Annotated in this window: 53 protein-coding genes and 3 pseudogenes (1 of these 56 running past the window's edge); 22 read left to right on the top strand and 34 right to left on the bottom strand. The window is 61.5% G+C overall.

Features of this window, described 5'->3' with window-relative positions; translation table 11 throughout:
* Positions 1-596, top strand: the 3' portion of a protein-coding gene (locus NKH17_RS26490; protein WP_352808160.1) for an aspartate aminotransferase family protein. Its footprint begins 781 nt before the window's first position; the window shows 596 of its 1,377 coding nt (coding positions 782-1,377); the start codon falls outside the window, past its left edge; the stop codon is at positions 594-596.
* Between the two features lie 272 nt (positions 597-868).
* On the opposite strand, the gene NKH17_RS26485 is transcribed toward NKH17_RS26490, so the two are convergent.
* From NKH17_RS26485 to NKH17_RS26460, 6 genes are all read right to left on the bottom strand, one after another.
* Positions 869-1,105 carry an HVO_A0114 family putative DNA-binding protein gene (locus tag NKH17_RS26485; protein WP_352972668.1) on the bottom strand — a complete coding sequence of 79 codons (237 nt, stop codon included), beginning with the start codon at positions 1,103-1,105 and terminating at the stop codon, positions 869-871.
* 50 nt (positions 1,106-1,155) lie between these two features.
* Entirely contained in the window at positions 1,156-1,524 is a 369-nt protein-coding gene (locus tag NKH17_RS26480) for a ribonuclease toxin HepT-like protein (RefSeq protein WP_352808162.1), read from the bottom strand.
* 104 nt (positions 1,525-1,628) lie between these two features.
* Entirely contained in the window at positions 1,629-1,949 is a 321-nt protein-coding gene (locus tag NKH17_RS26475; RefSeq protein ID WP_352507720.1) for a nucleotidyltransferase domain-containing protein, read from the bottom strand.
* Between the two features lie 236 nt (positions 1,950-2,185).
* Positions 2,186-2,662 carry an Lrp/AsnC family transcriptional regulator gene (locus NKH17_RS26470; RefSeq protein WP_023718597.1) on the bottom strand — a complete coding sequence of 159 codons (477 nt, stop codon included), beginning with the start codon at positions 2,660-2,662 and terminating at the stop codon, positions 2,186-2,188.
* A gap of 10 nt (positions 2,663-2,672) precedes the next feature.
* Positions 2,673-3,746 carry a tartrate dehydrogenase gene (locus tag NKH17_RS26465; RefSeq protein WP_352808163.1) on the bottom strand — a complete coding sequence of 358 codons (1,074 nt, stop codon included), beginning with the start codon at positions 3,744-3,746 and terminating at the stop codon, positions 2,673-2,675.
* Between the two features lie 82 nt (positions 3,747-3,828).
* Positions 3,829-5,154, bottom strand: a complete 1,326-nt coding sequence (locus tag NKH17_RS26460; RefSeq protein WP_352808164.1) for an NAD(P)/FAD-dependent oxidoreductase — start codon at positions 5,152-5,154, stop codon at positions 3,829-3,831.
* Between the two features lie 157 nt (positions 5,155-5,311).
* Between NKH17_RS26460 and NKH17_RS26455 the strand changes: the two genes are divergently transcribed.
* The 6 genes and pseudogenes from NKH17_RS26455 to NKH17_RS26430 all read left to right on the top strand — a co-directional run bounded on the left by NKH17_RS26455 (position 5,312) and on the right by NKH17_RS26430 (position 12,579).
* A complete protein-coding gene (locus NKH17_RS26455; RefSeq protein WP_352507723.1) occupies positions 5,312-5,500 on the top strand; it encodes a hypothetical protein in 189 nt (62 codons plus the stop codon).
* Positions 5,501-5,932: 432 nt separating this feature from the next.
* Positions 5,933-7,597, top strand: a complete 1,665-nt coding sequence (locus tag NKH17_RS26450) for an ABC transporter ATP-binding protein (protein ID WP_352899900.1) — start codon at positions 5,933-5,935, stop codon at positions 7,595-7,597.
* A gap of 23 nt (positions 7,598-7,620) precedes the next feature.
* A pseudogene (locus NKH17_RS26445) lies at positions 7,621-9,290 on the top strand (peptide ABC transporter substrate-binding protein).
* 86 nt (positions 9,291-9,376) lie between these two features.
* The gene (locus NKH17_RS26440; RefSeq protein WP_352507726.1) at positions 9,377-10,327 is read left to right on the top strand and encodes an ABC transporter permease; all 951 of its coding nucleotides are present in this window, start codon (positions 9,377-9,379) and stop codon (positions 10,325-10,327) included.
* A 32-nt stretch (positions 10,328-10,359) separates the two neighbouring features.
* Entirely contained in the window at positions 10,360-11,238 is an 879-nt protein-coding gene (locus tag NKH17_RS26435) for an ABC transporter permease (protein ID WP_352808167.1), read from the top strand.
* A gap of 90 nt (positions 11,239-11,328) precedes the next feature.
* Complete coding sequence (locus NKH17_RS26430; RefSeq protein WP_502895630.1) at positions 11,329-12,579, top strand: NAD(P)/FAD-dependent oxidoreductase; 1,251 nt, start codon at positions 11,329-11,331, stop codon at positions 12,577-12,579.
* Between the two features lie 130 nt (positions 12,580-12,709).
* On the opposite strand, the pseudogene NKH17_RS26425 reads toward NKH17_RS26430, so the two are convergent.
* Positions 12,710-13,647: pseudogene (locus NKH17_RS26425) on the bottom strand (ornithine cyclodeaminase family protein).
* Between the two features lie 129 nt (positions 13,648-13,776).
* Between NKH17_RS26425 and NKH17_RS26420 the strand changes: the two are divergent.
* The 6 genes from NKH17_RS26420 (at position 13,777) to fghA (ending at position 20,437) form a co-directional block, all read left to right on the top strand.
* A complete protein-coding gene (locus NKH17_RS26420; RefSeq protein WP_352808170.1) occupies positions 13,777-14,739 on the top strand; it encodes a GNAT family N-acetyltransferase in 963 nt (320 codons plus the stop codon).
* A gap of 11 nt (positions 14,740-14,750) precedes the next feature.
* Positions 14,751-15,929, top strand: a complete 1,179-nt coding sequence (locus tag NKH17_RS26415; protein WP_352808171.1) for an alanine racemase — start codon at positions 14,751-14,753, stop codon at positions 15,927-15,929.
* 56 nt (positions 15,930-15,985) lie between these two features.
* Complete coding sequence (locus NKH17_RS26410; protein WP_352808172.1) at positions 15,986-17,260, top strand: NAD(P)/FAD-dependent oxidoreductase; 1,275 nt, start codon at positions 15,986-15,988, stop codon at positions 17,258-17,260.
* The gene (locus tag NKH17_RS26405; RefSeq protein ID WP_352899903.1) at positions 17,257-18,711 is read left to right on the top strand and encodes an aldehyde dehydrogenase family protein; all 1,455 of its coding nucleotides are present in this window, start codon (positions 17,257-17,259) and stop codon (positions 18,709-18,711) included. Before NKH17_RS26410 ends, NKH17_RS26405 begins: the two co-directional genes overlap by 4 nt.
* 285 nt (positions 18,712-18,996) lie before the next feature.
* The gene (locus NKH17_RS26400) at positions 18,997-19,215 is read left to right on the top strand and encodes a hypothetical protein (RefSeq protein WP_352478687.1); all 219 of its coding nucleotides are present in this window, start codon (positions 18,997-18,999) and stop codon (positions 19,213-19,215) included.
* 370 nt (positions 19,216-19,585) lie between these two features.
* Positions 19,586-20,437 carry an S-formylglutathione hydrolase gene (gene fghA, locus NKH17_RS26395; protein WP_352808200.1) on the top strand — a complete coding sequence of 284 codons (852 nt, stop codon included), beginning with the start codon at positions 19,586-19,588 and terminating at the stop codon, positions 20,435-20,437.
* A 22-nt stretch (positions 20,438-20,459) separates the two neighbouring features.
* Here fghA and pqqE read toward each other — a convergent pair whose 3' ends face one another.
* From pqqE to NKH17_RS26360, 7 genes are all read right to left on the bottom strand, one after another.
* On the bottom strand, positions 20,460-21,581 hold the full coding sequence (gene pqqE / locus NKH17_RS26390) for a pyrroloquinoline quinone biosynthesis protein PqqE (protein ID WP_352478690.1): 1,122 nt from the start codon (positions 21,579-21,581) through the stop codon (positions 20,460-20,462).
* Positions 21,578-21,874, bottom strand: coding sequence for a pyrroloquinoline quinone biosynthesis peptide chaperone PqqD (pqqD, locus tag NKH17_RS26385; protein WP_352646240.1), 297 nt, complete (start codon positions 21,872-21,874; stop codon positions 21,578-21,580). Before pqqD ends, pqqE begins: the two co-directional genes overlap by 4 nt.
* Positions 21,871-22,626, bottom strand: coding sequence for a pyrroloquinoline-quinone synthase PqqC (gene pqqC / locus NKH17_RS26380; protein WP_352808174.1), 756 nt, complete (start codon positions 22,624-22,626; stop codon positions 21,871-21,873). The genes pqqD and pqqC overlap by 4 nt, the downstream gene beginning before the upstream one ends.
* Positions 22,623-23,561 carry a pyrroloquinoline quinone biosynthesis protein PqqB gene (gene pqqB / locus NKH17_RS26375; RefSeq protein WP_352808175.1) on the bottom strand — a complete coding sequence of 313 codons (939 nt, stop codon included), beginning with the start codon at positions 23,559-23,561 and terminating at the stop codon, positions 22,623-22,625. The genes pqqC and pqqB overlap by 4 nt, the downstream gene beginning before the upstream one ends.
* A gap of 463 nt (positions 23,562-24,024) precedes the next feature.
* The gene (locus NKH17_RS26370) at positions 24,025-24,888 is read right to left on the bottom strand and encodes a substrate-binding domain-containing protein (RefSeq protein WP_352808176.1); all 864 of its coding nucleotides are present in this window, start codon (positions 24,886-24,888) and stop codon (positions 24,025-24,027) included.
* 1 nt (position 24,889) lies between these two features.
* A complete protein-coding gene (locus tag NKH17_RS26365; protein ID WP_352507740.1) occupies positions 24,890-25,414 on the bottom strand; it encodes a c-type cytochrome, methanol metabolism-related in 525 nt (174 codons plus the stop codon).
* Positions 25,415-25,568: 154 nt separating this feature from the next.
* Positions 25,569-27,470 carry a methanol/ethanol family PQQ-dependent dehydrogenase gene (locus NKH17_RS26360; protein WP_352808177.1) on the bottom strand — a complete coding sequence of 634 codons (1,902 nt, stop codon included), beginning with the start codon at positions 27,468-27,470 and terminating at the stop codon, positions 25,569-25,571.
* A gap of 671 nt (positions 27,471-28,141) precedes the next feature.
* Between NKH17_RS26360 and NKH17_RS26355 the strand changes: the two genes are divergently transcribed.
* Together NKH17_RS26355 and NKH17_RS26350 are read left to right on the top strand one after the other, a co-directional pair.
* The gene (locus tag NKH17_RS26355) at positions 28,142-28,495 is read left to right on the top strand and encodes a hypothetical protein (RefSeq protein ID WP_352808178.1); all 354 of its coding nucleotides are present in this window, start codon (positions 28,142-28,144) and stop codon (positions 28,493-28,495) included.
* Positions 28,496-28,884: 389 nt separating this feature from the next.
* The gene (locus tag NKH17_RS26350) at positions 28,885-29,265 is read left to right on the top strand and encodes a c-type cytochrome (protein ID WP_352808179.1); all 381 of its coding nucleotides are present in this window, start codon (positions 28,885-28,887) and stop codon (positions 29,263-29,265) included.
* Between the two features lie 63 nt (positions 29,266-29,328).
* Here the strand turns inward: NKH17_RS26350 and gph are convergent, their stop codons facing one another.
* The 10 genes from gph to NKH17_RS26300 form a co-directional block, all read right to left on the bottom strand.
* The gene (gph, locus tag NKH17_RS26345; RefSeq protein ID WP_352808180.1) at positions 29,329-30,030 is read right to left on the bottom strand and encodes a phosphoglycolate phosphatase; all 702 of its coding nucleotides are present in this window, start codon (positions 30,028-30,030) and stop codon (positions 29,329-29,331) included.
* Positions 30,027-30,584: a thioredoxin family protein gene (locus NKH17_RS26340; protein ID WP_352899910.1), complete on the bottom strand. Its 558-nt coding sequence runs from the start codon at positions 30,582-30,584 to the stop codon at positions 30,027-30,029. Before NKH17_RS26340 ends, gph begins: the two co-directional genes overlap by 4 nt.
* A gap of 22 nt (positions 30,585-30,606) precedes the next feature.
* Entirely contained in the window at positions 30,607-31,293 is a 687-nt protein-coding gene (gene rpe, locus NKH17_RS26335; RefSeq protein ID WP_352808182.1) for a ribulose-phosphate 3-epimerase, read from the bottom strand.
* A 62-nt stretch (positions 31,294-31,355) separates the two neighbouring features.
* Positions 31,356-32,294, bottom strand: a complete 939-nt coding sequence (gene cbbX, locus NKH17_RS26330; RefSeq protein WP_352808183.1) for a CbbX protein — start codon at positions 32,292-32,294, stop codon at positions 31,356-31,358.
* Positions 32,295-32,302: 8 nt separating this feature from the next.
* On the bottom strand, positions 32,303-32,737 hold the full coding sequence (locus tag NKH17_RS26325; protein ID WP_254819809.1) for a ribulose bisphosphate carboxylase small subunit: 435 nt from the start codon (positions 32,735-32,737) through the stop codon (positions 32,303-32,305).
* 18 nt (positions 32,738-32,755) lie between these two features.
* Positions 32,756-34,249 carry a ribulose-bisphosphate carboxylase large subunit gene (locus NKH17_RS26320; RefSeq protein WP_502895629.1) on the bottom strand — a complete coding sequence of 498 codons (1,494 nt, stop codon included), beginning with the start codon at positions 34,247-34,249 and terminating at the stop codon, positions 32,756-32,758.
* Between the two features lie 20 nt (positions 34,250-34,269).
* A complete protein-coding gene (gene fba / locus NKH17_RS26315; RefSeq protein WP_352808184.1) occupies positions 34,270-35,349 on the bottom strand; it encodes a class II fructose-bisphosphate aldolase in 1,080 nt (359 codons plus the stop codon).
* Between the two features lie 11 nt (positions 35,350-35,360).
* Entirely contained in the window at positions 35,361-37,367 is a 2,007-nt protein-coding gene (gene tkt / locus NKH17_RS26310; RefSeq protein ID WP_352808185.1) for a transketolase, read from the bottom strand.
* 10 nt (positions 37,368-37,377) lie between these two features.
* On the bottom strand, positions 37,378-38,250 hold the full coding sequence (locus NKH17_RS26305) for a phosphoribulokinase (RefSeq protein ID WP_254819812.1): 873 nt from the start codon (positions 38,248-38,250) through the stop codon (positions 37,378-37,380).
* 5 nt (positions 38,251-38,255) lie between these two features.
* Positions 38,256-39,302 (bottom strand): class 1 fructose-bisphosphatase, encoded by a 1,047-nt coding sequence (locus NKH17_RS26300; protein ID WP_352701440.1) that lies wholly within the window; start codon positions 39,300-39,302, stop codon positions 38,256-38,258.
* Positions 39,303-39,425: 123 nt separating this feature from the next.
* Here NKH17_RS26300 and NKH17_RS26295 point away from each other — a divergent pair, with 123 nt between their 5' ends.
* The gene (locus NKH17_RS26295; RefSeq protein ID WP_352899914.1) at positions 39,426-40,385 is read left to right on the top strand and encodes a LysR family transcriptional regulator; all 960 of its coding nucleotides are present in this window, start codon (positions 39,426-39,428) and stop codon (positions 40,383-40,385) included.
* Between the two features lie 438 nt (positions 40,386-40,823).
* Here the strand turns inward: NKH17_RS26295 and NKH17_RS26290 are convergent, their stop codons facing one another.
* From NKH17_RS26290 to NKH17_RS26275, 4 genes are all read right to left on the bottom strand, one after another.
* On the bottom strand, positions 40,824-41,438 hold the full coding sequence (locus tag NKH17_RS26290; RefSeq protein WP_352795824.1) for a TetR/AcrR family transcriptional regulator: 615 nt from the start codon (positions 41,436-41,438) through the stop codon (positions 40,824-40,826).
* A gap of 144 nt (positions 41,439-41,582) precedes the next feature.
* On the bottom strand, positions 41,583-44,693 hold the full coding sequence (locus NKH17_RS26285; RefSeq protein ID WP_352899916.1) for an efflux RND transporter permease subunit: 3,111 nt from the start codon (positions 44,691-44,693) through the stop codon (positions 41,583-41,585).
* Positions 44,694-44,695: 2 nt separating this feature from the next.
* Positions 44,696-45,802, bottom strand: coding sequence for an efflux RND transporter periplasmic adaptor subunit (locus tag NKH17_RS26280; RefSeq protein WP_352808189.1), 1,107 nt, complete (start codon positions 45,800-45,802; stop codon positions 44,696-44,698).
* Between the two features lie 91 nt (positions 45,803-45,893).
* Complete coding sequence (locus NKH17_RS26275; protein ID WP_352808190.1) at positions 45,894-46,256, bottom strand: hypothetical protein; 363 nt, start codon at positions 46,254-46,256, stop codon at positions 45,894-45,896.
* A gap of 81 nt (positions 46,257-46,337) precedes the next feature.
* Between NKH17_RS26275 and NKH17_RS26270 the strand changes: the two are divergent.
* A pseudogene (locus NKH17_RS26270) lies at positions 46,338-46,634 on the top strand (TetR/AcrR family transcriptional regulator); the annotation flags it as partial.
* A gap of 112 nt (positions 46,635-46,746) precedes the next feature.
* Here the strand turns inward: NKH17_RS26270 and NKH17_RS26265 are convergent.
* Positions 46,747-47,097, bottom strand: coding sequence for a nuclear transport factor 2 family protein (locus NKH17_RS26265; protein ID WP_352808191.1), 351 nt, complete (start codon positions 47,095-47,097; stop codon positions 46,747-46,749).
* Positions 47,098-47,425: 328 nt separating this feature from the next.
* On the opposite strand from NKH17_RS26265, the gene NKH17_RS26260 reads away from it, so the two are divergent.
* The 4 genes from NKH17_RS26260 (at position 47,426) to NKH17_RS26245 (ending at position 50,698) form a co-directional block, all read left to right on the top strand.
* On the top strand, positions 47,426-48,004 hold the full coding sequence (locus tag NKH17_RS26260; protein ID WP_352808192.1) for a TetR/AcrR family transcriptional regulator: 579 nt from the start codon (positions 47,426-47,428) through the stop codon (positions 48,002-48,004).
* Positions 48,005-48,051: 47 nt separating this feature from the next.
* Positions 48,052-49,356 carry a beta-ketoacyl-ACP synthase II gene (gene fabF / locus NKH17_RS26255; protein ID WP_352808193.1) on the top strand — a complete coding sequence of 435 codons (1,305 nt, stop codon included), beginning with the start codon at positions 48,052-48,054 and terminating at the stop codon, positions 49,354-49,356.
* A gap of 66 nt (positions 49,357-49,422) precedes the next feature.
* Complete coding sequence (locus tag NKH17_RS26250; protein WP_352507758.1) at positions 49,423-50,238, top strand: oxidoreductase; 816 nt, start codon at positions 49,423-49,425, stop codon at positions 50,236-50,238.
* Between the two features lie 259 nt (positions 50,239-50,497).
* Positions 50,498-50,698, top strand: coding sequence for a hypothetical protein (locus tag NKH17_RS26245; protein ID WP_352507759.1), 201 nt, complete (start codon positions 50,498-50,500; stop codon positions 50,696-50,698).
* 27 nt (positions 50,699-50,725) lie between these two features.
* On the opposite strand, the gene NKH17_RS26240 is transcribed toward NKH17_RS26245, so the two are convergent.
* The 5 genes from NKH17_RS26240 to NKH17_RS26220 form a co-directional block, all read right to left on the bottom strand.
* On the bottom strand, positions 50,726-51,355 hold the full coding sequence (locus NKH17_RS26240; protein WP_352808194.1) for a hypothetical protein: 630 nt from the start codon (positions 51,353-51,355) through the stop codon (positions 50,726-50,728).
* Positions 51,355-52,215: a lanthanide ABC transporter permease protein PedC gene (locus NKH17_RS26235; protein WP_352808202.1), complete on the bottom strand. Its 861-nt coding sequence runs from the start codon at positions 52,213-52,215 to the stop codon at positions 51,355-51,357. The genes NKH17_RS26240 and NKH17_RS26235 overlap by 1 nt, the downstream gene beginning before the upstream one ends.
* An 11-nt stretch (positions 52,216-52,226) precedes the next feature.
* Positions 52,227-53,015 carry a lanthanide ABC transporter ATP-binding protein PedB/LutE gene (locus NKH17_RS26230; protein ID WP_352808195.1) on the bottom strand — a complete coding sequence of 263 codons (789 nt, stop codon included), beginning with the start codon at positions 53,013-53,015 and terminating at the stop codon, positions 52,227-52,229.
* 98 nt (positions 53,016-53,113) lie between these two features.
* Positions 53,114-54,079 carry a YVTN family beta-propeller repeat protein gene (locus NKH17_RS26225; protein WP_352700410.1) on the bottom strand — a complete coding sequence of 322 codons (966 nt, stop codon included), beginning with the start codon at positions 54,077-54,079 and terminating at the stop codon, positions 53,114-53,116.
* Between the two features lie 21 nt (positions 54,080-54,100).
* On the bottom strand, positions 54,101-55,276 hold the full coding sequence (locus tag NKH17_RS26220) for an ABC transporter substrate-binding protein (RefSeq protein ID WP_502895631.1): 1,176 nt from the start codon (positions 55,274-55,276) through the stop codon (positions 54,101-54,103).
* 330 nt (positions 55,277-55,606) lie between these two features.
* On the opposite strand from NKH17_RS26220, the gene NKH17_RS26215 reads away from it, so the two are divergent.
* Positions 55,607-56,456 (top strand): alcohol dehydrogenase catalytic domain-containing protein (locus tag NKH17_RS26215; protein ID WP_352972651.1); only part of this gene is annotated, 850 nt, incomplete at its 3' end.

The following is a 56,456-nucleotide window of genomic DNA, read 5'->3' as shown; positions in this document are numbered from 1 at the left end:
TTGGCCGCACAGGCCCTCTCTTCGCCTGTGAGGAAGACGAGGTCGTGCCGGATTTCATGACCACGGCGAAGGGACTGACCTCGGGCTACGTGCCGATGGGCGCCGTCTTCATGTCGGACCATGTGTACAATACGATCGCGGACGGAGCCGGCAAGGCGGCTGTCGGCCATGGCTATACTTATTCGGCCCATCCCGTGAGCGCGGCCGTCGGGCTCGAATGCCTGCGTCTCTATGAAGATGGCCTGCTCGAGAATGGGCGGAAGGTGGGGAAGCGGTTGATGGAAGGCCTTCGCTCGCTCGCCGACCACCCGCTGGTTGGCGACATTCGCGGTCGCGGCATGCTGGCAGCAATCGAGTTGGTCACCGACAAGGCACGCAAGACACCGCTGCCGGCGGCGGCCGATCCGGGGCGCCGCATCTTCGAGCGCGCGTGGGCAAACGGCCTTGTCGTCCGTGCCTTCAACAGCGGCATCCTCGGCTTTGCGCCGCCGCTCTGCTGCACCGAGGACGATATTGATCGAATCGTCGAACGCACGCGGATGACGCTGGACCAAACCCTCGAAGATAAGGATGTGCGGGCAGCGATGAAGCCATGATCAGCGGGCGCATTGCATTGACCAGGGCTAAACTCATGCCGCCCGGGTCTCTCGCATGTGTCCCGGCCTAAGTATCAGCCCAGACGCTTCTTTCTCCGTTGTACGAACGCTTGGCTCGCCGTCACCGAGGCTTCACGTCCGCCACTTGCCAAACCTGGTCAGCGGCGCACCCACTGATCGACTTTTGCCCCTGTCACCCATCGCGCAGCAAAGATGATGGTCGGGCGATTTGTCTCCACGAATCGTCGACCTCGCATCGGCCACGCTGAAGCTCAGCGAGGTCGGTCGTGACTCGTTGCACGGCTCTTCGGCCTGGAGCCCGCCATTGAGACAATTCCCGCCCGCTCAAGGGCCGCCAAGGAGCGGGATACGTTCGGCTGCGGACGCGCCGCCAACCTGCACAGCTCCGTGATGCTTTGCGGTCGATACCGATGGATCAGCGCCACCAGCCGACAATTCTCAGGGGTCAACGCCCGCAGAATCTCTTCCGGCGCACACGACTGAGCCATTGGTTCAGGGACCACCAGATGCCCGGCCTCCTGAACCGTCGCCGCCGCCATCACTGTCGTGCGTGTTTTCCTAAGTAAGAGGTTTCCAAGTAAACAATGGCCTCGAGGAAAGACGGAAATGCCTCTTTTACCCTGTCGAGGCTTTCCTGGACCTTGTCGGTTTTCAGGTCAAAACCGTACCGATGCCTCACCAGGTGACGGAATCCGTGTAACTCACTCAAGGACTGATAAAGCTCGGGGTCGAGCACAGCCGGCCGGATGCCTGCAATTTCCGCCGACATCTGATCGAGCACGTCCTGGTGCATCGTAGGCCCTTGGGGAACGAGGCCGTCTATGTCGTTGGAGAGGCTGAGCAGGATGTCCTCGATGCTGTTGTAGACATTGTGGACTCCCAGCGAACTGCTGCGATCGCGCCCCATTCGCCGAGTGACAGCTCACTCCGATTCGCCAGATATTCCTCGCTTGCTGCAGTTCCTTCGCAGCGCGGTCGATTTTTGGCGACAGTTTTGCGAACGCCGGATGCTTAAACGCTGCCATTAAGCAATTCCTGCACTCGTTCGGACGAAACGTCTGAGGCAAAGATCAGGTCATAAGGAATGTTCGTTCCCCGAAGCTGGTCTGCGACCAAGCGCTCTACCATGGCCCGGCGCGCCGGATCAGTGCGTCCGTGCACCAGCAGATCTACGTCAGAGTGGACGCGGAAACGGTTTTTCGCGAGGGATCCGACAACAGAGATATCGACGCCGCGGGCTTTGGCGTTCCGGAGAATACGCGATACACAGGCTTGCGCAGTCATCCGGCGATCGTCAGCTCTTCGGTGGATCAAAGTGTCAATCTTGTTCATCTTTTCGCCTGTTGCCTTTGCTCCAACTGTGACCCGAGGCGAGATTGTCGCAACTCCGCAAGCTGTGCGCGCTACCTGCCTATACATCATTCATATTCAGGCCATTTGACGACAGGCGAGTGGCAATGACGGCCTCACCCGAAACGTGGACATCGTCATTCGACAAATGCCGCGCGCAACAAGATGGAGCTTGGCACGAGCGCCCGCCGCTTGAGGACGGAGCCGGAGCTGCCTTCTCATTTGTCGAAAATGATGTCGAGAGGCAAATGGGATTTCACGATCGGTGACTTCAGCACGACGAAGCTGAAATATTTGTCGATTCCGATATCCAATTCGATCATGCGCTCCATAATCGTCTGGTACTCGCTGATGCCTGCTGTGACAAACTTCACAAGATAGTCGTAACCGCCTGACACCAGATGGCATTCGATGACAGAATCGACTTTCTGAATAGCGGTGAGAAATCTCGCGAAGTCGTTCTGTTGATGGTGCTTGAGCGTGACTTCGGTGAAGATCGTTAGAGTCTGTCCGAGCTTGGACACATCGATCTGGGCGGAATAGCCGGTGATGAAGCCTTCCGCCTGAAGCTTCTTCACCCGCATCAGGCAAGGGCTCGGCGAAAGGTTGACGAGGTCGGCAAGCTCGACATTCGTGACTCGCCCGTTCTTTTGCAGTTGGGATAAGATCTTGATGTCGATCTTGTCGAGCTTCATTGGAAACCTGTCACATGTTCGAACCGCGGATCGCTCGGCAGACGGCGTCCGTCACTCCCTGCGTGGTCGCTGTCCCTCCCACGTCCGGCGTCAGCACGCCTTCACTCGTCACCGTTTCCACAGCGCTCATCAACCGCACGGCCGCTGCGCTCTCGCCCAGATGTTCGAGCATCTGGGCAGCGGTCCAGAAGGTGGCGACCGGGTTGGCAAGACCCTTGCCGGCGATGTCGAATGCCGAGCCGTGAATTGGCTCGAACATCGAGGGATAGCGCCGCTCGGGATCAATGTTGGCGGTCGGTGCAACGCCGAGACTGCCCGCGAGCGCGCCTGCAAGGTCCGACAATATGTCGGCGTGAAGATTGGTGGCGACGATCGTATCGAGGCTCCGAGGTTTCAACGTCATACGCACTGTCATAGCATCGACTAGCATCTTGTCCCACGCGACGTCAGGGAACTCTTGCGCCACCTCCGCTGCGATTTCGTCCCGCATTACCATGCCGTGACGCTGAGCGTTGGATTTCGTAACCACGGTCAGGAGCTTTCGCGGCCGTGACTGCGCCAGCCGGAATGCATAGCGGATGATGCGGGTGACGCCGACGCGCGTGAAGATCGCGACCTCGGTTCCGACCTCCTCGGGGAAGCCGCGATGGGCGCGGCCGCCGTGGCCCGAATACTCGCCCTCGGAATTCTCCCGCACGATCACCCAATCCAGATCGCCAGGGCCAACACCCGCCAGCGGAGAAACGATCCCGGGCAATATTCTTGTCGGCCGCACGTTCGCGTATTGATCAAAGCCTTGGCAAATCGGCAGCCGGAGGCCCCAGAGCGTGATATCGTCGGGCAGGTCGGGAGCGCCTACCGCGCCAAAGAAGATGGCGTCGAAGCGCTTCAGTTGCGCCACGCCATCTTCGGGCATCATCCGACCATGGGCCTTGTAGTAGTCCGAGCCCCAGTCGAAGTGCTGGACGCGCAGCTTGAAGTCGCCGCAGCGCTGCTGCAGCGCCTCAAGCGCCTGGAGACCTGCGGCAATGACCTCTGGCCCGATCCCGTCGGCAGGAATGGCGGCAATCTCATATTCGCGCATCGTTACTTCCCTGTTTTTGGTGCTGGCCGCATCGTGCCTCAATCTCGTGTGCGACCGATTGTACCTTGGCAAGACGGTCCTCTCAGAATTCAGCGACCTTGCCCCACGCAGCGGTCTTCAGACGCTCGGGCCTATAAGGACGCGGATCGACAATAGGCTCGCTGCCTGTGATGATGTCGGCGATCATATGCCCCGCGCCGGGGCCAATCCCGAAGCCGTGACCGCTGAATCCCGCCGCCAGGATGAAGCCCGGAATCCCCTCCACTTCGCCGACTGCGGGAATGCCGTCGGGTGTACTGTCGATATAACCCGCCCACACATCGGAGATCGCGACCCGTTGGAGTTCGGGGATCAATTCGCAGGCTCTCCGATATGTCAGCCGAATCTGCCCCATGTCGGGCTTCGGGTCGAGAATCCGGTTCCGTTCCATTGGCGTGATGTCGTCGAGGGTCCATTTGCGCAGGCTTTCGTGGCCCTGACGCCAGCCCTCGAAGGCGCCCGGGGCGAGATTGCGCCAGCGGCGGGCGAACATAGGTACAAACTCGCGGCTGAACCTGAACTGTTGCGGCGTTGGATCGACACGCGCCCGCCCGCTGATCGCCAGCGTGTATCCACCGTTGCTGCGCCGCGTCAGGGAGATGCGAGCGGTATGCAGGGCATCTGGCAGACCGTTTGCGCCTGGCGCCACGGCCAGAATGGACTGACGCACGGCAGCTTGCGGAAAACGCATACCAAGCTGGTTGCAGAAGGAAGAAGCCCACGCGCCCCCGGCCATGACCACGGTCTTTGTCCGGATGCTACCCGCTTCGGTCACGACAGCGCTCACCCGGCCGGCGCTCAATTCCAGCCCGCGCGCCGCGCAGTGCTGATGAACGGTGCCTCCCGCCGCCATGATGCCGCGCGCCGCAACCGGCACTGCCTTGGAAGGGTCCGCCGTTCCGTCGGCTGGCGAGAACACGCCACCTTTCCATTTGCGGCGCGTCGCTCTGCCCCGTTCGGTGGCTTCTTCCGCGCTCAGCATGTGCGTGGTGACGCCGACCGTTCTCGCAAAATCGCGCCACTTTGCCCAGCCTGCCAGCTCATTTTCGTCCTGTGAGAGATAGAGGAGCCCGCAGCGGCGAAAGCCGGTGTCTTGGCCGGTCTCCTGTGCTACCTTCTCCCAGAGGTCGAGGCTCTTGGTCGCCATCGGCAGCTCACGCGCATCCCGGTTCTGCTGGCGGCACCAGCCCCAGTTGCGGCTTGACTGCTCGGCCGCAATACGCCCCTTCTCGATCAGGGTGACCTTGAGGCCGCGGCGCGCCAGATAGTAAGCGCTGAACACGCCCACCACCCCGCCGCCGATGACGACGACGTCCGCCTCGCGAGGGAGAGAAGGGCTGCAGTCGATGTGCATGAGCGGCGCGGGCATGGATGGGACTCCGGTAATTTGAACCATCCTAACCTGCCGCCCGCAGAGGCAGACTGCGGAGTTTGTGCCTGGACGGAATTTCCTGCGTTTAGCAGTCCCCAGGACAGGCAATTATTGCGCTAAGAGCTCGCTGCGTGGGCAAGCTGGAGTACATTTCATGCAGTCACGTCATCTGCGGCATGGGCGGCATACGGCGCAGTCGTCGACCTTGATCGGCAGCGCCTTGGCCGACATTGCGATGGGCCGCACGGTCACCAATCCGTTTGGGCGCCATGGCCCGCAAATGGTGTCGATGTACACCGGAAATCTTTGGTCCTATCCCTCATGGCCACGTATTGCCGAATGAAGGATATGGTTGCCTGATCCCGGTTTCCGCGCCGAAACGGGAACAGAGTGAAATGCCGAACTGGATGTTCTTTTCAGAAGTTCCTGCCGCCCGAGGGCCAAGTTTCGAAGACTCTGCGGAAACAGAACAGTCAAACTGGCTGCAAGAACGGAGCAACCCTTCCTTTTGGCAGGCAGGCTCTAGAGGACATTCGACAGGCAAGGCTTGCCCACTCGGAGAGTTCTCCAAGAAAAGGGAAACTGAGTCCGGTACACGGACCGGATTTCATAAGGGAACCGCCAGGATGAGCAGAACCCGTCACTCGCAGCCTCAGCGCGCGAAGCGCCGAGAAGGCCGGACTACGGCCGCTAGGGTGAGGCGCTTCTGCTCAAAGGGCGATGAAGCGGTCCGCAACAGGGTGGACGCGCTCGGTTGAAAGGGGAGGTGATCTCGATGATCGCAAGCATCCAGGCTGTAGCGCCCCACGATGTGGCGCTTTCGGTGCGCGACCTCACAGTGAATTTGCCGCAAGGCATGGAACGGACCCATGCTGTCAAGGACATTTCCTTCGATCTGAAACGCGGCCAGATCCTTTGCATCATAGGCGAGTCCGGATCGGGTAAGTCGGTGACGGCGAACGCGATCATGGGGCTTCTGCCGAAGGTGATCCGCCTCTCATCGGGTGTCATCCAGCTGGAAGGGATGAACATCGTTGGCATGTCGCCAGACAAGCTGCGCAACCTGCGTGGACGGGTCGTGTCGATGATCTTTCAGGACCCGCTCTCAGCGCTGAATCCCCTGATGACGGTGGGCGCGCAGATTGACGAGGTCATGGCAGCGCACGGCTTCGGCACGCCACAAACCTGTCGGAACCGCGCAATCGAACTGCTCACTGAAGTAGGCCTGCCAGATCCCGAACTCATGTATTACCAGTACCCGTTCCGGCTTTCGGGCGGGCAGCGGCAGCGCGTCATGATCGCCATGGCCTTGGCGCTCGAGCCGACGGTGCTGATTGCGGATGAGCCGACCACCGGGCTCGACGTCACCACCCAGGCTCAGATCCTGCAACTGATCCGTGACATTCAGCGGCGCAAGGGCATGAGCGTGATGTTCATCACCCACGATTTCGGCGTGGTGGCCGAGATCGCCGACAGCGTCGTGGTGATGGAAAAGGGCCATGTCGTCGAACAAGGCAGCGCCGAGCAGGTGTTGAAGTCGCCCAAGCACCCTTATACCCAGCGCCTGATTGCAGCCGTACCGCATTTGACCGGCGAAGATCGCCCCCGTCCGGACGCTGCGAGCAAAGAGCCGATCCTGAAGGTTGAGGGTCTGGTGAAGACCTATCGCGGTGGCAGCGCGCTGTTCGGCGCGCAACGGACTGTGACAGCGGTCAACGAGGTTTCGTTCGAACTGGCGCCCGGCCGCACGCTTGGGGTCGTAGGCGAGAGCGGTTCGGGGAAATCGTCGCTGGGCCGGCTGCTGATCAAGCTGCTGGACAGTGACGGCGGCGGGATCTTGTTTGAGGGCTGTGACATAGCCAAGCTTTCCGAAGCGAAGTTCCGCCCGCTTCGACCGCGGATCCAGATGATCTTCCAGGATCCCTTCGCTTCTCTGAACCCACGCTCGACGGTCGGTCACATCATGACGGTAGGCCCGCTGGCGCACGGGATGCCTTATGTCCAAGCGCGCGATGAAGCGCGTGCGCTTCTGGCCCATGTCGGTCTCGATGCCGGCGCTTTTGGCCGCTACCCGCACGAGTTCTCGGGTGGGCAACGCCAGCGCATCGGCATCGCTCGTGCGCTGATGTTCAAGCCGAAGCTGTTGATTGCCGACGAGGCGGTCTCCGCACTCGACGTGTCGATCCAGGCGCAGATCCTGCAGCTTCTGGACCAGATCCAGCGCGAGACGGGCGTGTCGATGGTCTTCATCACGCACGACCTGCGCGTCGCCAGCCAGATCTGCGACGAAATCGCAGTGATGCAGAAGGGCCGGATCGTCGAGCGCGGACCGCCCTCGCAAATATTCCTGAACCCGCAAGCAGCCTACACGCGCCAACTGGTAGCGGCGATTCCAGGAGAGCGGCCGGGCAATGCCCGTCCAGTAGCAGCAAACGCATAAGAAATAACAAGAGAGGAACTACCATGACCAAAAATTCATCGACTACGTCCAACTACTCGAGGCGCGAAGCGCTGCGCCTGATGGCGATAGGTGGGGCTGCAGGCCTGATCGCGCCCAATCTGTTGGGCAAGCCCGCCTTCGCCAAGACCCCTCCTGCAGGGCCGGCCGGGCGCGTCGTCGTCGGCCTCTCCCAAGAGCCGACCGTGTTCAATCCGCTGATGGCGCATATCGAAGTCGATGACGCGATCCATTTCTCGGTTTTCGACGCGCTGGTCCGCATGGATCCCCAAGGCGACCTACATCCAAACCTCGCGGCCGAGGTGCCAAGCCAAAAGAACGGCGGCATTTCGGAGGACGGTCTCAACTGGCGCATCCGGTTGCGTGACAATGCACGCTGGCACGACGGTGAGCCCTTCACGGCCGAAGACGTGAAATTCACCCTTGAGCTCATCACGAACCCGAAGTTTCGGGCTTGGCGCACGAGCGGCCATTCGCTCGTCCAGGACATCACAGTGGTTTCGCCCACCGAGATCACATGGCGGATGAAGGAGGCCTTCGCGCCCTATCTTTCGTTCTTGGCCGAAACCTTCATCGTGCCCAAGCACATTCTGGGGAAAGAAGCCGATCCGAACACAGCCGCGTTCAACCAGGCGCCGGTCGGCACCGGAGCATTCAAATGGGGCCAGCGTGTTGCGGGCGATCATATCGAGCTCGTCGCCAATCCTGAGTACGCCGGCGAAGGTCCCTATGTCGAGCAGCTCATCTTCAAATACATCCCCGACATGACCGTGCTCTACACTCAGTTCAAGAGCGGCGACGTGGACCTGGTCGATCAGTCGTTCATCACCGCCGACATTATACTGAAGCCCGCGAACTGCCGGACCGCGTGGTGACACTGGAGACAGGGGCATCCCTGGAGTCGATCTACCTCAATTTGGGCCGCCCGCAGTTCAAGGACCTGGCAGTGCGCCAGGCGCTCTACGCCGCGTTGGACAGGAAGGCGATTGTCGACACGATCTATTACGGCGTGGGTACCCTCACCGAGACCTTCATGCCGAAGGAGTCCTACTACTATGACCCGAAACTGCCGGTTCAGGAGTTCAATCTGGACCGGGCGCGCCAAATCCTCGATGAGGCCGGCTGGGTGCCGGGGCCGGATGGAATCCGCGCCAAGGATGGGGTGCGACTGTCCTTCTCCAACTCGACAACTTCCGGCAACAACCTGCGCGAGCAGACGCAGCAGTTCCTGCAGCAGACGTTTGCCGAGATCGGCGTCGAGATGACGATCTCGAATTTGCCGGCTGCAGTCATGTGGGGCGAGTTCTGGCTGAAATCGCAATTCGACACCGCCATGGTGGGCGTCACCTATCTGATTGCCGCGGACCCCGACGCCACAAACCGGCTCCATACGAAGGCAATCGCCGCTCAAGGCGGACACGGTTCGAACACCGGGCAATATTCCAATCCTGAGGTCGATGCCCTGCTCGAAAAGGGTGCTCGCAGCTTCGATCCGGAAGAACGGCGCGCGATCTATAATCGTGTGCAGGAAGTCGTGCGCCACGATCTGCCCTTCCTGCCGCTGTTCGCGTACACAATCGTCCTCGGGCGCAAGAAAGGGCTGGACGGCTTCGAGCCCAACGCCAACACCCGCACCGCGTCGTGGAATGCCGCGGCCTGGCAGTGGAAGGCCTAGATCCACGCAGTTGCCGCCGCCCAGCCCGATTCCGCCGCGGCGGCGGCAACAGACCAAAATCATCAACCCACAATGGAGGGACTCGAATGCGCGGCTTCCTGCTCAATCGCCTCTTGCAGAGCCTGGTGCTGCTTGTGATCGTTTCGATCATCGGCTTCGGCATTTTGAACCTCCTTCCCGGCGGCCCGCTGGCGCAATTCGGGCTTGATCCCGGAATGACCCAGCAGGATATCGAGCGTCTCAAGGGGCTGCTGGGCCTCGATCGCCCTATATGGATCCAATATCTGGACTGGGCATGGCGGCTGGTGCGGGGCGACTGGGGTCACTCCTTCCGCGACGGAGCGCCGGTCTTGGAGGTCATCGGCAGCCATCTCTTTGCCACGCTGCTGCTGATGGGTTCCTCAACCGTGATTGCAATCTCCATTGGCGCCTGGATCGGAATCCGCGGCGCCACGCGCCGCTACTCACTGTTCGACTATCTTGCAACTGTCGGCGCCATGGTCGCGTTGTCGGTCCCCACCTTCTGGTTCGGACTCGTCGGCATCTACGTCTTTTCCCTGAAGCTGGGCTGGCTGCCCGCGGGCAATATGTCCGAGATCGGCGATGCCTCGATCCTGGGCTATCTCCACCATCTGATCCTGCCAAGTATCGTGCTGTCGCTGGTCCATGTCGCGATCTGGAGCCGCTACATGCGGACGGCGACTCTCGACGCCATTAGCCAGGACTTCGTCAAGACGGCCCGGGCCAAAGGGTTGAGTGAACGCCGGATTTTGATGAAGCATGTCGTCGGCAACGCACTTTTGCCGATGATTACCTTGGCCGGGATGCAGCTTCCCAGCGTCCTTACCGGCGCGCTCGTGACCGAAACCGTCTTTACCTGGCCAGGAATGGGACGGTTGTTCCTCGATAGCCTTGGTTACAGCGACTATCCGGTTGTGATGGGGCTGCTGATGTTCTCCGCCATCCTCGTTCTGCTTGGAAACCTGATCGCCGACATTGTCGTCGCTATTGTCGATCCGCGCATTCGCCTGGCTTGAGCGCGCAACTTCCCCGACAGGAGACAGCCGATATGACCGCTTTCACCGCAAATGCAGCTCCAAGCCGATGGAGTAACAACCGCGCGGCACGTCGTTTCATGCGTCATCGCTTGGCGCTGCTCGGGTTGGCGATGATCATCTTCCTGAGCCTCGCCTGCGTCCTCGGCCCCCATCTCCTGCCTTATGACTCACTGTATATCGATCTGCGGGCCCGCTTTGCCCCTCCGCTGACGGGCTACCACTTTCTAGGTACCGATCCGCTTGGCCGCGACCTGGCGGCAAGGCTTTTGATGGCGGGACGAATCTCGCTGCTGGTGGGTTTCTTTGCCATGGTTTTATCGACGCTCATCGGCACGCTGGTCGGCGTAATTGCCGGCTATCGCGGCGGCTGGGTCGGGGCCACCCTGATGCGCACGGTCGATGGTTTCCTGTCATTCCCATCGATCTTTCTGCTGCTGGCGCTGGCTGCCGCACTGAAGCCCAGTCCTGTGATGATCACCGTCATTATCGCCCTCACCAGCTGGATGGAGGTTGCCCGCATAGTCGAAGCGGAAGTCCGCTCGTTACGCGAACGCGAGTTCGTCCTGGCCGGGCGAATGCTGGGATTGAGTGGCACCCACATCATGTTCCGCGAGATACTGCCCAACGCCATGGGGCCGATTATCGTTGCTTCCACCTTGACGGTCGCGCGCGCCATTCTCATGGAAGCCTACATCAGTTTCCTCGGCTACGGGATCCAGCCGCCACTGCCCAGCTGGGGCAACATGCTCAATGGCGCTCAGCAATATCTGGGCAGCGCACCCTGGCTGGCAATCATTCCCGGAGCTGCAATCACGATCGCGGTAACCAGTTTCAACTTCATCGGTGACGGGCTGCGTGATGCGCTCGACGTCCGAGACGACCACATCTGAAGTTTCACCGACCGTGGAGAAGTCAGCCCCGTGCAAGAGCCTCATATCGCCGACAAGAACACACCCTACTGGTGGGAAGCAGCGCCCGTCATGCCGCTGCCGCGGCAGCCCCTCGCAAAGAAGCTTGACGTGGCAATCGTCGGCGCCGGTTATGCCGGTCTTTCGGCCGGGCTTGTGCTGGCGCGCGAAGGACGCTCGGTCGCAGCTTTTGACGCAATGAATCCGGGCGAGGGTGCTTCCACCCGCAACGGCGGGATTACGAGCGCGAGCATCCGGCCGGACTATGCCACGATCACCCGGCGCTTCGGGGAAGAGAAGGCCATGGCGATCGAGGCCGAGGGTAAGGTCGCACGCGAATTCCTCTACGACTTCATCAAGACCGAAGGGCTCGACTGCGACTTCCGACTGGTTGGCCAATTCAAGGGCGCCTTCGGATATGAACAGTATGAGAAGATGGCGCGCGGCGCCGAGACGCTGGCAAAGAAACTGGGGATCGAGTCCTACGCGGTTCCGCATGCCGAGCAGCGAAATTATATCGGCACCGACTTCTACCGCGGCGGAACCGTTCGGATGGACATTGGCGGGCTGCACCCCGCAAAATTCCATGCTGAGCTCCTGCGGGTGGCGCTCGCATCCGGGTTGACGGTCCATTCGCATACAGTGGTAAAGTCGATCGAGAGTAACGGTTCGGGGTTCCGTGTCGCGACTTCGGCGGGGACGGTGGACGCACGGCAGGTTCTGGTCTGTACCAACGGCTATACCGACGGCGCTGCTCCCTTCCTGCGCCGCCGCCTGGTTCCGGTCCGCAGCCGGATCATCGTCACCGAGGAACTTGCGCCCGATGTCATGGCGCAACTGATGCCGAAGCTGATGACGGTCACCGAGAACCGGCAACTCGGTTTCTATTATCGTCCCTCGCCCGACGGAAAACGTATCCTGCTGGGGGGCCGTGACAGTTCCCGCGTCGGCGATCCGGCGGCGCCGAAACTTCTCCTTCGCAAGGGCCTGGTGAACCTTTTCCCAGAGTTGGAGAACGTGCGCCTTTCGCATTGCTGGTTCGGCAATGTGGCGATGAACCGAGACATGCTGCCCCGCATCTTCGAGAAGGACGGCGTGGTCTATGCAACTGGCTTCTGCGGTTCGGGCGTGGTCTGGGCGCCATGGATTGGCATGCGTGCGGCCCACAAGTTGATGGGGCATGGCGCGCAGTCGCGCACTGCGTTCGACTTTCGACCGCCTTCGGCCGTCCCGCTCTATCGTGGCAATCCGTGGTTCATGCCGGCGATTATCCAGGGCTATCGGTTGCAGGACCGTATCGCCTTCTGGCGCGCCAGACGCTAGTCGCCGATCCGTGGTTCATGCGGGCAACTCTTTGGGGCGCCCGCCGCTGATACGACTGCAGGATCACGCGCCGCCACCTTGTTGCCGTGTCGAAAAATCCGTCGGGACTGGGGGCCTGGTGCGAAACTGATCAGCGGTGGGACGCCTTTGCGCGGATCAGCGCGTCGGCCATGTAGAGGTCCTGCAGGGAGATGCCGGAACTGTCGAAGACAGTGATCTCATTGTCGAAGCGGCGTCCGAGCGCACGCCTTTCAATAACGTCGCCGATTGGTGTTACCACAAGCACGCCGGCGTCGATCTCGTCGCGCACGTGTTGGAACTCGCCGATCTGGACGGACTGGGAAAGCAAATCACAAAACAGACGTGCCTTGGGAAACAATTCGCTCGGCAATTCGCGTTGCCCGGAGCATCCGACCCGATGCTGACGATATGGGTTCCGGGTCCCACCCAAGCGGCATCGAACAGCGGTTCGCGTGCGGGTGTCGCCGTCACCACGATGTCGGCCGTGCGCACGGCTTCTTCCGGCAAGGCAGCGCGCGCCTTCAGTCCCCTTTCGCCGATCCGATCGACAAAAGCGTCGCGCCGCGGCGAAGGCCGGGCCACGACCAGCACTGTTTCGATTGGGCGGATGCGTGCCAGCGCCATCACTTCGAAGCTCGCCTGGTTGCCGGCCCCGAAGATCGCCAGAACCTTGGCTTGCTTGCGCGCAAGAAGATCGGCCGCAACCGCGTCGGCGGCGGCCGTCCTGTAGGCGTTGACCTTCCCGGCCTCGACTACGGCACCCAGCCGACCTGTATGCTGATCGAGCAGCACGATGGTCGAGTTGTGGCGGGGAAGGCCACGTGCCGGGTTGCCCGACCAGAAGGAGCCAATTTTCACGCCGGTCAGCTCGCCCGACGAACCGGATTTGATTGAGAAGGTATTGGTCACCTCCTGTGTGCGCCCCAGAACAGCCGGAAAGACCCAGCTCTGCCGCGATGCTGCCGCCACGAGAGCCTCGCGCGCCGCCTCGAAAGCAAGTTCATGCGTGACGAGGGCGGCTGACTCCTCTTCGCTGATGTAGATCATCCAAAATTCCTCCTGGGCATCGCCGATCGGGCAACCACGAAGTGGCGATTCAAGGTACCAGGTATTCCTCGCCCGATTTGCACGATTTGGCATGCCGAGGAACTGCGTAAAACGAATAATAACGCTGATTTGACGGGGCAAAACAGCAGCGAAATCTGTCCGCCGGGCGCGACCCTAAGATCCGACTTCAATCCGACTCTGGATCAACTGACAGCGTTGCACCTTATGGCCTTTGAGCATGACAGAGATATCGTCAGCGCCCCGATCGAGCTGATGGAATTGGAAACCCGCCATTTGCCGGGCGCACTGAAGCTGTCGCAGGAGATGGCCTGGCCCTACCGTCACGAGGATTGGGAATTTGCTCTGATGGTCGGCAATGGCCTGGTCCTTGAGCGGGCAGGACAGGTGATTGGCACGGCCATGTCCTGGAATTACGGACAGTCCTATGCCTCGGTCGGGATGATCATAGTTACTGGCTCCGCGCAAGGCGGTGGCAACGGGGCCCGGCTCTTTGATGGATTGCTTGAGGCGACACACGGTCGCAACCTGCTGCTCAACTCAACCGAAGAGGGGCTGGCGCTCTACAAGCGACGCGGCTTCACTGCCTGGGGCACGGTGCTTCAGCACCAGGGCTCGCTGGCTGTCGCCGTGACGCGGAGTATCAGCGACGACATCCGTCAAGCGACAGCCTCCGACCTCGCGGCAATCCAGGCCTTCGACGAACGGGCCACGGGCATGCCCCGGCTGGCGATGGTGGCTGCGCTCGCCGATGTGGGCAAAGCATTGGTCATTGAGCGCAGGGGACGGATTGCAGGCTACGCTGTCGCCAGGAGGTTTGGCCGCGGCTATGTCGTCGGCCCTTGTGCAGCCGAGAGCGACCACGACGCGCGGCTTCTGATCCTGGCCCAGCTTTCGAAGCTTCACAATCAATTCGTTCGCATCGACGTCTATGCCGAGGATGGATTGGGCGACTGGCTTGCGAGCCTTGGCCTGCAGCGGTCCGGCACTGCGACCGCCATGGTCAAAGGACAGCGACCCGTCGCCGAGGGGCCAGCCCATATGTATGCGTTGGCAAACCAGTCGTTCACTTAGGAAACGAGACTATGAACAAGATGGCGGCAAGCCTGGCGGTGAGCGAGACGGCTAGGACGATCGACGCCTTGGTCACGCCGGCGCTGCTTCTCGACCGTGGGCGGCTCGGACGCAACATTCAGCGCTTGGCTGAGCGCGCCAGGAAGCTTGGCGTGGTGCTGCGCCCGCATATGAAGACGGCCAAGAGCATTGATGTTGTCCGATACGCGTTTCACCGCGAACCCGGACCGATCACGGTCTCGACCATCGCCGAGGCGGAGTATTTCGCGGGCCATGGCTTTCGAGACATGACCTATGCGGTCGGCATCTCGCCGGCCTCGGCCAAGCGGGCCATGGAGCTTTGTCGCCGCACCGGCGCTGATGTGAAGCTGTTGCTCGATTCGGTCGAGCAGGCCGATGCCCTGGCCAGCGTCCGCGAAGCCACCGGTATGACCCCATCTGTTTTCATCGAACTGGACTGCGATGACCATCGCGGTGGCTTGAGGCCGGACGACCCGAAGTTGCTCGACGTGGCCGGCAGTGTCGTCGCGGCCAGTGCCAAACTGGTCGGCGTTCTCGCCCATGCAGGCGAATCCTATAGCTTGAACACGCCCGATGCGCTGGTCAAGGCAGGCGAGAACGAGCGGTCAGCCACGGTGCGCGCCGCTGAAATCCTGCGCGCCCATGGCCATGCCTGCCCGATCGTCAGCGTCGGCTCGACCCCGACAGCGCATTTCGCCGGCAATCTTGAGGGGGTCACGGAGCTGCGTGCCGGCGTCTACATGTTCTTCGACCTGGTCCAGCACGGCGTTGGGGTGTGCGAACTCGATGACATCGCGATTTCCGTATTGGCCACGGTGATCGGGTCCAAGCCGGAAAAGGGATGGGTGCTGGTTGACGCCGGATGGATGGCGCTTTCGCGCGACCGGGGAACCGCAAACCAGCAGATCGACCAGGGTTACGGCGTGGTCTGCGACGAAAAGGGGCGGGTGCTTGAAGATGTGATCGTGGCCCAGGCCAGCCAGGAACACGGTATCCTCGCCATTCGTGCCGGTTCTGGAAAGTCCATGCCCGAGCTGCCGCTCGGGACTCGGGTCCGGATTCTGTCCAACCATGCGTGTGCGACGGCCGCCCAGCATGATTTCTACAACGTCGTCAACGGGGCCAGCCCCAAGATTGAAGCACGTTGGGAGCGGATGCGCGGCTGGTAGGCGCGCGACTAGGCTCGGATGTCGCCCCACTCAAATCAGCACTGGTGGTCAAGAAAATGAAGTTTACCTCTTACTGGCTGGATACGTCTCAGCCGTTCAATGAAGGGTCGTCCAAACCGCTCGAAGGCCACTACGACGTGGCGATTGTGGGCGGCGGCTTGACCGGCTCCTCCGCCGCGCTGGCCCTTACCAAAAAGGGCGCCCGGGTTGGCCTGTTGGAGGCCGAAACGATCGGCAATGCCGCGTCCGGCCGCAATGGCGGCATGTGCAACAACGGCTTTGCCCAGAACTATGCAATCATAGCTGGCAGGCACGGCAAGCCTGCCGCAAATGCGCTCTACAAGGCTTTCGACGCCGGCGTCGATATGGTCGAGCGGTTGGTGCAGGAAGAGAAGATCGACTGCAGCTTCTCCCGCGTCGGCAAGCTCAAGCTTGCCGCCAAGTCCGAGCACTACGACATGCTGGCGCGCAGCCAGGAACTACTGGCTGCCAATGTCGATCCCGACACCAGGATGATCGCGCGCGAGGACCTGCGAACCGAAGTCGGTACCGACCGCTACCATGGCGGGCTGCTCTTTCCCAAGAGCGCGGCCATGCATGTCGGCCGGTTCGTCCGGGGCCTCGCGACCGCCGCTGCCCGGCGTGGCGCAGAGGTCCATGAACGCTCGCCCGTCACTGCGATGCGAAAGGTTTCAGGCGGGCATGAGGTAACGACGCCAAAGGGCAAGATCGTCGCGCGGCAGGTCCTGTTGGCAAGCGGCATTTCCCAGGTTGGCCCGCTCGGCTGGATCCGCCGGCGCATGATCCCGGTCGGCGCATTTCTGATCGTGACCGAGCCGCTGTCGCCTTCGCAACTCGAGCGCCTCATGCCGACCCGTCGCAATGTCGTCGACACGCGCAATCTCGTTGTCTACTGGCGGCTCACGCCGGACAATCGCCTTCTGTTCGGCGGGAGGGCGCGCTTTGCCGTGTCCAACCCTCAATCGGACGAAAAAAGCGGCCGGATACTCAAGGCGGCGATGGTCGAGGTCTTTCCGGAACTGGCCGGCACCCGCATCGACTACTGCTGGGGCGGCATGGTCGATATGACCCGCGATCGTTTGCCGCGCGCCGGAGAGCGCGATGGCATCTATTACTCGATGGGCTATAGCGGACACGGGACCCAGATGTCGACGTTGATGGGCACCATCATGGCCGACGTCATGGACGGGCGCCCCGAGCTCAATCCCTGGAAGGATTTCGACTGGCCAGCGATCCCCGGTTATTTCGGGCGCCCCTGGTTCCTGCCGATTGTCGGCGCCTATTACCGCATGAAGGACCTTGTAGGGTGATGACGCCTCTCGAACACCTGGCCCGCAACGGCCACCTGGACAAGTTCTTCATCGACGGTCAATGGGTTGAGCCGAGCGGCACCGCGACGGGCGTCGTCGTCAATCCCGCCACAGAAGAGGTTGTGAGCCAGTTTCCGCTTGGAAATGGCAAGGACGTTGACGCGGCCGTTGCAGCGGCCCGCCGGGCATTCGCCACCTGGAGTCGAACCACGCCAGAAGACCGCGCGGGTCTGCTCGGTCGCCTGCAAGCGCTGCTCGAGGCGCGCGGCGAACTGCTGGCTCAATGCCTGAGCCTCGAAATGGGCGCGGCGATCGGCTATGCGCGCAGCGCCCAGGTGCCGCTGGCGATCACGCATGTTAAGGTCGCTCGCGATGTGCTGACAGACTTTCGCTTCGTCAAGCAACGGGGGCAAACCGCCGTCACCCACGAACCGATCGGTGTATGCGCCTTGATCACGCCGTGGAACTGGCCACTTTACCAGATCACCGCCAAGGTTTCGCCGGCGCTCGCTGCAGGCTGCACGATCGTGCTGAAGCCGAGTGAGCTTTCTCCCTTGGACGCCCTGCTATTCGCCGAGGCAATCGAGGAAGCCGGCTTCCCTGCCGGGGTTTTCAACCTCCTGCAAGGTGATGGTCCAGGCGTGGGTATGGGTCTCGCCTCCCATCCGGATGTCGACATGATCTCCATTACCGGGTCCACCCGCGCGGGCATTGCGGTGGCCCAGGCGGCAGCGACGACTGTCAAGCGTGTCGCGCAGGAGCTGGGCGGCAAGTCGCCGAACGTGATCCTGCCGGACGCAGATCTCGATCGCGCCGTTTCTCTGGGCGTATCCGCCGCCTTCCGCAATCTCGGCCAGTCATGCAGCGCCCCGACGCGCATGATCGTGCCACGCTCGCGGCTCTGCGAGATCGAGGCAATCGCCAAAAGGGCCGCAGCCCAGATTGTCATTGGCGATCCTCTTTGCGAAGCCACAACTCATGGTGCAATCGCAAACCGTGCCCAATTCGACCGCATCCAAACCATGATCGGCGTCGGCATTTCTGAGGGCGCCAGGCTCCTCACCGGCGGACCGGGTCGTGCGCACGATCTGAACGTCGGGTTCTATGTGAGGCCGACCATCTTTTCCGACGTGCGCACGAGCATGCGCATTGCCCAGGAAGAGGTCTTCGGGCCAGTTCTCTGCATCATCCCCTACGACACAGTCGAGGAGGCCGTCACCATCGCAAATGACACCGTCTACGGTCTGGGGGCTCATGTGCAGGGCCAGGATCTGGACGCCGTCAGGGACGTGGCCTCGCGGATCCGCTCCGGTCAGGTGCATCTCAACTACCCGGCCTGGGATCCGCACGCCCCGTTTGGCGGTTTCAAGCAGTCTGGAAACGGACGCGAATATGGGATCGAGGGCATGTTGGAGTATCTCGAGGTAAAATCCATCCTCGGCTATTTCTAGGCGACATCTTCGCCCAGCGCAGGGGCGCCCGTGGGCCGAGCCGAGCGCCTGGACCGGGCTCGCGTACGTACCTGGCAATTTGACATGGCTCTGCAGCGCGCTAGCCATCTGCTGAGAAACCGGTGGAGGCCGCTAGCCAGGCTTGGTCGATCCCGAATGCCGTCGAAATTAGAGATGTCTGGCCGTAGCGGTCCAGCCGATCGAGTGTGTACGTTTTCGTACATCGATTTGGAACACAACCACGGATAGAGTACCATCCCTATGGGCAGCTATGGGGAGGGTTGGATGAGTAAGGTGCAGAGGGTCAGTCCGGTAGTAGAGCAGGCAATCGCCGCAGTCCTCAATAGGGAGGATCGTGGTGACACCATCTCGGTCACAGCGACATTAAACGCAGCACGGCAAGCCGCCCCTTATCTGGTCGCATCCGACGAAGAGCTGACCGAGGCGATCGTCGAGGCAGCAACTGCCTTGGGCCTGTCCGTGGCTTTCGACGCTCGGAAATAGCCGTCGGCTCACAGGGTGGCTAAGAGTCGGAAAGTTGGTGTCGTGCTTAGGAGCCCTCCTATTAGGAGGTAACTATCACCCGCAACACTTTCTTGCTCGGTCCCTGGTCACGCATGCTGCGAACCCACGCGATGACGCGTGCGTGCTCGTCCGCCATAGCCGCGTCGAACCTGCTGTCGCCGCTGAAAGCCACGGTGCATTTGCGCAGAGCTCGTCCTCCCGGAATCATTGCTGAGGTACTGGGCAGTGTTGGCCATCCCGGCTCCGATCAAGAGCCCTGCGCGCCAGCCAGCCCACCAAGGTTGCCGCGATCGCCCACGATGTCGTAGAGGCTATGGTCGGCGGTCAAAAAATTGGCGGAGAAGAATATATGCCAGAGCACCTGAAACTCGTCTCGACTGCCAAGTCGCATGGCGGTGCCCAGCACGTTTACTCTCATCTGTCGACGAGCTGCTCGTGCGAAATGACGTTTGCCATTTTCGTGCCTCCGCAGGCGCGGGAAAGGCGTTGCCCCGTGGTGTGGTATCTCTCCGGACTCACCTGCACGCATGCGAATGTAATGGAAAAAGGCGAGTACAGACGTATTGCCGCCGAACTTGGCTTCATCGTCGTGTGTCCCGACACCAGCCCGCGTGGTGCCGGCATTCCAGATGAAAAGGACAATTGGCAGTTCGGCACCGGCGCCGGTTTCTACCTCGACGCCACGCAAGAGCCGTATGCCAAGAACTATCGCATGTATTCCTATATCGTCGGGGAACTGCCAGCCGTAATCGGGCGCGAATTTCCCGCCGATATGGCGCGCCAGTCGATCTTCGGCCATTCGATGGGCGGGCATGGCGCGCTGACGATCGCACTGAAAAATCCCGCGCGTTTCAGAAGTTGCTCGGCCTTTGCGCCGATCGTGCAACCAAGCACAGCCGGCTGGTCGAAGCCGGCTTTCCAAAAATATCTCGGCCTGGATGAGGCCTCGTGGCGGCGCTACGATGCCACTTCGCTCATCGAGGATGGATACCATTTCCCGGAATTCCTGGTCGATCAGGGAACGTCAGACGGTTTCCTCAAGGAGGGCCTCAGGCCTTGGCTGCTCGAAGACGCGTGCTCCAAGGTAGGCATTCCGTTGAAATTGCGGATGCAGGATGACTACGATCACTCCTATTTTTTCATTTCGACATTCATGCAGGACCATATGACGTGGCATGCCGAACGGCTTTCACGAGGCTAAGGCCGTAGGAATAGGTCGGCAGTCAGGCCGGCTCGGTGACGACGCCGATACGCCGGTAGACGAACAGTTCGTCCTTCGAAGGAACCGTCGCAGCGCGCTGGGCTTCGTCGATCAGCATTGCCATGCGCGCATGGATCGGCGATTTCGCGCAAGCCGGGTCCGTCGCGGCGGCGTCGCCGGCGATTGCCATCGCCTGGCAGCGGCAGCCGCCCCAGTCGATCTCGCGCCGCTCACAGTTGCGGCAGGGCTCCTGCATCCAGTCCGTGCCTCGAAAGGCATTAAATGCCGGGGAATCGGTCCAGATCGCGGCCAGGCTGCGAGGTCCAAAACGCTCGAAGCTGAGCGACGGGATGGTCTGGGCGGCATGGCATGGCAGTACGGTGCCGTCTGGCGTCACCATGAAGGCGTCGCGCGCCCAGCCGCCCATGCACGGCTTGGGATAGATGGCGAAATAATCCGGCGTGACGAAATCGATGTTCATGATGCCGGTGAGCCGTTCGCGCGCCGCCGCGACGATCTCCGCCTGCCGATCGACGGCAGCACGCTCGGGCATCAGTTGATCGCGATTGGTCAGCGCCCAGCCGGCGTACTGCACGTTGGCTATCTCGAGACGCTCCGCATCCAGCGAAAGGGCCAGATCGATGAATTCCGGTACCTCCTCGATATTGTGGCGATGGATCGGCGCGTTGATGGTAAGCGGCAAGCCGGCCGCGCGGGCGCGGCGTGCCGTTTCCAGCTTCTTTTCGTGGCTGCCCCTGTGATTGCCGATGCGCTCGGTGGTCGCCGGCCGTGCGCCTTGAAAACTCAGTTGCAGATGGTCGAGCCCGGCTTCGGCAAATGCCTCGATACGGCCATCCGCAATGCCGACGCCGGCAGTGATCAGGTTGGTGTAGACGCCGCGCGCCGAAAGCCCGGCGATCAATTGCTCAAGATCGCGACGCAGCGTCGGTTCACCGCCAGACAGATGCACCTGGAGAACGCCAAGATCGGCCGCCTGCGAGAACAAGTCGAGCCAACTCTGCGTGTCGAGTTCGCGATTGGCCTTCAGCAATTCGAGCGGGTTGGAGCAATAGGGGCATTGCAGCGGGCAGCGATGCGTCAGTTCCGCCAGCATGCCGATCGGGGGGAGAGGGGGCTCGCTCATAGCTTCACCAGCAGCTTGTCCGACCATTCCTGCAGGAAGGCAATGACATCGGCCGCCACAGCCTCCTGTTCGGCATCATAATCTGCGGCAAGGCCGGCAATGATGTGGCCGACCGTGGACCGCCCATCGCAGCGGCGCAATATGTCGAGGCTGATGTCGTTTGGCCAGAACACCTTTTCAGGCGAAAGCACGGCGAACGCCTGGCGCCCGGGGTCATACTGTATGCGCACGTGCTTAGGCAGCGATGGAACCGACAGCGGCGACACCATGGCTCTTTCGCGCAGTGCCATCATGGGGCCTCCGGACGGAAGGCGCCGGGCGGGATATTGCCCGGCTCGCCATAGGCGTGTTGAAGCGCGTCGAGCATGGCCCAGAGTATATCGCATTTGAACACGAGTGCATCGATCGCCCGCTGCTGGCGTTCCGCCGTGTCGGCATGTTCGAGCACATAGGCAAGAGCGAAGTCGGCGTCGCGTGAGGCCTGTTCGGGCCGTCGGCTGAAATAGGCCAGCGTGTCCTCGGTGATATAATCGTACCTGGCCAGCATCGCGGGTACCCGCTCGCCGATGATGAGCGGCGAGAACATCTCGGTCAGCGACGACGCGACCGCCTCCAGCAGGGTCCGGTTCGTGCAAAAAGAGAGGTAAGCGCCAACCGCAAAACGTGTCGCCGGCAGGGCCAGCCTCTCGCTCTTCACCGCTTCGGCATCCAGACCGAGCGAGGTCGCCAGGTGCAACCAGCGCGCAATACCGCCGCTCCAGCCGTCCTCGCCGTCATGATCCTCGATGCGTTTGCGCCAGGCGGCGCGAAACGCCGGATCCTCGGCATGCGCGAGGATCATGGCATCCTTGCGCGGAATGACAGCCTGATAGCAATAGCGGTTCAGCGCCCAGGCCTGCATCTCGGTCCTCGACAACGCACCGCTGGTCATCCTGTGATGGAAAGGATGGCGGTTGTGATAGCGTTCGGCACCGACCTGCCGCAGCACGGCTTCGAGCTCTCTGGAGGACAGGCCGTTGCTGGCGGCGTCGTGGAAATCACTCAAAGTTCCATCTCCATCCCGTCGCGGGCCACTTCCCAGCCAGCCGCTGCGACTGCTGCATGCTCGGGAGAATTCTCGTCCAGAACAGGATTGGTGTTGTTGATGTGGACGAAGACACGACGGCCGATCCTCACATCGGCCAAGCCGGCGATCGACCCTGCGTCTCCCGACATTGCCAGATGCCCCATGCGCGCACCGGTCTTTTCACCGACGCCGGCAGCAATCAACTCGTCGTCGGTGAAGACCGTGCCGTCGAACAGAAGGCATGCGGCATCGGCTAGACGCGTGCGCAGGGTCGCATCGATGCGGGCGCAACCGGGGATGTAGAAGACGGAGCCGCGACTGCCGGAACCGGCGATACGGACGCCGATCGTGTCGCCGGCGTCAGAGCTGAAATTCGCATCGGGCTGACCTCTTTCTTCGAGATAGAGCGCTATCTTCCCGGGCACGGGAAAGCTCTCGACAGCCACGCCGGTGTCGTGGCCGTCTGCGTCGCAGATCGCCAATTCTTGCGCCGGTGGCAAGATGCGTCGCGGCACGAGCGCCGGATCGAGGACATTGAAAATCGAATTCGCCTCCAGCGTCGCCAGAACCTGTGTCGTTGCATAGATAGCGAAAGGCTGCCGCTCACGAAGGCTGAGCAGGCCGGCGATATGATCGACATCGGCATTGGTCAGTACCACCGCGCGAATGGGCGTCGAGCGCAGCGGCGCATCGTGCGCGGGCTGCAATTCAGGCGTTGCCGCGATCTGCTGGCGAATGTCGGGTGACGCGTTGAACAGAACCCAGCCGAGCCCATCCGCCGACGCGGCGACACTTGATTGGGTTCGTGAATGCACGCCAGCCATCCCGGTGCGAGCCGCACGGCTCAGACGATAATTGCAGTTCCACTGCGGAAAGCCACCGCCGGCCGCCGATCCGATGATTCTCAAGCGCATGAAAACGCCCGCCCCGCGGCTTCTCTGACCAGCAGCCAATTTGCAGCCGCGAAAAACGTCCCGCTCGCTTTGCGTGCCTCAAGATCTTTCACGAAAAACCCATGCGGCAAGGGGATGCGTGCCCCTGTTGCCAGGGACACGCACCTCTGCGGCCTACTTCTTGGGAGTAATCTCAGCAGGCAGATACCGCGAAATTTCAAAGCCCGCAGCAACCTGACACATCGTCGGTTTTGTCCAGCTCTTCTTCATAACATTTCTCCTCTTCTACCAGCCCGAAGGGGCCGATCCGGTGGTTAGCCAACCATTGCAGGGCACCGAAGCAATGGCTCGTCCATCACGTCTCAAAATGGACAAATGAAACACAAGGTTTTGAAAGGCCGAAAAACAAAACGACCGAAAGTAGCCTAGTCTTTCTCTTCAATTTTTCATCGCGCAGGTTTGTCCTCCTCCTCACACATCCCGACTATTGCGTAATCGGATTATCGTGCTCGTCGATCAGCGGCACATTATAACCCAGCAGGAGCTTGGTGATCTCCGCCTGGTTCTCCCTGATCACCCGGTTGAGCGTCCGCTTCCATTCCTGGTCGGACGGACGTACGCCCATGGTGATGCGGTAGGACATGCGCGAGCCTTTCTTTTCCTTCAGCAGCGGAACAATGGTGATATCGGCTCCGAGTTCCCTGGCATAGTAACCTGCCATCGGCCCCCACAGGACCGCCGCGTCAATCTTGCCGGCCAGCATGTCCTTGATCATGACCTCCCCCATAGAAGGAGTGACACGCGTATCCACCGCGAGTGGATAGATCTTGGCGGTCCGCAGAAGCTTGTTGGCGGCCATGTTGGCGGTTGGCGGCGTGCTTTCGACGACGCCGATTCTCTTGCCTGAAAGTTTCGGGTCTTCGATCGTCTCGATGCCTTCCATGCCGTTGCCTTTGGGGTATGCGAGCACATAGGCAGAGCGATAGTAGGCGTTGGTGTTCTGCACCAGTTCGTCGCCTTGGGCGTAGCCCATGATGATGTCGCATCGGTTGGCCCCCAGCGTGTTGCGCACAAAGCCGACGACAGTGGGAAACCATGTGTAGGCGACTGATTTCCGCCCCGTCTTCTTGGCAACCAGTTCAGCCAGCTTGTTTTCGAAGCCTTGGCCGTTCTTGTCGGTAAAGGGCATATTCGAGGGATCGGCGCAGACGCGCAGAATGTTGGGATCCACCAGTTCGCCCGCAGCGCCAAGCCCGGCATTTTGCGCTAGAACGTTCGATGGCAGCAAGGCGAGCGCGCCGAGGATCGGCAGAACGACGCGCAGCTTCGATGTAGTGCAGCCGGTCATATCATCCACCCATGCAGGATGCTTCGGCATCCTTGGCTGCCTGAGCCTTGTTTTCGTGCTTGGGCGGCCTGCCGCGGGGTGCCGCGCCATCGGCGCGCGCGCGCAGATAGACGTAAAGGTCGTCCAGGTAACAGTAGACGTTCTTGTTGTCGCCAAAGGCAGGCATGACGTTTTCCTTGCCGCCGCCGACATTCTTGCGGCCCTCGGCGACGATCGAGAGGAACGTGGCGTAATCCATGGTTTTCAGACTATTGACCAGGGCAGGCGCATAACTCGAACCCGTCGCGTCCTGTCCGTGACAGACATGGCAATCGGAGTGATACCGGCGGTACCCGCTGAACGTGTACCAATCGACGGTTCCGTTTTCGATCTTGTAGGTCGGATTTCCGTCCGCATCTAGATATTTGCCTCCTTCTTGCTTCACCGCCTTGGCTTTTTCCATGCTGTCTTCGGCCCGTGCCAGACTTGAGCTGGCCAGAGGCAGCAGGATCAGGGCGAGAGCGGAAACTGCAATGCGAACGATCATTCAGACTCTTCCTTCATTGGCCAGGGACACTGGCTGCCGTCGTGCTCGGCATTGATCGGTGCTTGGGTGCGCGGCGCAATCGAGAGCCCGGTTCCCGGCTTTCGGGTGACCCGGGCTCTCTTTTCGAACCTAGTCGTAAGGCTCTTCCCGGTTATCAGTCCGGGAGGCCGAAGACGGTGAGCTGGCCGCCCAGTGTCGTATAGTCGGCAAGTGCCGCGTAACCGCCGACGGCACCCAGACCGGCGGTTCCAACCACTGCGGCCTGGTCGCCCTGCGCACGGCCCTGATCAACGGCGCCATGCCAGGCAGCGGCGTTGTCGGGCGAAAGCAGCCCACCTGCCAGACCGATACCGGCCCATCCCCCCACGCCGGACAGAACGGCGATGTACTGCTTGCCGTCATGCTCGTAGGTCGTGATGTTGCCGATGATGCCGGAGGGGGTCTTGAACTTGTAGAGTTCCTTGCCGTCCTTATCGACCGCCTTGATGTAGCCTTCGAGGGTACCATAGAAGACGACGTCGCCATCTGTCGCCAATGCGCCCGACCACACCGAGAACTGCTCGGGCTTCGACCAGACGATCTCACCCTTGGCTGCATCCCAGGCAATGAAGTTGCCCATGTTGCCGTCACCGCCGGGCGCCGCATACATCGACACGGTGGCGCCCACATAGGGCTGACCGGCGGTGTAGCTCACTTTGTAAGGCTCATAGTCCATGCAGACATGGTTGGTCGGCACGTAGAACAACCCGGTCTTCGGCGAGTAGGCGGCCGGCTGCTGGTCCTTGGTTCCAAGCGCGGCCGGGCAGATACCGGTCGAGTTGGTGTCTTCGCCGTTCTGCTGGGTCGAATACTTGGCGACGACCTGCGGGCGGCCGTACTGGTCGCTCTTGGGATCCATGTTGACTTCCGTCGCCCAGTTCACTGCCGGATCGTATTTTTTGGCAACGAGAAGTTCGCCGGTAGCGCGATCCATTGTGTAGGCAAAGCCGTTTCGGTCGAAATGCACCAGCACGTCGTGCTTGGCGCCGTTGACCTCCATGCCATCGACGAGAATCATCTCGTTGATGCCGTCATAGTCCCACTCGTCATGCGGGGTCATCTGGTAGAGCCATTTGGCAACACCGGTATCGGCGTCGCGAGCCATGATTGTCATGGACCAGCGATTGTCGCCTGGGCGCTGGACCGGGTTCCACGTCGAGGGATTGCCGGTGCCGTAATAGACCAGGTTCAGCTTGGGATCATAGGAATACCATCCCCATGTCGTGCCGCCGCCCGTCTTCCACTGTTCGCCTTCCCAGGTGTTGGTGCCGGAATCCTTTCCGACGGGCTTGCCGAGATGGGTCGTCTTCTCGGGGTCGAGAAGGGTGTCTGCATCAGGACCTTCCGAATAGGCTTTCCAGGCAAGCTTGCCGTCTTTCAGATTGTAGGCGGCCAGCCAGCCGCGAACACCGAATTCAGCACCGGAGACGCCCACGAGCACCTTGTCCTTGATGACTACGGGTGCCGAGGTGCCGGATTCGCCCTTTCCGCCGTCGGTCTGGTCGCCGTTCTTGACAGACCAGACGACCTTGCCGGTCTTGGCATCGAGCGCGACGACGGTGGTGTCGGCCTGGTTGAGAATGATCTTGCCGTCGCCATAGGCGACACCGCGATTGACCGTGTCGCAGCACATGATCGGAATGACGTTCGAGTCCTGCTTGGGCTCGTATTTCCACAGGATCTTGCCGTCGTTCTTGAGGTCGAGAGCATAGACGTTGTTTGGGAAAGGCGTGTGGACATACATCACATCGCCGATGATCAGCGGCCCGCCTTCGTGACCGCGCAGCACGCCGGTGGAAAAGCTCCATTTGACCTGCAGGTTCTTTACATTGTCCGCAGTGATCTGGTTGAGTTTGGAATAGCGGGTGTTGGCGTAGTCACCCGTCTGCATCGCCCAGTTCTTCGCATCCGATGCGAGCTTTGCAAGGTCTTCATTGGCCGAAGCCGTATAAGCAGCGCCGAGCGACAAAAAAGCCGCGGTCGTCAGTATGTAGGTAGTTTTCGCAAGTACACGCATCCGAAACCCTCCCGAGGTTCACAGTGACGAATCGACCGTCAAGCCCACAAGGGGCCTGCCCAAGCGATTCATGTGGGGAAGTAATTTCCGGCAGCTGTCACGACCTACCCCGACAAGCAGAGGGCACCGTTATTGCCCGCCCCACTTGGCCTTCGAAAGACTGCCACCGCTCCCTGACAATGGCGCTCTTGAAGCCGGAAACAGGAAAAAGCTATGTCATCGCAAAAGGCGAAGCAAGCAAAAACCCTGAAGTGATGTTGCGGTGCAATATCGACTATGGTGCATGGCAATATAAAGATACAAACAAGAGAAGTATCCTGAGTGGCACTATTGCGAGAATGACTGCCAGCGGCCGACATATATAATATCCATATTGTTATTGTATTATTGCGCGATTCGTGTTGGAATTTATTTCCATGTAATTTACAAGGTCGCTTCGAGGTAAGTATGCGGGCGCCTGGTTGGTTGCCGATAGTGGGCGAGGCATGAAATGACCGCTGGAAGCGGGGTGTGCAGCGGGCCGTGAATCCAACTTTTGCCGGTCGACAGGGCATTCCTCCTTTGGTCCTATAAGCAGGCCATGGGAGCTTGACTGGCTTTGCGGTACGTCGCCAATTGGCGCGATGATCCTGTCCGGATACATCGTGTCAAGGCCAACTGGAGGTTCCCTCATGATCAGATCTGTTGGGTCTTTTATCCTACCGCTGGTCTTTTCGGCGACTCTGGCCTTTGCGAACCCGGCCAGCGCCGCGGGAGACTACCCGACGGCAACGATTGCCGACTACGTGCTCGGCTGCATGCAAACAAATGGCCAGACACGTCAGGCGCTTGAAAGCTGTTCGTGCTCGATCGATGTTATCGCCTCGATCCTTCCTTACGTTCATTATGAGAGGGCGGAGACCTTCAAAAGCATGTCGCTGACGACAGGGGAGGCGGCAGGGTTGTTTCGCGAAAGCGCGCCAGCGAAGGCGGCGCGGGCGGAACTGAAACGCGCGCAGGCTGAAGCCGACGTACGTTGCTTTTAGTCAGGCGGAACAGGCACGCGTGGCGGTGCCTCACAGTGCCGCCATTTCTATTGGCCATTGGCTGCGAAATTACTTGCAATCCGCATTCGAGCCGTAAAGCGACCAGGTCACGCCCGGAAAGTTTTGGTGGAACGAAAAGGTCGCTCATCACAACCGGCTTTGAGGCGAGGATGGCGGCTGCCCCCACAGCCGACAAGCGCAGCGAAACAGGACCTTTGTACGATTGACTTCCTTCATCGGCAGGCTAGCTTTTCGAGGCGTGCCGGTGCTGCCGGTCCCGGGGGAAAGGACGAATAGTTCGCTCTCCCGCACAAAAACGGATGCCGGCGGTCTAGGCATCGACACGCGTAAATTATCCAGGGCACTCACACGATCAATGAGGAAATGCCATGCGCGCAGTCGCATTTTTTACCGCCGTGTCCGTTGCCACCTTTGTCACTACCCAGTCTCAGGCACAGGATGCCGCGGCGGGTGAGAAGGTGTTTGCCAAATGCAAGGTCTGCCACGTCGCAGACAAGGACCAGAACAAGGTCGGTCCGTCGTTGAACGGCGTCATCGGCCGAACGGCCGGCACGCATCCGGGGTTCAGCTATTCCAAGGCCATGACCGAGGCCGGCAAGTCGGGCGTCAAATGGGACGAAGCCACGCTGACGACCTACCTTCGCGATCCCAAGGCGATGGTCAAAGGCACGAAGATGGCGTTCGCCGGCCTCAAGAAAGACGAGGACATCGCCAATGTCATCGCCTACCTGAAGCAATTCTCCAAATAACGCGGTCCCGCCGGCCATTTGGAGTGCGCCCGGCCGGCGTTGGCCTGGGCTTTGCGCTTGGGGTCACGCAGCGTCTTGCAGCGTCTGCATCGCGGACGGTAGATCGAACAGGCTGTCGCAAACGAGGTCGGCGCCAAGCTCTTCAACGGGAATTTGGCTGTATCCGCCACGCAGCAGAATGACTGCCATGCCCGCCGCGCGGGCGGCGGCCATGTCGGCGCTGCTGTCTCCGACCATCAGCGTATCACGAGGTTCGACCTGAAGCTGGTCGAGCGCAAGCAACAGCGTATCTGGCGCCGGCTTCAAGTATGTCACCGCGTCTCCGCCGACGATCGCGCCGAGATAGTCCGTCAGCCCAAAATGCAGCAGGATTTCGCGTGCCGCCAACTGCGGCTTGTTGGTCACCACGCCCATGGCTATTCCGCTCAAATGCAAGTGCGTGAGAACCTCCCTTACGCCAGGCATTAGCCTCGTGCGGCCGGTCAGATGCCTGCGATAGATCGGCGCCATGACGCGGTTGGCTTCATCGAGCGCGCTGCCGAGGAGCGGCGTACCGGAAGCCGCGAAAGCTCGCTCGACCAGTTTCCTGATGCCGCCGCCGATCATGGCCTTGACCTGATCCAGGCGCAGCGGCGGCAGATCGCGGCCGGCCAGCAATTCGTTGACGGCCGCCGTTATATCAGGCGCCGAATCGACCAGCGTACCGTCGAGATCGAACAGGACCGCCTTGGGCGATCGAAACGGCCTGCCTGCGCCGACGTTCATGCAGCATCCTTCCACTTGATCGAACAGCCGATCGAAGCGATCTGGTCCAGCGGTCCGTCGCCGGTTCGGGCAACCTGCTTCATCGCCTCGAACAGATCGCGCCTGAGCCCAGGCGGTCCAACGTCGCGTCGCGACGCGTCAAGCCGGCCGCGATATTGCAGCGTCAACTCATTGTTGAGCCCGAAGAAATCCGGAGTGCAAACGGCTCCGTAGGCACGCGCCACCCTCTGGTGCTCGTCGTGGAGGTAGGGGAAAGTGAAGCCGTTCGTCCTGGCGAAAAGTTTCATGTTGTCGAAGGAATCATCGGGGTAGGCGTCGGCATCGTTTGAGTTGATGGCGACAAAGCCGACGCCTTCTGCCTTGAGGTCGTTGGCATCGCGCACCATGCGCGGAATCGCCGCCTTCACATAGGGGCAGTGGTTGCAGATGAAAGCCACCACCAAGCCGTTCGGGCCGGCGTGGCTGAAGATGGAATGCGATTTGCCGTCGATGCCGGGCAAAACGAAATCGACGGCTTGCCAGCCGAAATCACAGACAGGTGGGATTGCCCCCATGTTGCCCTCCGATGAGATGGTTTTACGCGGCTTTCTGGAGCGCCCCGTCGGCCGCCTGCCTGATGGCGCCGATATTGGCACGATAGGCAGCCTCGGTGCCACCCTTGAAAATGGCCGAGCCGGCGACCAGCACATTGGCGCCGGCCGCGGTGACCAGCGGAGCGGTCTCGGGCGTGACGCCGCCGTCGATCTCGATGTCGATCGGACGTTGGCCAACCAGCGCCTTGACCCGCCTGACCTTGTCGACGACAGCCGAAATGAATGCCTGGCCGCCGAAGCCCGGATTGACCGTCATCAGAAGCACAAGATCGAGCCGGTCAAGCACATATTCGATCACGCTTTCCGGCGTTGACGGGTTCAGCGACACGCCGGCCTTCTTGCCGAGATTCCTGATTGCCTGCAGCGAACGGTCGAGATGCGGCCCGGCCTCGGCGTGCACCGTGATGACGTCGCAGCCGGCATCGGCGAAGGCGGCGAGATAGGCGTCGGCCGGCGCGATCATCAGATGGCAATCGAAGACCTTGTCCGTCCGATCACGGATCGCCTTGACCACCGCCGGACCGAAGGTGATGTTGGGCACGAAATGGCCGTCCATCACGTCGAGATGGATCCAGTCGGCACCCGCCCGGACGACTGCATCGACCTCGTCGCCGAGCCGCGAGAAGTCCGCGGAAAGCACCGAGGGCGCGATGATTGTCTTGGTACCCATGGTCGTCGGATCCCATTCTGTCGTCCGTTTCCAGTCGCTGCACAGCAACCGGCGTCATCTTGTCAGCGCGCCTTCGTCTCCGGTTCACCTTCGAGCTTACCTTCCGCGAATACGCGGCTGCCACGAATATCGGATTCCTCGATGGTGATAAGATCGGTTTTCGTCAACGCCCGGTCGCGCGATGCGAAAAGCCGGTTGGCCTGGCGAAGCCGCGCCCGGTCGAGCCCATTGCGGACCGATCGGGCGTTGGAGAAATGCGGCAGCCGCATGCGGATCGGGAGATACTCTTCGAGCGCCTTGGCCGCCGCTTCGCTGAGACGGTAATTCTGTTCCGCCAGCATGATCTCGGCGATCGATTTGAGTTCGCTGACGCCGTAGTCGGGAAAATCGAGGTGATGGGCGATGCGCGAACGCATGCCGGGATTGCTGTTGAAGAAGAAGTCCATCTTGTCCTTGTAGCCGGCGAGAATCACAACCAGATCGTCACGGTTGTTTTCCATGCACTGCAGCAGGATTTCGATCGATTCCTGACCGTAGTCGCGTTCGTTCTCGGGCTTGTAGAGATAGTAGGCCTCGTCGATGAAAAGCACCCCGCCCATGGCCCGCTTGATCACTTCGCGGGTTTTGGGCGCGGTGTGGCCCACATATTGGCCGACGAGATCGTCGCGCGTCACCGCGACCATATGCCCTTCGCGGGCATAGCCGAGACGATGCAGGATTTCGGCCATCCTCAGCGCCACGGTGGTCTTTCCGGTGCCGGGATTGCCCGTAAAGTTCATGTGCAGCGTCGGCGCGCCCGAGGTCAGCCCGAACTTGCGGCGAAGCCGGTCGACCAGGAGGAGCGCGGCGATCTCGCGGATGCGGGTCTTGATGGGCTTCAGGCCAACGAGTTCGCGGTCGAGCTTATCCATCACCTCGTCGATGTTGGACGCTTCGAACTCGGCCTGCAGATCAACCGATTCGCCCTGCGCGGCAGCGCCCTTTGCTATCGTGTCCAGCATGGCTTCGGCTAGCTCCGCTCGCCTTCGGGCCTGTCGGTCGCATAAGGCACGATCGAATAGCCCTGGCTGCGGCCGTCACGCTCCTGGCGCAGCAGCCGGAAGCCGGGTTCGTTAGGTGGCCGGTTAACGATGAATGACATGCGCGGCGCTTCCCAGCCCTTGGTCGAATCGAAGGCGGTGACCCGGACATACATGTTGGGCATGGCTTTCCGGCAATTGTTGACTTCAAGCAGGATGCCCGCCGGGTCCCTCAGGTCGAACATCGGGTTGCCGTACATTTCCCAATAGGTGTTTCGCGGATGCGGATCGTCCGTGTATTCGACGCTGACCGCCCAGTGGTTTTTCAGCGCATATTTGATCTGCGCCGAAATCTGCTCGTCCGTCAGGTCGGGCAGGAACGAAAACTGTCCCTGCGTGACCTTGTTTCCCGGATTGGTCATCATGGCGACGGTTCCTTTCGTCTAGAAGCTCGGCGTTGCGGTCGGCACAAAATCGGCCGTGTCGGTCGATTCGTAGTTGAAGGTGACGTCCTTCCACGTCTCCAGGGCCGCCTTGAGCGGCGTGCACCATCTGGCCGCCTGTTCGAGGATCTTGGTCCCTTCGCGCAGATAGTCGCGGCCCTCGTTGCGGGCGAGGATCATCGACTCCAGCGCGACGCGATTGGCCGTCGCCCCGGCCTGGATGCCGTCCGGATGGCCGATCGTGCCGCCGCCGAACTGCAGGATGACGTCCTCGCCGAGATAATGGATCAACTGGTGCATCTGGCCGGCATGGATGCCGCCCGAGGCGACGGGCATCACCTTGTTGAGCGAGGCCCAGTCCTGATCGAAGAACAGCCCGGTTTCGAGGTTCTGCGGCGTGCGCTCCTCGCGCAGCGTGTCGTAAAACCCCTTGATCATCAGCGGGTCGCCTTCCAGCTTGCCGACCACGGTGCCGGCATGGATGTGATCGACGCCGGCCATGCGCATCCATTTGCAGATGACACGAAAATTCATGCCGTGGTTCTTCTGGCGCGAATAGGTCGAGTTGCCGGCCCGGTGCAGGTGCAGGATCATGTCGTTGCGGCGTGCCCACTTGGCCATCGACTGGATCGCCGTATAGCCAATGACGAGGTCGATCATGACGATGCAGGAGCCAAGCTGTTTTGCGAATTCGGCGCGCTCGTACATCTCCTCCATCGTGCCGGCGGTGACGTTGAGATAATGGCCCTTGACTTCGCCGGTGGCGGCCGACGCCTTGTTCACAGCCTCCATGCAGTAGAGGAAACGGTCGCGCCAATGCATGAAGGGCTGCGAGTTGATGTTCTCGTCGTCCTTGACGAAGTCGAGGCCACCCTTCAGCGCCTCGTAGACGACGCGGCCGTAGTTGCGGCCTGACAGGCCAAGCTTCGGCTTGGTCGTCGCGCCGAGCAGCGGTCGGCCGAACTTGTCGAGCCGCTCGCGTTCCACCACGATGCCGGTCGCCGGGCCCTGGAAGGTCTTGAGGTAAGCCACCGGAATGCGCATGTCCTCGAGCCGCAAGGCCTTGACTGCCTTGAAGCCGAACACGTTGCCGATGATCGATGCAGTCAGGTTGGCGATTGAGCCTGGCTCGAACAGGTCGAGGTCGTAGGCGATATAGGCGAAGTACTGCTGCTCGATCCTGGTGCCGGGACCTGTGTTCGGCACCGGCTCGGATTTGAACGCCTTGGCGCGATAAAGCTCGCAGGCGGTGAGCCTGTCGGTCCACACCACCGTCCATGTCGCGGTAGAGGATTCACCGGCGATGGCCGCGGCCGCCTCTTCGTGGTCGACGCCGGGCTGCGGCGTGATCCGAAACATGGCGATCAGGTCGGTCTCCTTGGGCCGGTAGTCCGGCTCCCAGTAGCCCATCTTCTTGTAAGGAATGACGCCCGACTTGTAGCGTTCGCTGCCTTCCTTGAGCGTGCCTGCTGACGGCATGTCGATCTTGTTCATGACAGGTCTCCTGTTGCCGCTCAGGCGGCTTTCGCAGTTGCGATATGCGGGTCGAGCTTTCCCGCGATGTAACGTTTCGCCATCTCATCCATGGCGATCACCCTGATCTTCGACGCGTGGCCTGCGGTGCCGAAGCGTTCGAAGCGATCGCGGCAAAGGTCGCGCAGGGCGTCCATGGCGGGTTTCAGGAATTTTCGCGGATCGAATTCGCGCGGGTCCTGCGTCGCGACGCGGCGGAACTGCCCGGCCATGGCCATTCGGCAATCAGTGTCGATGTTGACCTTGCGCACGCCGTAGCGGATGCCGCGCTCGATTTCCTCGACCGGGACGCCAAAAGTCTGGGGCATCTCGCCGCCATAGTTGTTGATGATGTCCTGCAGTTCCTGCGGCACGGAGGAAGACCCATGCATGACCAGATGCGTGTTGGGCAGCTTTTCGTGGATCGCCTCGATCACCTGCATGGCCAGGATGCCGCCGTCAGGCTTGCGGCTGAATTTATAGGCACCGTGCGAGGTACCGCAGGCGATCGCCAGCGCGTCGACCCGGGTGGCGGTCACGAAGTCGACCGCCTGATCGGGATCGGTCAAAAGCTGGTCATGGGAAAGCGCACCTTCGGCGCCGTGCCCGTCCTCGGCCTCGCCCTGGCCGGTTTCCAGCGAGCCGAGCACGCCGAGCTCGCCTTCGACTGAAGCGCCGACCCAATGCGCCATGCGTGCGACACGTTCGGTGATGGCGACGTTGTAGTCGTAGCTCGCCGGCGTCTTGGCGTCCGCCATCAATGACCCGTCCATCATCACCGAGGTGAAGCCGTGGCGGATCGCCGACAGGCAGGTGGCTTCGTTGTTGCCGTGATCCTGATGGATGCAGAGCGGAATGGCCGGATGGATTTCGGTCAAAGCCTCCATCATCTTGGCCAGCATGATGTCATTGGCATAGGAGCGGGCGCCGCGCGAGGCCTGGATGATGACCGGCGCGTCGCAGGCCCTGGCCGCCTCCATGATGGCGAGGCCCTGTTCCATGTTGTTGATATTGAATGCCGGCACCCCGTAGCCGTGCTCGGCGGCATGGTCGAGAAGCTGGCGAAGGGTGATGCGGGCCATGGGTCGTCCTCCTAGATGATGAGCTTCAGCGCCGCTGCCGCGACGGCTTCGGGCGTGATGTCGAAATGCCGGTAGAGATCCGGGGCAGGGGCGCTGGCGCCGAAACCAGCCATGCCGACGAAAGCGCCGGTGTCGCCGATCCAGCGGTCCCAGCCGAGCCGTGCTGCGGCTTCGATGGCGATGCGCGGCGCCGAGCCGAGGACGGCCTTGCGGTAGTCCGCGTCCTGTTCCTCAAAGAGCTCCCAGCACGGCATCGAGACGACCGCGGCGGCGATGCCGTGCTCGGTCTCCAGCCGTTCGGCGGCGGCAATAGCAATCTCGACCTCCGAGCCGGTGGCGATCAGCGTCACGGCGCGGTGCCGGGCTGGCTCGCGCAGGATGTAGCCGCCACGGCTCGACCGGTTCTCGTCGCCGTGCCCCTGGCGCAGCATCGGCAGGTTCTGGCGCGAGAGCACCAGCACGCTTGGCCGGTTCTCGCTTCTCAGTGCCAGTTCCCAGCATTCCGCCGTTTCGATGATGTCGGCCGGACGGAAGACGTTGAGGTTTGGCGTCGCCCGCAGCATCGCCAGGTGCTCGACCGGCTGGTGGGTCGGGCCGTCCTCGCCGAGACCAATGGAATCGTGCGTCATCACATAGATGACGCGCTGGCCCATGAGCGCCGAGAGCCGCATCGCGCCGCGCGCATAGTCGGCAAAGCACAGGAACGTGCCGCCATAAGGCACGAAGCCGCCATGCAGCGCGATGCCGTTCATGGCCGCGGCCATGCCGTGCTCACGGATGCCGTAGTGAATGTAGCGGCCGGCATAGTCATTAGGCGCTATGCGATCCATCCCCTTGGTGATCGTCAGGTTCGAATGAGTCAGATCGGCGGAGCCGCCGACGGTCAGGTCGGTTGCGGCGTTGATTGCGCCGAGCGCCATTTCGGAGGCTTTTCGCGTTGCAACCTTGGTCGCCTTCCCGATATGCTCCTTGCGGAAAGCGCCGAGCGCTTCGAAGACCGCCTCGGGCAGGGCGCCAGCGACCGCGCTCTCGAAGGCCTCACGCTGCGGCGAGGCGGCAAGCCGCTGCTCCCAGGCGCGCCGTGCCGCTTGACCGCGGCTGGCGATCTCGCGCCAGGCGAAAAGGATGTCGTCCGGCACCTCGAACGGCGCGTAGGCCCAGCCGATGTTCTCGCGCGTCGCGGCGATCTCCGCATCACCAAGCGGTGCGCCATGTGTCTTTTCCGAACCGCCCAGGTTGGGCGCTCCCTTGGCGATCACCGTGCGGCAGGCGATCAGAGACGGCTGGTCCGATTGCTGCGCCGCTTCGACTGCCGCTGCGACGGTTTCGGTGTCGTGGCCGTTCACCGACTGGACATGCCATCCAGCGGCTTTGAACCGTGCCGGCTGGTCCATCGATGTCGACAGCGAAGTCGGTCCGTCGATCGAGATCGCATTGTCGTCCCAGAAGACGATCAGCCGGGAAAGCTTCAGGTGACCGGCAAGATCGATCGCCTCGTGGCTGATGCCTTCCTGCAGGCAGCCGTCGCCGGCGATCACGTAGGTGAAATGGTCCACGAGATCGGCGCCGTGGCGGGCAGCAAGCATGCGCTCCGCCAGCGCCATGCCGACGGCGGTCGAAATGCCTTGTCCAAGCGGACCGGTCGTCGTCTCGATGCCAAGCGCATGGCCATATTCCGGATGTCCGGCGGTGCGGCTGCCCAGCTGGCGAAACCGCTGCAACTCCTCGATCGGCATGTCCTCGTAGCCGAGCAGGTAATGCAGCGCATATTGCAGCATCGAGCCGTGCCCGGCCGACAGCACGAAGCGGTCGCGATCGGGCCAGTTGGGGGCCGACGGATCGATATTGATGAAGCGGCTGAACAGCACCGTTGCGACATCGGCCATGCCCATCGGCATGCCCGGATGACCGGAATTGGCCTTTTGGACGCTGTCCATCGCTAGAGCGCGAATGGCGTTCGCCATGTCGCGTTCCGAGACGGCGGCGACGGGCTTCAGTGCTGCTGCCTGGCTGTTCATGGCGTCCTCCTCACGACACACGGTTCTTGCGTTCGATCAATTGCAGGATGAGCGGCGTCAGGATCAGCTGCATGGCAAGGTCGAGCTTGTTGCCGGGCACCACTATGGAATTCGGCCGCGACATGAACGAGTCGTGGATCATCGAAAGCAGGTAGGGGAAATCGATGCCGCGGGGATTGGCGAAGCGGATGACCAGCATCGATTCGTCGGGTGTCGGAATCCAGCGCGCGATGAATGGATTGGACGTGTCGACGATCGGCACGCGCTGGAAGTTGATGGCGGTCTGCGAAAACTGCGGGACGATGTAGCGGACGTAGTCCGGCATGCGGCGCAGGATCACGTCCATCACCGCCTCTGTGGAATAGCCGCGCGTTGCGCGGTCGCGGTGGATCTTCTGGATCCATTCCAGATTTATGACTGGCACCACGCCGATCCTAAGGTCAGCGTGCCTGGCCAGGTTGATCTTGTCGGTGACGACGCAGCCGTGCAGGCCCTCGTAGAAGAGCAGGTCGCTCGGAGGAAATTCGCGCCATTCGGTGAAATGTCCCGGCGGCGTGCCGTACTGCTTCTCCTCATCCTCGTCATGGATGTAGGTGCGGGTCTTTCCGGTTCCCCGGCGGCCATATTCCTCGAATACCTCTTCGAGGATTGCCAATTCATTGGCCTCGGCATGGAAGTGGGTGAAGTTCGGATTGCCCGCCTTTTCCTCCTCGGCCACCTTCGCCTTCATCGTGGCGCGGTCGTAGCGATGGAAAGCATCGCCTTCGATGAAGGCGGCCCCGATGTTCTCGCGCCGGAAGATCAGTTCGAAGATGCGCTTGACAGAGGTGGTGCCTGCGCCCGACGACCCGGTGATGGTAATGATGGGGTGCTTTGCCGACATGGTGTTCAGGCCCTGAAAAGGCCGCGGCGGCTGAACAGCGGCGCGCGTTCGCCGATGGCGCTCGGTTCGGTGTGGTAGCGGGTGACGCGCGCGACTTCGCGCGCCGATCCGAAAACCATGGGCACGCGCTGGTGAAGGTTCTCTGGTTCGATTTCGAGGATGCGGGTGATCGTATCGGTGGCGGCACCGCCCGCCTGTTCGACGAGATAGGCGATCGGGTTTGCCTCATAGACGAGGCGCAGTCGCCCCTGGCGGTAAGTCTTGCGCTTGTCGCCCGGATACAGGAATACGCCGCCGCGCATCAATATGCGGTAGCAGTCCGCGACCAGGGAGGCGATCCAGCGCATGTTGAAGTCCTTCTCGCGTGGGCCTTCGGTGCCTTCAAGGCAGTCGTCGATGTAGAGCCGCACCGCCTCGTCCCAATGCCGGTAGTTGGCGGCATTGATGGCGAACTCCTGGGTTCGCTGTGGGATGATCCGGCTCTCGTAGGCCTGGACGAAGGTGCCGAGCCGGGTCGAGAGAACGAAGACATGGGTGCCGCTGCCGAGCGACAGAACCAGCGCCAACTGCGGCCCGTAGATGAAGAAACCGGCGCCCAGCTGGTTCACGCCTGCCTGCAAAAACGAGGCGGCCGGATTCCTATCCGGCGCACCAATTGCAGGGAGGAGCGAGAAGACCGTTCCGATCGACACGTTGGTGTCGATGTTGGATGAGCCATCGAGCGGGTCGATGGCGATGGCAAGAGCCGCTTGCCTGTCGAGCAGCACCGGCTGCTCCAGTTCCTCGGAAGCGTAGAGCGCGACCGGAGCGTGGCGCATGGCGTCGAGGAAGATGTCATCGGCAAAGACATCGAGATCCTTCTGGATGTCGCCGTCAGCATTGGCGCCGCGGGTTCCGGCAAAGGCCGTGCCGAGCACCCCTTGATTGATGGTGTTGCGGATCGTGGTGGCCGCCTGCGTCAGCTGACGGATGGTCGCTACGACCGCGGAGCGCGGTTCGTCCGGCTCGCCAAGATAGGAGTTCAGAAAAGCGTCGAGCGTTGCCGCTGGCATCGTAACCTCCCGATCCAGCCGCCTCTCCTGGGGTCGGCCGGATTGGGAAAGGAGAACAAACGACGCTGGATAAGTAAAATTCAATAACTTTACTCCGGCAGTAAAAAAATTTTAGTATGCCATATGAGAAACCTCACGCTTAAGCAATTCAAGACCGTTCAGGCAATCATCAGCCACGGAAAAATCGTCAGCGCGGCCAAGGCGTTAGGCCTGTCTCCTCCAGCGGTGACGATCCAGTTGCGGCAGGTGGAGGAGGAGTTCCAACTGGCCTTGTTCGACCGGACGTCGGATGGCATGCGTCCCACTGCCGCAGGTCTGGCCTTCGTCGAGACGGCACAGGCCATCGAGGAGCGGCTTCGTCTGCTCGAAGACAAGATGGATGCGATCAAGGGCGTGCGCGCCGGCAGCTTGCGGCTCGGCGTCGTTTCCACGGCCAAATATTTCGCGCCGCGGCTGATGGCCGCCTTCATGAAGGAACATCCCGATATCGACATGCACCTTGCCATCGGCAACCGCGCCGAGACGATTGACAATCTGAAGAACCACGACATCGATATCGCGCTGATGGGACGCCCGGCCAAGGAAGTCCCGGTGCGTGCTTCGGTCTTCGGCGATCACCCGCTGGTCATCATCGCACCGCCCGACCACCCGCTGGCGTCGGCACGCGACATTTCCAAGGAGCGGATCGCCGAGGAGCATTTCCTCATTCGCGAGCCCGGCTCCGGAACGCGCATCTCACTGGAAATATTCCTGAGCGACGTGCCCGGCCGCATCGACGATCTCGGCGTCGAGATGGACTCGAACGAGACCATCAAGCAGGCGGTGATGGCCGGGCTCGGCATCGCGTTCATCTCTGCCCACACCATCGCTGCCGAAACCGAAGCCGGCCGGCTGGTTATCCTCGACGTTGTCGGCATGCCGATCCGCCGGCAATGGTTTTCGGTGATGCGCAGCGATCACGCGATTTCGCCGGCGATGGCGACCTTCCACGATTTTCTGATGCGCAAGGGCGCGATGTACCTGCCACTGTTCGGCAAGCTTTATCCGCACGAGGAACTGAACAGTAGAGGTCGCGCGAGTTAGCCTAGTTCAACAAGTTTCGGTCGTACTAGGGACGTGGCGTGCAAATAAAGGAGAACGGCGGTGGCGCTGAGCGGCAGCTTCGACTCGACTAACCCCTAAGGCTCGAACCATTTAGGATGGAAGTCCGAATGGAGCGACGCAACCGCTTGTCCGTATGGCTTAGCTGTGTCATGAGCGGTCGCTAAAGCGATCAAGGCCGAGCGGCCGGAGTCGACCCCTAAGCCGACCGTCGGAGGGCGGGCTGCAAGGTCCGCATCCGGCTGGTCAGGGGGCATCGCCCGAAATGGCTGCCTTTGGAGAGCTGTCTCGGACGAGGGACGGCTTTGCACCTCTTCCGGCACATGGTTCGGCAACCGTTGCTGTTCGTGTGTCAAGTTCCTCCGTCGAGTCCTCGTGGATGTCATCAGCGGCGGCTTGATCCTGCATACGGCAGGCTGGTCAATCCGACTTGCCGAGAGCTTTCAGGATGAATCGGATCTGCTCGCGCAGGCCCGCTTCGGTGTCTTCGCCGTATTGGACGCAGTGCTCGATCAGGATCGGATGGAGGAACGGCGTGAACGCGGTGTGGACGGCACGCGCCGCCGTAGCGGAATCGTCGACATTGAATTCGCCCGATTCGATGCCCTCGCGGATAATGACCCCTAAGGTAGTTACCACGTGCTCGATATGCGCCTTGATGGTCGCCCAGTTCTCCTGCATGGCGGCGACAATCAGGTCGTGCATGCGCCTTTCCTTGACCAGCGTCATCTTCTTGTGATGGTGAACGGCGGTCAGTAGCTGACCCAATTTCTCCCCGGCCGACGCGTTCGTGCGCGCGATTGCGAGGGCGATGTCAGCTACCTCGTTCAAAGCTTTCCCGCAGATGGATTCTTTGATTGCGTCCCTTGAGGGGAAGAAGCGGTAGATGTTTGCCGTGCTCATGCTGAGTTCGGAGGCGATGTCGGCCACCGACGTTTTGTTGTAGCCGATGCGGCGAAAGTGCCCCTCCGCCACCTCCAGGATGCGCGCGCGCACCTCGTCGGGATCAGTTCGCATTCGGAGCGGACGATTCATGGATGTCTCCAGGACTGATGAAACGGATCTGCCGCGCTCGCCCTGGGCGATCATCTGTAAGCGGCAAGATCGTCCGGCTGGCCTGCATATGTTCAGGCAAAACCGGCGGGCGAGAAGAGAATCGTCTCCTCCGACAACAGAGTCTTATTCGGCAGCCGTTGCTATTCGCAATTCCGGTTGCTCCGCCGCGTCCTCATGGGCCTCGTCAGCAGTCGGCTTGATCCGAAACCACGCGGCGTAGAGCGCAGGGAGGAAGAGCAGGATCAGCACCGTGCCGGCCGCCGTGCCGCCGATCAGCGTATAGGCCATCGATCCCCAGAACACGGAGTGCGTAAGGGGGATGAAAGCTAGCACGGCGGCAAGCGCCGTCAGGATCACCGGCCTCGTGCGTTGCACGGTGGCCTCAATCACGGCGTGATAGTCGTCGAGGCCGGCAGCACGGTTCTCCTTGATTTGTTCGGTCAGGATCAGGGTGTTGCGCATCAGGATGCCGGCCAGCCCTATCAGACCCAGAATGGCGTTGAACCCGAAGGGCTGGTTGAAGGTGAGCAACATCGGCACGACGCCGACGAGCCCAAGCGGTGCCGTCAGCACGACCATGGCCATCGTCGAGAAGGATCGTACCTGCAGCATGATGACGATCAGCATGGCGGCGATCATGGCCGGGAAGATCTTGCCCAAAGCGGTGTTGGCCTTCTCAGCCTCCTCGATCGATCCCCCCATTTCGATGCTATAGCCGGCCGGAAGGGACGCGATCAGCGGCTGGAGGGCTTTCATGATCTGCTTTGAGACCTCCGGAGGCTGAGTCGCTTCGTTTATGTCGGAGCGGATCGTGACGACGGGCGTCCGGTCGCGACGCTTCAGGATCGGCTCCTCAAGACGGATCTCCGAATGGCCTATCTGGTCGAGCGGAATCTGGCGGCCGTCCCGGCTCATCAGCGAGAAATCCGCCAGACGCGCCGGATCCAGCCGCTCAGCCCCAGCGCTGCGCGCCACGATGGGGACATTGCGAATGTCCTCGCGGACCTGCGTGACAGGGATGCCGGTGAGGAGGAACTGGAGCTGCTGGCCTACTTCCGCCGGCGAGAGGCCGATGAGGTTCAGTCGATCCTGGTCAGGGATGAAGCGCAGTACGGGCGTGCGGTTGCCCCAGTCGCGGTTGGCCTGCCGCACGTCCGGGACGGCCCGCATGATATCGAGGGCCTTCTCGGAAATGCTATAGAGTTGCGCGGGATCAGGCCCCGTGACCCGGAACTCGACAGGGAACGGCGTATAGGGTCCGAACACAAGCTGCGTGACGCGGACATTGGCTTCCGGCGCGAGCCCCTGCGATACCGCCTCCCGGAGCCGGTGCTTCAGCGCCTCGCGCGCCTCCGCGTCCGGTGTCAGCACGACGATCTTGGCAAAGGCAGGATCAGGCAGTTCCGGTGCCATCGCGAAGAAGAAGCGCGGAGCGCCCTGACCGACGTAGCTCGTCACGATCTTGGCTTCGGGCTGGCCGTCCAGCCAGTGCTCCAGCTTCTCCACTGTGGCGGTCGTCGTCTCGATGCTGGTGCCTTCCGGCAGACGAACCTCGACCAGCACTTCAGGGCGATCGGATGTCGGGAAGAACTGCTGTTTCAGGCTGCCCATGCCGACAACCGAAAGTGCGAAGACGATGCCGACGACACCGCAGGTTACGAACTTGTGGCGCACGGCAAAGATGATGAGCCGGCGAAGGCGCCGATAGTTCGGTGTGTCGTATATGGCGTGAACGCCGCCTTCGACCGGTTTGATCGCGGGCAGCATCTTGACGCCAAGGTAGGGCGTGAAGACCACGGCGACGATCCAGGAGACGATGAGAGCGAACCCTACGACCCAGAAGATATTGCCGGCGTACTCGCCGGCCGTCGAGCGTGCGAAGCCCACGGGCAGGAACCCAGCGATCGTCACGAGCGTTCCCGACAGCATCGGCGCCGCGGTATGGCTCCAGGCATAGGCCGCCGCCTTGATGCGATCCATGCCCTCTTCCATCTTCACCACCATCACCTCGATGGCGATGATAGCGTCGTCCACGAGAAGACCGAGCGCCAGGATGAGGGCGCCGAGCGTGATGCGATCGAAGAACCGGCCGGTCTCCAGCATGATGAGGAACACGGCGGCAAGCGTCAGCGGGACGGCGGCCGCCACGACGATGCCGACGCGCCAGCCCATGCTGAGCAGGCTGATCAGCAGCACGACACCGAGCGCCATCGCGAACTTCAACATGAACTCGTCGACCGCCGAGGTGATGTTGACGGCCTGGTCGGACACCTTGTCGAGCGTTATCCCAAGCGGCAATGTTCGTGCGATGGCCGCCGTTCGGTCCTCCAGCGCCTTGCCGAGCGCGCGACCGTCCCAACCCTCCTGCATAACGGCCGCGAGCATGATGGTGGGCTCGCCCTGGCGTCGGATGAGATAGGTGGGAGGGTCCTCGTAGCCGCGGCGGACCTCGGCAACGTCGGAAAGCTTCAGCGTCCGCCCCCCGGCAACGATCGGCGTGTCGGCGATAGCCTGGACACTGTCATAAGCGCCGTTGAGCCTGATGAAGACCTGCGGCCCCTGAGTATCGATCGAGCCCGCCGGTGTGACGGTGTTCTGCCGCTGCAATGCGACGATGATATCCTGTGCCGACACGCCCAGCGTTGCCAGCTTGGCATAGGAGAACTCGACGAATATCTGTTCGGGGCGCTCACCGAGGATGTTGATCTTCTTGACGCCGGGCACGTGCAGGAGGTCCTGTCGAATCGCCTCGGCCTGCCTGGCCAGCTCACGCATCGGCATGCCTCTGGCCTTCAGCGCATAAAGGGCGAAGCTCACATCCGAATATTCGTCGTTGACGAAGGGGCCGTAGACGCCCGGCGGCAGGTTGCGGGCTTCATCCCCCAGCTTCTTGCGGGCCTGGTAAAACTCTTCCTGCACGACGGATGGCGGCGTGCTGTCCTTCAGCGTGACCGTCATATAGGCGTAGCCCGGCCGCGTGGTGGTCTCGACCCGATCGTACCAGGTGAGCTCCTGAAGCCGCTTCTCCAACGGCTCGGCGACAAGGTCCTGCATCTCGCGGGCCGTCGCGCCCGGCCATGCCGTCGTGACCGTCAGGGTCTTAATGGTGAAGTTGGGATCCTCCGCCCGCCCGAGTATAAGGAACGCGTAGGCGCCGGCCGCCACGAGCAGGAGGATGAAGAAAAGGGTGACGGCCCGTTCGCGAACGGCGATCGCTGAAACATTGAGGTCCATCGTCAGTTGCTCCCGCTTTCGGAAGCAGACCTGACGCGAGCGCCCTCCTGCAGAAGATGAGCGCCGAGCGAAACGACCGGATCTCCCATGTTCAGCCCGGAGACCACGGCGCTTTCGCTTGTCACACGAACAAGGCCGACAGGTCGGAAGTGTACGGTCGAGGTGGCGCGATCCAGGGCCCAAACGCCTGTCTTGCCGCCATCATCGAGCACGGCTCCGAGCGGCACCTGGACCTCCGGCTGGCTCGCCTGGCTTGTGATCCGGATAGTCACGGTCGCGCCAAGCGGTGCTGCCGCGGCCTCCCCGTCGAGCACATAGCGGGCCTCATAGGTACGGGTCTGGGGATCGGCGGCATCCGACAACTGCCGCAGATGCGCCCTATGGCGCCCATCGGCTGCATAAACGGCGGCCTCGGCCACAGAGCCGATCGCCGGCCGGATCGTTTCGGGAAGCGCGACCACCGCCTCACGAGGGCCGGCCTGGGCGATCCGAACCACTGTCTGACCGGCGGAGACGACCTGTCCCGGCTCGCCGATGGTTTCGACCACAGTTCCATCCGCGTCCGCCACCAGGAGGGAATAGGCCGCTTCGTTTTCCGCGACTTTCGCTTCCGCTTCGGCGGCGGCGAGTTGTGCGGTCGCGGTATCCAACGCCGCCTTCGCCTGCTCGTAGCGCTGCGGAGTTGCTGCCAATTCCTTCTTGACCAGAACGGCATAGCGCTTTTCGTCCGCGCTCGCCTGAACCAGCACAGCGCGTGCCGCGGCGACCCCATTGCGCTTGGCGGTGAGCGCGAGAGCCAGATCGGTGTCGTCGATCCGCAGAAGCGGTTGGCCCGCCTTGACCCGTTCACCGACGTTCACCAGGCGCTCGATGATCTTGCCGGGTACGCGAAAACCAAGATTGCTCTGCACCCGCGCGGCAATCGTGCCCGTGAAACCGCGTTCGGATCCAGCCACTGGCGCCGCCGTCACCAATCTGACGATCGGCGCTTCCTGCCTCGGATCCGCCACTGCGGTTGCCTGCGTGCGAATGGGCAGCGGGACGAATGCAGCCACCCCTAACCCCGCGGCCAGGATGCTGCCCAGCCCAATGACAAGTCGCTTTTTCATGCCCATCGCCTCATGCCGAAAGAGATTGCGTTCATTCTCTATGCTGTGTCCTGCGTCACCGGCAGCGGCCGGCTGCGACCTGCGCGGCGAGTCAGTCCGGTAGCGCGTCGGCGCGCGGATGCTTGTCGGTCCCAGTCGCGACTGTCACCTCCTCGCCGGACCTCGAGAACGCGTAGAGAGAGCCCCGGTAGCCCGGCATGGAGAAGGCAACGGAGTCGCGGTCGGCGAGGCCCATGACGACGCGCAGCGGATCGCCTCCGCCCTTGGGCGCGAAGGTGGCGGTGACCTCCAGGAGGTCGCCGTCGATTGGGACGTAATAGACCACCATGTCGAGGCGTCCGTTGTGCAGGCTGCCGGCTTCGATTGGGTGTCCGACGGTAGCTTCCTCGGCAAACGCTGGGGTCGCCAGAAACAGCGCGGTCAGGAGCGAAGCGCTCAGGATCTTGCGGATCATTTCGTGTCTCCTTTTTTAGATTGTAGTCGCCATCTATATAGCAGATAGATTACGAATGCAATCTAAAAAAAGAGATCGACGATGCGTGTGAGTCGCATACAGGCCGCGGAAAACCGCGAAACCGCAATCAACGTGGCAAGCCGCCTTTTGCGGAAGCGTGGCTTTGACGGCATCGGCCTCAAGGATCTGATGAAGGGTGCCGGGCTGACCCAAGGCGCCTTCTACAAGCATCGCATCAAAGGAGGACCTTGCGGCGCAGGCGTCCAGAAGGGCAATTTAGAGCGCCACCCTCCGAGGGTCGGCCGCGACCGGGGCAAACCCGAGGACCCGCTTGGCGCGGTGATCGCGTTCTACCGGGTCGATTCTGATAATCGAGGATCGGGAGGCATCGCTGGTGGAGAAATACGCATTTGCCGAGCCGACCGTACTGGGCGACCACCAGCTAAGCGATGAGGCCGATAGCGCACCTGCGGTCAACGCGACGGGCCTCTCACTGCGCTGCTGCTAACTTATAATCTGTTCGGCGACAGCTTCTTCGAAGCCCAGCTGTCGCTTGGGCGGCAAGACCCCGGGCCGCTGCTTGTGAATCGTAAAATTCCTCAAGTGCATGGACTCTGCCCCACCGCAAGGTGAACGTTGCGGTGCCGTCCCACTGGGCAAACACGGTAGTATGCCACGGCCAGCCCTTCACCCAGATGTGGTTAACCGTGAGATGGAGATTGGGGAGCACACGGCCGAGGCGCTCAAACCAGCGGCGCAGGGCTTCCTTGTCGTGGCGCTCACCACCAAGCGCGTGGGCGCCGGAAACGCGGTGATGGACATTCGGCGCGACTGCTTTCACCGCCTCATCCCAGCGATGATTGTTTACGTGGTCGAAGCTCTGTCGGATCGATTTCTCGACAATAGCTGTATAGCATTTGACCTCTCCTGATCCGGTGGAATCTTAGTGGTTTTCTGTCCGCTGGCCGGATCCGTGGCGCTGTCGGGAAGACCACCGAACGGGACGCCCGCCAGCACGATGGCGGGTCTCGTTTTCATGCCCATCTCAGTGCGGCCAAGAGCGGAGCGGCCGGGATTCTGTGGATCATCTCGCATCTTCTCTTGATAGATTGCGTTCGCCCTCTATATAAGATATAGATTACGAACACAAGCTAAAAGGGAGATTACCGATGCGCGTAAGTCGCATTCAGGCTGCGGAAAACCGTGAAACCGTTATCAATGTGGCAAGCCGCCTTTTTCGGGAGCGCGGTTTTGACGGCATTGGCCTTAAGGATCTGATGAAGGGTGCCGGGCTGACCCAAGGCGCTTTTTACAAGCAGTTCGCGTCAAAGGAGGACCTGGCGGCGCAGGCGTCCAAACGGGCGATGGAGAGCGCCACCCACCGATGGTCGGCCGCGACTACGGCAAAACCCGAGGATCCGCTTGGCGCGGTGATCGCGTTCTACCTCAGCATGGACCATCGCGAAGAAAGGATGGACGGCTGCCCGATCGTGGCGCTCGGTTCGGATGCCGCCAGACAGGGCGTGGACGTGAGAGCGTCGTTCGAAGCCGGGATCAGGGAATATCTTGATATGTTTGGTAGTTGGGTTGGCGAGGCCGACGGCGAGCGGCCCGGCGACAAGGCCATGGCCATTCTCTCGACAATGGTCGGTGCGGTGCTCCTTTCGCGCGTCGTCAACGACCCCGACCTCGCGCAGGCATTTCTGGATGCGGCGACAGAACAGGTTCGCGAAGCAGCCGGCGCTTGAATGGCGTGCGCAGCGCTGGCGGCGCACCCAAATTGATAGGAAAATAGATGCGACGGATTGTTGTCACAGGCATGGGAGCGGTCACGCCCCTTGCTGCCGATGTCGAAGCGTCCTGGTCGCGCCTCCTGGCCGGTCGCTCGGGTATCCGCAGGCTTCCGGACGATGTGGTGGGAGACCTCCCGGCGAAGATCGGAGGGGTGGTTCCCTCCCTGGAAGAAGATCCCGAAGCCGGCTTTGATCCGAATACCGTCCTGGCTGCGAAGGACCAGCGCAAGGTAGACCGGTTCATCATCTTCGGGCTCGCGGCTGCCGAAGAGGCACTCGCCCAAGCAGGATGGACGCCCGTCTTGGAAGCGGATCGCTTGCGCACGGCCATTATCATCGCGTCCGGCATCGGCGGGTTCCGTGCCATAACCGAGGCGGTGCGCACGGTGGACCTGCGCGGCGTCCGCCGCCTCTCGCCGTTTACGGTGCCGTCCTTCCTAGTAAACCTCGCGGCGGGCCACATCTCGATCCGCCATGGCTTCAAAGGCCCGCTCGGTGCACCGGTGACGGCGTGCGCGGCCGGCATCCAGGCGATCGGCGATGCGGCTCGTCTCATCCGGGCAAACGAGGCCGATATCGCCGTGTGCGGTGGAACGGAAGCATGCATGAATATCGTCAGTCTCGGTGGGTTTGCTGCCGCACGCTCTCTTTCAACCGGCTTCAATTGGGCGCCGGCTCAAGCCTCCAGACCGTTCGACAAGTCGCGGGACGGCTTCGTCATGGGCGAAGGAGCCGGCATGCTGGTCATCGAGGAATTGAGCCACGCGCTGGCGCGCGGCGCAAGACCGCTGGCCGAGCTTGTCGGCTACGGCACGACGGCGGATGCTCATCACGTAACCTCCGGTCCCGAGGACGGCGACGGTGCGCGCCGGGCCATGGAGATCGCAATCGCCCAAGCAGGGATTTCGCCCCGCGAGGTTCGTCATCTCAATGCCCATGCGACCTCCACGCCGGTGGGCGACCTGGGTGAGATCGAAGCGATCAAGAGGGTGTTCGGGCGCGATTTCGCGATAGCTGTCAGTGCTACGAAATCGGCGACCGGACACCTGCTCGGAGCCGCTGGCGGGCTCGGAGCTATCTTCGCAATCCTGGCGCTCAGGGATCAGATGGCACCGCCGAGCCTCAATCTGAGCGCTCCCGATCCGGCCGGCGACGGGATCGACTTCGTCGCAAACCAGGCCCGGCCGATGGCGATGGACTACGCAATCTCCAATGGCTTCGGCTTCGGAGGCGTCAATGCCAGCGCGCTGTTCCGGCGCTGGACGGATGATCTGGCCGGCGCGAGCACCGGAGGCGCTCATGATTGACGCCTTTCGCTCCGACCTTTCGCGCTTCTCCCCCGCAATGCAAACACGAAGAGAGATGTGATCTTCATGAACAGGACCAATCTAGGCGTCGCCCTGGTGACCGGGACATCCAGCGGCATCGGGCACACAACGGCCAAGGCCCTGCAGAACGCGGGCTTTCGCGTGTTCGGAACCAGCCGTCGCGCGGTCGTCGACCGATCCGATGGCGTTACCATGCTGGCCTGTGACGTGACCGATGACACGTCCGTGGCGAAACTTGTCCAGGACGTGCTGGCCGAGACCGGGCGCATCGACCTGCTTGTCAATAATGCCGGTGTTGGCCTGCTTGGTGGCGCGGAGGAGTCCTCGGTGGCCCAAGCCAAGTCGCTGTTTGACGTGAACGTCTTTGGCGTTATGCGAGTAACCAAAGCGGTGTTGCCGACAATGCGCCGCCAAGGCAAGGGCAGAATCGTCAATTTGAGCTCGGTGCAGGGGTTCATTCCAGCTCCCTATTTCGCGCTTTATTCGTCGACCAAGCATGCCGTTGAGGGCTACTCCGAATCGCTCGACCACGAACTGCGTCCTTTCGGAATTCGCGTCGTGTTGGTGGAGCCCGCCTATACCCGCACCTCGTTTGAAGAAAATCTCGCCAGGCCGGATCAGTTGCTCGATATCTACGACTCTGCGCGCGCCGGCATGAATGCAGCTGTGCGGAAAGCGATGGAAAAAGGCGATGCGCCGGAAGTGGTGGCCAGGACCGTTTTGGCGGCTGCGACCGATCCCGCTCCGAAGGGGCGCTATGCGGCTGGAAAAATGGCGCGCCAGGTCAGTTTCCTGCGCCGTTTCGTCCCCGCATCCGCATTCGACAAAAGCCTGCGAAAGCAACTCGGGCTCCCGGTTTGATGAAATCGACGAACAATCGGAATCATCGACGCTGGAAACATCGGCACCGCATTGGCGCGGCGCAACCTGACGCGATTGCTCTGGAGAACGCCCTGCGGTCGTTGGCGTTAGATTAGCGGTATGTTATGTTGCGGCGCGAAAGAGCGGGGGCCACCTCCCTTCACACCCGTAAGCGATCTGTATGTGCGACCCCTGCAGACTGGTGGGTAACACGGAAACCTCCCGGCATGGGTTCGGGATTCGATGGGGACAAGGGGCAATGCTTTACACGCTCGTTATGATGGTCTGCCTGACGGCTGTGCCGCAGACCTGTGAACAACGCGAACAGATGGTGGACGGCCTGGCGATGAATCCCGGGACCGCGTTCATGCAGGCGCAGCCGCTGGTCGCTCAGTGGATCGAGACGCATCCCGGTTATTTCGTGCAGCGCTGGCGCGTGCTGCCCGGCCGGGGTTCGTGATATCCGCCGCGACGATCGAATAGGGTTCTATTTCTTCGCGCCGAGCGTTTCCGAGACGACCTTGGACAATTGATAAAGCCGCTGCTCGATTATCGTCGGCACTTCACAGACGTAAGTCAGTGATTGGACGCGTTCATTGAAAATTCGCGTGGCGAATTTCAGCTGTTCGGTTCGCCGATCGATCTCTTCGGGATCTGCATCCGGCTTTGCCCGCAACGCATCGACATCGGACCCTTCCTTGCGCAACGCGGCGGCCATTTCGAGCTGCTTGTGGGCGTAGCGGGAAATGCCCGAAATCACCTGCGAGCGCTCGGCGTCCAGGTGATCGAACATGCCTTGCACCAGCATCGCCATTTTGGGTGCAAGCTGTTCTTCCGGCAAGGAGGCGGCGAAGTCCCTGATTTTCTTTTGAGCGTCCGCAATCGGCATCCGGCGAGCTGCCAACTCCTCGACCAGGGCGGAGATGGCGGGGTCCTTCGACCAGTCCTTCGCCGCTGAAGGAAGGTCCGGTCCGCTCCAGATCTGGCCGAGCGAGAGTTGAGGCACTTTGCGCTGCATGCAGGGCCAATCCGGATCAGGGTTCGCCGCCCTGGTGTTGATGCCCGGCGCGAGCGTGGCAATCAGAGCCAGGCCGCGAACAAGGCTCATTCGTGCCATCAGGTATTTCCTCCCGTGTCCTGTTTGCGGGTCATCAGGCCGCGCGAAGGGTCGTAGGCGATGATGGCGGCGGCAAGGAACAGCAGCGTGCAGCTGGCAACGACGCCTAGCGACAGCCACTCAACCTGGCCGTAGAAGGCGAAGCGGATCAGTTCGACGGCGTAAGTAAACGGATTGGCGAGGCAGATCTTGTAGAGCAGGGGGCTAGCCTCCTGGATACGCCACAAGGGATAGAGTGCCGGAGAAGCGAAATAGCCGGGAAAGATGACGAAGTTCATGATGCCAGCGAAGTTTTCGAGCTGCTTGATCATCGAGGACAAAAGCATGCCGAGCGCGCACAGCATCATGCCTGACAGGAACAGCGCAGGCAGTACGGTGAGATAGCCAAGCGGCGGCGCCTTGACGCCCCAGAACCATGCAACGATCAGGAACGCGTAAACCTGCGCGATCGACACGGCGACACCGGCGAGCATCTTCGAGATCAGTAAAAACCAACGCGGGAAGGGGCTGACCAGCAGGGTGCGCATGTTGCCCATTTCGCGGTCATAGACCATCGACAGCGAAGACTGCATGCCCGAAAACAGCAGAATCATGCCGCACAGGCCCGGCGTGATGTAGACCTCGTAGAGCACGTAGGTCTTATAGGGCGGGATGATCGATACGCCGAGCACCTGCCGGAATCCGGCGGCAAAAATGAACAGCCAGACGAGCGGCCGAACCAGCGAGGATATGAAGCGCTCGCGCTGATGCAGGAAGCGCAGGCACTCCCGCACGACGATCCCTTTTAGGCAAATGAGGTAGTGGGGGAGCCCAAATTGTTCGAACTTCACCGGCGTGAGGGCGGCGACTTTTGCGGGCATTGCGGGAGCGCTCATGGCGACATCTCCGCGATGCCGCTTGTTTCGACGCGGTTGAGCTTGGAAAAGGCGTCGCGGATCGAACTGGCACCGCTCGTCGCAACGACGTCGGCCACCTTACCCTTGGCCACCAGGTCGCCCTGCCGCAGCACGACGACATGGTCGCCGTCGTCGACCTCATCGATCAGATGCGTCGCCCACAGCACGCCGATGCCCTCGGTTTCGACGAGGTTGCGGATGGTGGCCAGAATGCCCGCACGCGACTGGATGTCGAGACCGACCGTCGCCTCGTCGAGCAGCAGTAGGGAAGGGCGGTGGAGCAGCGCCCGCGCGATCTCGATGCGCCGCATTTGGCCGCCGGAAAGACTGCGTGCCTTTTCGTGCTGACGGCCCTGCATGTTGACTGTATCCAGCAGCGCGGCAATGCGCTGCCGGGCATGGTGTCCGCCGATGCCATGCAATGAGGCGTGATAGGAGAGGTTCTGGTGGACGCTGAGGTCGAGGTCGAGCGTGCGTGCCTGGAACACGATGCCGACACGCCTGAGCGCTTCGCCCGAAGCGCGGCTGACGTCATGGCCGAAGATGCGGATCGATCCGCGGCGGGTGCCGTAAAGATGGCTGATCAGTGAAAACAAAGTTGTCTTGCCGGCGCCGTTGAGGCCGAGCAGAACGGTGAAAGTTCCCGGCGCGATCGAGAATGAGACATCATTGAGCGCCCGCTTCGAACCATAGGAGTGGCTGACGCCGGCAACATCGAGCGCCGCCACCTCGTCTCCAGCTCCGCTTGTCCTCACATGCTGCATGCCGCTGGCTCCTTGGGGGCGTGGCTGGTTATCTCGTGCACTGCAACATCCCCGCCGCAAAGATTTGTCATGTCGGCCTCCCTGATAATCCCTGCGGTCTAGTGGGGCGATATGGCCACGCCCCAAGGCTGTTGGCCCACCGTGACTGATTGAACCGGCTCGTCCGTCGCCGTGTCAATGAACGTGATGTCGTTGGAATTGCCGTTGGTGGTGATCAGCGTCTTCTGATCGGGGGTGAAGTCGAGATGCCAGACGCGTTGGCCGACCAGGATGTATTTTTCCACCTCGTAGGTTTCGGTATTGATGACGGCGACGTGGTTCGCCGGGCCGAGCGCGACATAGGCTTTCTTGCCGTCGGCGCTGATCGCGATGCCGACCGGCTGGATGGTTTCGGGCCGCAGTCCCGCAATCGCGAACTGGATCTTCTTCACCACCTCGCGTTTGAGACTGTCGATGACGCTGACGGTGCCGCCGATTTCGGCGCTGACCCAGATCTGTGATCCGTCGGGCTTGAATTGCGCAAAGCGCGGACGCGTGTCGACCAGGACGTTGTCGGTCACCTCATGGCTGTCGGTGTCGATGAAGTGCGCCATGCTGGTGGTTTCGGAGGTGTTGACCATGGTTTTGCCATCGGGGCTGACGGCCATGCCTTCAGGCTCCACCCCAACGGGAATCTCGGTCATGACCTGCTTGCTCTCGATGTTGATCGCGGTGACGAGATTGTCGTCCTCGTTGGCGACGTAGAGCGTCTTGCCGTCGGGTGAAAGCACGAACAGTTCGGGATCTGGGCCCGATGGCAGCGTGCCCACGATCTGCAGCGTCGCGGTATCGATGATTTCGATCGTATCGTCGTCGCTGGCGCACAAATAGATGAACTTGCCGTCATGCGAGATGGTGATACCGCGCGGCCTCTGGCCGACTTCGACGGTCTTCACCACTTGCATCGTCGCCGTGTCGACGACCGTTATCGTATTGTCTTTCTCGTTGGAGACATAAACGGTGTAAGCCCACGCCGGATTGGCCATGAAGCCGAGAATGGCGAGTGCGCAAGCTCGTCTCTGCACGAAAATTCCTCCCGATTGGTTCTACTTAAGGACGCATTTCGTTTCCGGCTGATCGACGCCGAGCGTATCGAGCTCGGAGATTTGGTGAAGATAACCCTCCTGTGGCGATGTCGAGACCACGGATTTGGTGTCGCCGAGCAGGATTGGCTGGCGAAGCTGATGGTTCCACTTGCGGAAGGTCAGCTTCTGTCCTTTGAAGGCGGCGACCGAGAAATCGTCCGAGCGGATGTAGTCGCTGATCTTCTTCGGATCGTCGCCATTGGTCCGCGTGCTGGCTTCGCCCACCGCCCGCACCGCCGTCCAGGCAGACATATCCTTGGACAGCATTCGCCGGCCGGTCGTCCTCAGGAAGCGGCTCTGCATCTGGATGCCGCCCCATTGCTCGCTCGCGGGATGCCAGGACGATGCGACGAGGCCCGCCGTGCCGGCGACCAGCCGCGGTGTCCAGGTGCGGTAGGGCACATAAGTTCCGAACACCTCGCTCTCATCGGCGACAAGCACCACGTCATGCTCCGGCAGATCCTGCGTGAACACGGAAATCTGCTGCTGTATCTGCGTGGCGCCGGTGTCGGTGCGGCGCGCCGTGCCGGTGTCTTTGAACTCCTTCTCGGCGACGATCTGACCGCCGAAGCGGGCCGCCGCGCGGCGCAACGCGGCCGCATAAAGATGATCCTGCTCATGCGAACCGTAGAGCAGCACCCAATTCGGCCATTTCTTTAACACGAGATACTGCGCCAGCGCGTCGGCAAGCATGCTTCGCGTCGGCGCGATATGGAAAATATTTATGCGGCAGTCTTCCTCGCGCAGGCTGTCGTCGGTAGCACCGACATTGAAGACCAGAACGCCCTTGTCGCGGGCGATGTCTGCGATCGACAGCAATTGCCTGGCCGAGAGGTCCGCGACAACATAGCGGTCACCTTTGGCAATCAGATCGTTGAACGCTTGAACCGCGTCGGCGTCCGGCTTGACCTCGGCCATGTCGAGGCTGAATTTCTGGCTGAGGAACTTTCCTGTCGTATTGTTGTCGCCGATCGCCACATTGGCGCCGGCAACACCTTCGTCGCGTGGCGGCAGGTCCAGCAGCGAAAGCGCCAGTTGCGGCGCGTAGGCCCGCAAATAACCTATTCTGATTTCGGTTATCTTTCTTTCCGGCCTGTCGGTTGCGATCAGTTGCTTCTCCGTCACTTCCTGGGCCATCACGTCCGCAACGTCGGCGGTCTGGAAAAAAAGGCACAAAAAGGCCGCGAGAGTGCCTGGCACCGCGCTCATCATCGATAAAACTGCCTGTTCTTGCACTAAAGTCCGATTGTTCCCGGACCAGCGCGAATTCAAGGTGCCCACAATGAGCTTAGCGGACCCCACAAGATTTATCAAAGCCCTGCAAGTGGGACTTACGTGTCTGCTTTAGTCCTATGCCTTTCGCGGAGATACGGCGGTGAATGAGCGTGTTGCGGTCCTCGACTCCGAGATCATCCGCAGCAATGCCGGAATGTGAAACTCTATGGGTTGCCTTGGGAGGATTGCCTGATGAAAACGCGCGCCGCTGTTGCCGTTGCCGCCGGAAAGCCGCTGGAGATCATGGAGGTCGACCTCGAGGGTCCTCGCGATGGCGAGGTGCTGGTCGAGATCAAGGCAACCGGCATCTGCCACACCGACGAGTTCACGCTATCGGGCGCCGACCCGGAAGGCCTGTTTCCGGCGATCCTCGGCCATGAGGGCGCCGGCATCGTCGTCGACGTCGGCAAGGGCGTCACCTCGGTCAGGAAGGGCGACCATGTCATCCCGCTCTATACGCCGGAATGCCGGCAGTGCCCGTCCTGCCTGTCGCGCAAGACCAACCTGTGCACCGCCATCCGTGCCACGCAGGGTCAGGGCCTGATGCCCGACGGCACCTCGCGCTTCTCGATCGGCAAGGACAGGCTGTTCCACTATATGGGCTGCTCGACCTTTGCCAACTTCACCGTGCTGCCCGAGATCGCGGTGGCCAAGGTCAATGCCGACGCGCCCTTCGACAAGATCTGCTACATCGGCTGCGGCGTCACCACCGGCATCGGTGCTGTCATCAACACGGCCAAGGTCGAGCAAGGCGCGACGGCGATTGTCTTCGGCCTCGGCGGCATCGGCCTCAACGTCATCCAGGGATTGCGGCTTGCCGGCGCCGACATGATCATCGGCGTCGATGTGAACAACGACAAGAAGGGATGGGGCGAGAAATTCGGCATGACGCATTTCGTCAATCCGAAGGAGATCGATGGCGACATCGTGGCTCATCTCGTCAACATGACCAAGCGCGGCGCCGACCAGATCGGCGGCGCCGACTACACCTTCGACTGCACCGGCAACACCAAGGTCATGCGGCAGGCGCTTGAAGCGTCGC

This window comes from Mesorhizobium sp. M1334, assembly GCF_040317995.1.
Lineage (GTDB): Bacteria > Pseudomonadota > Alphaproteobacteria > Rhizobiales > Rhizobiaceae > Mesorhizobium.
This window is presented reverse-complemented; position numbering and strand designations above follow the sequence as displayed.

Excerpts from the sequence above, each read along its gene's own strand:
- NKH17_RS26470 (WP_023718597.1), bottom strand. The coding sequence starts at position 2,662 with ATGAAGCTCGACAAGATCGACATCAAGATCTTATCCCAACTGCAAAAG.
- NKH17_RS26355 (WP_352808178.1), top strand. The coding sequence starts at position 28,142 with ATGATCAGATCTGTTGGGTCTTTTATCCTACCGCTGGTCTTTTCGGCG.
- NKH17_RS26295 (WP_352899914.1), top strand. The coding sequence starts at position 39,426 with ATGAGAAACCTCACGCTTAAGCAATTCAAGACCGTTCAGGCAATCATC.
- NKH17_RS26415 (WP_352808171.1), top strand. The coding sequence starts at position 14,751 with ATGAACAAGATGGCGGCAAGCCTGGCGGTGAGCGAGACGGCTAGGACG.
- NKH17_RS26440 (WP_352507726.1), top strand. The coding sequence starts at position 9,377 with ATGCGCGGCTTCCTGCTCAATCGCCTCTTGCAGAGCCTGGTGCTGCTT.
- NKH17_RS26280 (WP_352808189.1), bottom strand. The coding sequence starts at position 45,802 with ATGAAAAAGCGACTTGTCATTGGGCTGGGCAGCATCCTGGCCGCGGGG.
- NKH17_RS26480 (WP_352808162.1), bottom strand. The coding sequence starts at position 1,524 with ATGGGGCGCGATCGCAGCAGTTCGCTGGGAGTCCACAATGTCTACAAC.
- NKH17_RS26250 (WP_352507758.1), top strand. The coding sequence starts at position 49,423 with ATGAACAGGACCAATCTAGGCGTCGCCCTGGTGACCGGGACATCCAGC.
- NKH17_RS26465 (WP_352808163.1), bottom strand. The coding sequence starts at position 3,746 with ATGCGCGAATATGAGATTGCCGCCATTCCTGCCGACGGGATCGGGCCA.
- NKH17_RS26300 (WP_352701440.1), bottom strand. The coding sequence starts at position 39,302 with ATGCCAGCGGCAACGCTCGACGCTTTTCTGAACTCCTATCTTGGCGAG.
- NKH17_RS26485 (WP_352972668.1), bottom strand. The coding sequence starts at position 1,105 with ATGGCTCAGTCGTGTGCGCCGGAAGAGATTCTGCGGGCGTTGACCCCT.
- NKH17_RS26320 (WP_502895629.1), bottom strand. The coding sequence starts at position 34,249 with ATGAACAAGATCGACATGCCGTCAGCAGGCACGCTCAAGGAAGGCAGC.
- NKH17_RS26450 (WP_352899900.1), top strand. The coding sequence starts at position 5,933 with ATGATCGCAAGCATCCAGGCTGTAGCGCCCCACGATGTGGCGCTTTCG.
- fghA (WP_352808200.1), top strand. The coding sequence starts at position 19,586 with ATGCCAGAGCACCTGAAACTCGTCTCGACTGCCAAGTCGCATGGCGGT.
- gph (WP_352808180.1), bottom strand. The coding sequence starts at position 30,030 with ATGAACGTCGGCGCAGGCAGGCCGTTTCGATCGCCCAAGGCGGTCCTG.
- pqqE (WP_352478690.1), bottom strand. The coding sequence starts at position 21,581 with ATGAGCGAGCCCCCTCTCCCCCCGATCGGCATGCTGGCGGAACTGACG.
- NKH17_RS26260 (WP_352808192.1), top strand. The coding sequence starts at position 47,426 with ATGCGCGTAAGTCGCATTCAGGCTGCGGAAAACCGTGAAACCGTTATC.
- NKH17_RS26410 (WP_352808172.1), top strand. The coding sequence starts at position 15,986 with ATGAAGTTTACCTCTTACTGGCTGGATACGTCTCAGCCGTTCAATGAA.
- pqqB (WP_352808175.1), bottom strand. The coding sequence starts at position 23,561 with ATGCGCTTGAGAATCATCGGATCGGCGGCCGGCGGTGGCTTTCCGCAG.
- NKH17_RS26350 (WP_352808179.1), top strand. The coding sequence starts at position 28,885 with ATGCGCGCAGTCGCATTTTTTACCGCCGTGTCCGTTGCCACCTTTGTC.
- NKH17_RS26475 (WP_352507720.1), bottom strand. The coding sequence starts at position 1,949 with ATGAACAAGATTGACACTTTGATCCACCGAAGAGCTGACGATCGCCGG.
- NKH17_RS26235 (WP_352808202.1), bottom strand. The coding sequence starts at position 52,215 with ATGCCCGCAAAAGTCGCCGCCCTCACGCCGGTGAAGTTCGAACAATTT.
- NKH17_RS26240 (WP_352808194.1), bottom strand. The coding sequence starts at position 51,355 with ATGGCACGAATGAGCCTTGTTCGCGGCCTGGCTCTGATTGCCACGCTC.
- NKH17_RS26245 (WP_352507759.1), top strand. The coding sequence starts at position 50,498 with ATGCTTTACACGCTCGTTATGATGGTCTGCCTGACGGCTGTGCCGCAG.
- NKH17_RS26285 (WP_352899916.1), bottom strand. The coding sequence starts at position 44,693 with ATGGACCTCAATGTTTCAGCGATCGCCGTTCGCGAACGGGCCGTCACC.
- NKH17_RS26460 (WP_352808164.1), bottom strand. The coding sequence starts at position 5,154 with ATGCCCGCGCCGCTCATGCACATCGACTGCAGCCCTTCTCTCCCTCGC.
- pqqD (WP_352646240.1), bottom strand. The coding sequence starts at position 21,874 with ATGATGGCACTGCGCGAAAGAGCCATGGTGTCGCCGCTGTCGGTTCCA.
- NKH17_RS26430 (WP_502895630.1), top strand. The coding sequence starts at position 11,329 with ATGCCGCTGCCGCGGCAGCCCCTCGCAAAGAAGCTTGACGTGGCAATC.
- NKH17_RS26455 (WP_352507723.1), top strand. The coding sequence starts at position 5,312 with ATGCAGTCACGTCATCTGCGGCATGGGCGGCATACGGCGCAGTCGTCG.
- NKH17_RS26230 (WP_352808195.1), bottom strand. The coding sequence starts at position 53,015 with ATGCAGCATGTGAGGACAAGCGGAGCTGGAGACGAGGTGGCGGCGCTC.
- fabF (WP_352808193.1), top strand. The coding sequence starts at position 48,052 with ATGCGACGGATTGTTGTCACAGGCATGGGAGCGGTCACGCCCCTTGCT.
- NKH17_RS26290 (WP_352795824.1), bottom strand. The coding sequence starts at position 41,438 with ATGAATCGTCCGCTCCGAATGCGAACTGATCCCGACGAGGTGCGCGCG.
- cbbX (WP_352808183.1), bottom strand. The coding sequence starts at position 32,294 with ATGCTGGACACGATAGCAAAGGGCGCTGCCGCGCAGGGCGAATCGGTT.
- NKH17_RS26360 (WP_352808177.1), bottom strand. The coding sequence starts at position 27,470 with ATGCGTGTACTTGCGAAAACTACCTACATACTGACGACCGCGGCTTTT.
- NKH17_RS26275 (WP_352808190.1), bottom strand. The coding sequence starts at position 46,256 with ATGATCCGCAAGATCCTGAGCGCTTCGCTCCTGACCGCGCTGTTTCTG.
- NKH17_RS26340 (WP_352899910.1), bottom strand. The coding sequence starts at position 30,584 with ATGGGGGCAATCCCACCTGTCTGTGATTTCGGCTGGCAAGCCGTCGAT.
- NKH17_RS26325 (WP_254819809.1), bottom strand. The coding sequence starts at position 32,737 with ATGATGACCAATCCGGGAAACAAGGTCACGCAGGGACAGTTTTCGTTC.
- NKH17_RS26400 (WP_352478687.1), top strand. The coding sequence starts at position 18,997 with ATGAGTAAGGTGCAGAGGGTCAGTCCGGTAGTAGAGCAGGCAATCGCC.
- NKH17_RS26365 (WP_352507740.1), bottom strand. The coding sequence starts at position 25,414 with ATGATCGTTCGCATTGCAGTTTCCGCTCTCGCCCTGATCCTGCTGCCT.
- rpe (WP_352808182.1), bottom strand. The coding sequence starts at position 31,293 with ATGGGTACCAAGACAATCATCGCGCCCTCGGTGCTTTCCGCGGACTTC.
- NKH17_RS26435 (WP_352808167.1), top strand. The coding sequence starts at position 10,360 with ATGACCGCTTTCACCGCAAATGCAGCTCCAAGCCGATGGAGTAACAAC.
- NKH17_RS26370 (WP_352808176.1), bottom strand. The coding sequence starts at position 24,888 with ATGACCGGCTGCACTACATCGAAGCTGCGCGTCGTTCTGCCGATCCTC.
- NKH17_RS26220 (WP_502895631.1), bottom strand. The coding sequence starts at position 55,276 with ATGGCCCAGGAAGTGACGGAGAAGCAACTGATCGCAACCGACAGGCCG.
- fba (WP_352808184.1), bottom strand. The coding sequence starts at position 35,349 with ATGGCCCGCATCACCCTTCGCCAGCTTCTCGACCATGCCGCCGAGCAC.
- NKH17_RS26305 (WP_254819812.1), bottom strand. The coding sequence starts at position 38,250 with ATGTCGGCAAAGCACCCCATCATTACCATCACCGGGTCGTCGGGCGCA.
- tkt (WP_352808185.1), bottom strand. The coding sequence starts at position 37,367 with ATGAACAGCCAGGCAGCAGCACTGAAGCCCGTCGCCGCCGTCTCGGAA.